Origin of the sequence: Nakamurella lactea DSM 19367 (genome assembly GCF_000426645.1) — a bacterium.
Taxonomy (GTDB): Bacteria; Actinomycetota; Actinomycetes; order Mycobacteriales; family Nakamurellaceae; genus Nakamurella; species Nakamurella lactea.
Genome location: NZ_AUFT01000024.1, coordinates 1 through 57,671 on the forward strand (window position 1 = coordinate 1; position 57,671 = coordinate 57,671).

Consider the following 57,671-nt stretch of genomic DNA (forward strand, 5'->3'; position numbering starts at 1 on the left):
GACTCCTCCGCCGCGGACACCTCAGCCGCCGGCGGCGGCGACGCCGCCGCCTCACAGCTGCTGACCAACGCCAAGGCCGGGAAACTGACCATCGGCGTCAAATTCGACCAACCCGGCCTGGGCCAGAAGAACCCCGACGGATCCTTCTCCGGCTTCGACATCGACGTCGCCCGCTACGTCGCCAAAGAACTCGGCGTCGACGAAGCCAAGATCAACTTCGTCGAAACCAAATCCGCCGAACGCGAAGACAAGATCGCCAAGGGCGAAGTCGACTACATCGTCGGCACCTACTCCATCACCGACACCCGCAAAGAAAAAGTCAACTTCGCCGGCCCCTACTTCCTGGCCCACCAAGACCTACTGGTCAAAGCCGACAACACCGACATCACCGGCCCCGAAACGCTGAACGGCAAAATCCTCTGCTCCGTCACCGGCTCCACCTCGGCGCAGAAGGTCAAGGACCAGTTCGCCACCGAAGTCGCCCTGCAAGAATTCGGCACCTACTCCGAATGCGCCGCCCAGGTCAAAGCCGGCGTCGTCGACGCCCTCACCACCGACGACGTCATCCTGGCCGGCTACGCCGCCCAGGACCCCGGCGTGTTCCGCCTCGTCGGCAAGGGCTTCTCCGACGAGAACTACGGCATCGGCCTGAAAAAGGGCGACACCACCGGAGAAGACGCCATCAACACCGCCCTGAAGAAAATGGTCTCCGACGGCTCCTGGAAAGCCTCCCTGGAAAAGAACGTCGGCCCCTCCGGCTACACCATCCCCGACCCCCCGGAAAACCTGACCTCCTGACCAACGCCACGGCCGGGCGGGGCGGCGCCCTGCCCGGCCGACGCGTTCCCAGCAGCTCACGTCCCTCGGTCAGCTGACCAGCCCGGGCGCGGCTTCCGGCGACGAGGGGAGCAAATCCTCCTTGCGGCCCCGGACGAATAGCGCGGCAATGACCGCGGCCAGCACCAGCGCGACGGCCGCGGCGATGAACACGACGGAATATCCCGAGGTGAACGCGGCCAGCTCGGACGCGGGATCGGCGACCTTCGCGGCCCCGACCGTGCTGGCATACAGGGTGGTGAACACCGACAATCCGATCGAGCCACCGATCTGCATCATCGCGTTCACCGTTGCGGAGGCGGCACCCGCATCGCGCGCATCGACCCCGGTGAGCGCCAGGTTCTGCAACGGGACGAATACCAGCGCCAACCCGAGCCCCAGCACGATCAGCGCCGGCAGCACCTGACCGAAGTAGTTGCCGCCCACTGTGATCCGGCTGAGGTAGAGCATCGCGGCGGCACCGATCAGCGGTCCGGCGATCAGCAACGGTCGCGGTCCCACCCGCGGGATCAACCGGGTGACGAACGGCGCGGCCGCCATGATCGACAGGCTCATCGGCAGCGACGCCAGCCCGGCCTCGAAGGCACCGAAGCCCAGCCCGATCTGCAGGTGGAAGGTCAGGTACAGGGTCGCGCCGATGACGATGCTGCCGGTGATGGCCTGCAGCAGGAAGGCCCCGCCGCGCACCCGGTGCGCGATCACCCGCAGCGGGAGCAGCGGGTTCGCCACCCGGCGCTGGATCTGCACGAACGCCGTCAGCAGGACGACACCGGCGATCAGGAAGCCAATGGTGTCAAGCGATCCCCAGCCGTGCTCGGCAAGGGTGAAGCCGTACACGAGTGATCCCAGACCCAGGACGACGGTGCCGACGCCCCACCAGTCGTAGCGGTTGCTGCCCTCGGCCCGGCTCTCGCTGAGCAGCCACATCGCGGCCGCGATGCCCACGATCACGAAGGGCACGTTGACCAACAAGCACCAACGCCAGTCGGCATACTCGGTGAGCAGCCCGCCCAGGACCAATCCCACCGCGGCGCCCGCTCCCGAGACGGTGCCGAACACCGCGAAGGCGGTGTTGCGCTCGCGGCCGTGCGGGAAGGTGACGGTCAACAGCGCCAGCGCGGCCGGCGCCATCAGCGCGGCGAACACACCCTGGAGACCGCGGGCGACGATCAGCTCGGCGCCGGACTGGGCCACGCCGCCGATCGCCGACGCGACGCCGAAGCCGACCATGCCGACGATGAAACTGCGCTTGCGGCCCCAATAGTCGGCGACCCGGCCACCGAGCAGCAGCAGGGCACCGAAGGCGAGAGCGTAGGCCGTCACCACCCACTGCCGCTGGGTGTCACTGAGACCGAGGGCGCCCTGGGCCGCCGGTAACGCGATATTGACGATGGTCCCGTCAAGTACGACGATCAGTTGGGTTGCGGCCAGCACGAGCAGGACCCACCAGCGGCGACCAGAAGGCGCCGGTTGCTGGGCCGAGACAGGCTGTTGGGCAGCGGCCGGCCGTGGGGCCGAGGTGGGGACCGAGTTGGTCGTAAGAGCGGTGCCGGACAACGGCATTGATCAACCTTCCGTGGCGCGGGTGCGATTCCGGAGGTTTCCAGCCCCGGACCGACGCCCCGCGTGAACGGATTGACCGACCGCCTCGACCACGTGACCGAGCAGGCCGCCATGCTACCTCGAACAACCGGACGGGAACCAATCGGCGACGGCACCGAGGCCACTCGATCGGCGGTGCGAGGTCGCTACCATCGCCGGCCGAGTAGCGTCGCGGAGGTGTCCGATGTCTCGCAATCGCCCCGTGCCGTCGCCATCCGAGGCGCGCTGGCCGCCCATGGCTCGATGTCCGAGGGCGAGCTGGCGACCGTGCTCGCTGCCGACGGCATCGACCTCGGGCCGCACCCGACCGACACCCTCAACGACATTCTCGATCTCGACCCGGAACTCATCCTGCCGCTGCTCGACAAGCGGTGGGCCTGGCTCCCCGGGCTGCTCGACGGCCGGATCCTCACTCACCGGCTGACCGCGGTTGAACGCGAGTACGACCTGCTGGTGCTCGACCCTGATCTGTCGCCGCTGACGATCCTCACCGAGAGCCCGAACTATCAGCACCTCTCCGACGGCTCGCCGCTGGCGAATGTGTCGGGGCAGCTGGACGCCGAGGCACTGGCCGCGTGCGGCGTTCCCGAGGACGCGGTCGGCGGCGAGGGTGCGTTGCTGTTCGAGCCCGGCCGCTTCGCCGGCCTCGGCGTCCGGATCGGAGACCTGGTAGGGCTGCGGGTGACGGCCGACGGGTTCGACCTCGTCGCCGTCGACGCGATCGCACCCTCCGAGGTCGGGCTGTCGATACCTGCTCTGCTGGACCAGGTTTCGGACGGAGTCGAATTGCTCGACCTCGCCATCTGGACTGCGTGTGCCGGCGCCGGCACCCTGTTCAGCGAGCCGGCGGCGCCGCTGGGCGAACTCCTCGTGGCAGGCGGCCTGGCCGTGGACGGCGGTTGGGTTGCCCGCGAAGGATTTGATTTCGACAGCTGGCGGGTCCGCCATCGGATCGAGGCGATCGGCGAGCACTACGACCTGGACGACGACGAAGCGCTGGCCGTGCTCGCAACACTGCGGCTGTGCGAGCGGACAGCCGAACTCGTCGACGCGGTGACGGCGGCGCAGGAAAGCGGCGAGGCGCTCGACCTCGCCGAGCTGCTCGCGCAGCCACCTGACCCGGCCGACCGGGCACCGGAGACCGACGACGAGTCGGATGCTGACCGGGCGACCATGCGTGCGACCCTCGAGTTTCTCGCGGAACCCGTTGTGGTGGCTGCTGTTCTGGACGAGATCAACGACTCCGGCCAGCTCACCGGCGCCGTGTTGGGTCTGTTCGCCGAATCGGTGGAGCCTGCGGCACCGCGCGCTGCCCGCCCGGCATTGCGATGGCTGCGGGCCAATGCGTACGAGCAGCTCGGCAATATCGCCGACGCCGAACGGACCTACCACGAGGCCGAATCGCTCGACCCGACCTGGCCGTTGACCCTGCTGTCGCTGGCCCGCTACGCCAGTGATCGCGGTGATGCCGAGAGGTGGGTTGGCGTTGCTGCGCCGGGCCGGGGCACCACCGGATGACGAGCTGGTGCGGTTGCTCGAGCAGTACCGACCGGTTCCGCGCCCGGGCCTGGGCCGCAACCAGCCGTGTTGGTGCGGGTCGGGGCGCAAGTACAAGGTGTGCCACCTGCATCGCGAGCAGGCGCCGCTGGCCGACCGGGCAGCCTGGCTGTATCACAAGGCCGGCGCCCATCTGCTCGACAGCGCGTTCGGCGATCTGCTGATGGAGACAGCCGAGACACGGGCGCGGTACTGGGACTCGCCGGACGCCGTGGTCCGGGCGCTGAACGACGGTCTGGCCGGCGACGCGGTGCTGTTCGAGGGCGGTGCGTTCTCCGAGTTCCTCGCCACCCGAGGCGCGTTGCTGCCCGACGACGAGCGAGTGCTGGCGCAGCAGTGGCTGCGCGTCGAACGCTCGGTGCACGAAGCGGTTTCGGTCCGGCCCGGCGAGGGCATGACGCTGCGCGATGTGCGGACCGGCGATCTGCACGAGGTTCGCGAGCGGACCGCCAGCCGGACGTTGAAGACCGGTCAGCTGTACTGCGCCCGGGTGGTCCCGGCCGGCGAGACCGAGCAGATCTTCGGCGGGCTCGAGCCGGTGTCCGTCGGCGAGCGGGACCGGCTGATCGAGCTGCTCGACGACGCTCCCGACCCGGTCGAGTTGGTCAGCTTCCTGTCCGCCCGGTTTGCGCCGCCGACGCTGTAGAACACCTACGCTGCCGACCGACCGACGGGACCGCTGAAGGTCGGTCCGCCCGATCGTTGCCGCCTGCCGACGGCGTCGCGATGTGGGCGTCGCTGACGCCCGACGACTCGTCAACCCGGGCGTTGGGGCGCCGACCCCTGGTCGGCGAGCTGTCCGAACCCACGGGCTCGCGATGCGATATGATGAAGTTATCAATTCATCAAGATGAGGAGCAGCCGTGCCGGCAAGCGCGCAGATTCATCAGCCGCTGTACGAGGTCAAGGCCGACCTGTTCAGGGGCCTGGCCCACCCGTTGCGCATCCGGGTCTTGGAGATCCTCTCCGAGCAGGTCGCCCGCTCCTATGACGGTGACCCCACGGACGGCGACGCCATGGGCGGCGAGGTGGGCGGAGTTCCGGTATCAGATCTGTTGCAGCAGACCGGGTTGGAGGCATCTCATCTGTCGCAACACCTGTCGGTGCTGCGACGGAACAATCTGGTGGTCGGCGAACGACGGGGCAGCCAGGTGTTCTACCGGCTTGCCTACCCGCAGGTCGCGGACCTACTGGCGGTCGCCAGGGTGCTGCTCCGCGAGATCCTGCAGACCAACCAGGACCGGCTGACATCATCGGAATCGCTACCGGCGGTCGGTAACAGCCACCGCCGCGACCGGACTGCTCGGTGAAGGTCCTGACCAATCTGCGGCGGCTGCTGCCCGGCGCCGCCGACTATCGCGACCTGCGCCGCACCTGGCGCGGAGATCTGATGGCCGGGCTGACGGTCGGCATCGTGGCGCTGCCGTTGGCCCTGGCGTTCGGGGTGAGCTCCGGGGTCGGCGCCGAGGCCGGCCTGGTCACCGCCATCGTCGCCGGGATCGTGGCCGCGGTCTTCGGCGGCTCGAACGTTCAGGTGTCCGGCCCGACCGGCGCGATGGTGGTAGTGCTGGTGCCGATCGTGGCAGCGCACGGCGTCGGAGCGGTGGCGATCGTCAGCCTGATGGCCGGGGTGCTGGTGGTGCTGGCGGGCGTGCTGAAGCTCGGCCGCACCGTCAGCTACCTGCCCTGGCCCGTGATCGAAGGCTTCACCCTCGGCATCGCCGTCATCATTTTCCTGCAACAGGTTCCGTCCGCCGTCAGCTCACACCCGGCCTCCCACAGCGACAATGCCTTCGTGGCCGCCGTTCAGTCGGTGCTGGCCGCCGATGCCCGCACGGCGATCTGGGCACTGGTGGCCGTCGCCGCGGTCGCCGCCATCATGGTGCTGGCTCCACGGATCCACCGGCGGCTGCCCGGATCGATGATCGCCATCGTGGTCGTCACGCTGATCGCGGTCGCGGTGACCGCACCGCTGCCGCGGATCGGCGAGCTGCCGTCCAGTCTGCCGTCGCCGTCCCTCCCCACCGCGAGCTGGTCGACGCTGCTCGCGCTGATCGGCCCGGCATTCACCGTCGCAGCGCTGGCCGCCATCGAATCGCTCCTGTCGGCGCGGGTAGCCGTTTCGCTCTCGGAGACCGGCCCCTACGACGCCGACCGGGAACTGGTCGGGCAGGGCCTGGCATCGGTGGCCTCCAGCTTCTTCGGCGGCATGCCGGCCACCGGCGCGATCGCCCGGACGTCGGTGAACATCCGGTCCGGCGGCCGTACCCGGCTGGCAGCCATCGTGCACGGGCTGGTGCTGCTGGTCGTCGTATACCTGGCCACCACGGTCGTCTCGCAGATCCCGCTGGCCGCCCTCTCCGGGGTGCTGATGGTGACCGCGACCAGGATGGTGTCGGCCGCGACCGTGCGCAGCGTGCTCGGCGCCAGTCGGTCGGACGCGCTGATCTTCGTGGCCACGGCGATCATCACGGTGTCGTTCGATCTGATCGTCGCGGTCGGGATCGGGATCGCTGTCGCCGCCTTCCTGGCCCTGCGAAAGGTGTCGAAACTCAGTGACGTCCAACGGGAACCGCTGCCCGGCCCCGCCCAGGCGCTGGACGAACGGATCGCCCTGCTGCGCTTCGACGGTGCCCTGTTCTTCGGCGCCGCCGAGCGCATCCTGGACAAGGTGAAGGACATCGAGGACGTCTCGGTGGTGATCATCCGGATGTCCCAGGTGCGGATGCTGGACGCGACCGGCGCGAAAGTGGTCGCCGAGCTGATCAACGGCCTTGAGCGGCGCGGCGTCACCGTGTTCATCAAGGGCGTTCAGCCCCAGCACGAACGCCTGGTCAACCGCACCGGCGTCATCGCCTCGCTGAGCGATCCCGCGTACTCGTTCCTCGACCTGGGTGAGGCTGTCGGCCAGGCCCGGCAACTGGTCCGCCGACAGGCAGCCGAAAGCGAGGCACCGCTACCCGGCTGACCACACGGTCCCCCGTCACGCCGAACCGATCGGCTCGCGTCGTCGGGCGGCGTCCGGGTCAGCCGCCGTTGACCCGCAGCGCGAACACCTGGCCGGCCAGCGCGGCCCGCGCCTGCTCGGGGATCCAGGTGTCCGACGCGCAGATGAACAGGGTCTGCCCGTCCTCGCCGCCGAGCGCGCAGGCGTACGGCGCCTGCGGCGTCCGGATCCGGGCGACGATCTGCCCGGCGGTGTCGACCTTGATCACCTCGCCGGTGAACGGTGAGGCGAACCAGATGTTGTCGTCGGCGTCGGCGCAGATCCCGTCCGGCAACTCGTTCGTCAGCTCGATCAGCACCCGGCGACCGGAGAGTGAGCCGTCGTCGGCGACGTCGAATGCGGTGATTCGCGGTGGCAGTGCGCGGGTCTCGGCCACGACCAGGGTGCGTCCGCCGTCGGTCAACGCCATTCCGTTGGCCAGATGCATGTCCGTCGCCGCGACGCTGACGGCGCCGTCCGGTGCGATCAGTGCGAGGTTCGCCGGGGTCACCGGGTCCGGCGGTGCACTGGCGTCACCGAAGGTCCCGACGTAGGCGCGGCCCTGCGGATCGACCAGCATGTCGTTCGTGTGCCAGGACGCCACCTGGCTCAGATCCGCGTGCTCGTGCAACCCGTCCGGATCCAGCCGCAGCACCTTCCGGTCGTGCATCGAGACCACCAGCAGTCGCCCGTCCGGCAAAAAACCCAGCCCGGACGGCAGGTTCGGGACCTCGACCACCTGTTCCTTGGGCTGCCCGGGCGTCACCCGGTAGACGGTGCCGCCCTGCATGTCGGAGAACCAGAGGGCACCGTCGTGCCAACGCGGCCCCTCCGGAAAGGCCAGCCCATCGGCGACCACGTCGAACTGCTCGGTCATGTCTTCTTCTCCTGACGACGTCCCTGTACCACCGTGAGGCCGACGGCGGCGATCAGCACCACTCCCTGGAACACCTGCGGTGCCCATTGTGGCGCACCGGCCAGCAGCAGCCCGATGCTGCCGGTGCCGAGCATCAGCACGGCGACGACCGTCCCCCAGGGGTTGAACCGGCCGCGGCGGAACTGGGTGGCACCCAGGAACGCCGCGGAGAAAGCAGGAATCAGGTAGCTGGGCCCGTTGCTGGGATCGGCCGATTCGATCCTGGCGGTCAGCGCGACCCCGGCCAGCGCGGCCACCACACCGGAGAACATCAATGTCGTGGTGCGGACCCGGGCGACGCTGACGCCGACCAGGGTGGTGGTGTCCGGGTTGTAGCCGGTGGCGTACACCCGCCGCCCGAATACCGTCTGCTCCAGGACGAATCCGATGATCAGCATCAGCGCCAGTAGGTAGAAGACCGGCAGCTGGATGCCGAACAGATCGGCGGTGGCGAAGGTGGCGAACGAGCCGCTGGTGCGTTCGGTGAGGATCCGGTCGCCGGAGATCCCCAGGGTGATCGCGGAGATGATGGCGCCGGTGGCCAGGGTGCCGATGAACGAATCGATGCCCATCTTGACCACGACGAGACTGTTCAGCAGCCCGACCAGCAGGCCGGCGCACAGCGTCAGCAGGATCACTACGGCCGGCGACAGGCCGGTGTTGCCCAGCAGCCAACCGGCCACGATGCCGGCCAGCCCGATGGTCGAGCCGATCGACAGGTCGAAAACGCCTGCGGCCAACGGAAGTACCACGCTCAGCGCGGCGATGCCGGTGATGGCGTACTCGTTGAGGATCCGACGGGCGGTGATGTCGGTGAGGAACAGATCGGGCTTCCAGATCGCAAAGATCAGGATGAGCAGCAGCCACACGTAGATCGCCGCGATGTTGCGGACGGACAGTATCGCCAGCCACTTCGAGGTTCCGGCCGACGTTGACGCCGCTGCGTTCCGGGTCGTCGGTTCGGTGGGGGGCTGGGCGGCGGGGCGATGACCGCCATCGGTCGTGGTCATGCTGCTCCGCTCCGGTCCGTCTTCGGTTCGTCAGACGTCGTCAGTCCGTCTGACCCTGGCAGTTCGTCAGGAATGGTCGAGATGGCAGTCAACAGGGCACTTTCGCTGATCTCCGATCCGGTGATCTCGGCGACCTGCCGGCCGCCGGCCAGGCACAGCACCCGATCGCAGGCGACCACCAGGTCCTCCAGATCCGAGGAGCACAGCAGCACACCCATTCCGGCGTCGGCCTGGTCCCGCAGCAGCCGATAGATCTGCGCCCTTGCCCCGACATCCACACCACTGGTCGGGTCGTCCAGCACCATCACGCTCGGTCGGGTGGCCAGCCAGCGGGCGACGATCACCTTCTGCTGGTTCCCGCCGCTCAGCAGGCTGTACCGCTTGCCGGGATCCGGCGGCCGGACGTCGACGGCGGCCAGCCAGTCACGGGCCGCCTGCTGCTCCCGGCCACGGCGAACCACCCCGGATGACGCGAAATCCTGCAGGGACGCCAGGGTGATGTTCTCCCGCACGTCGAACTCGCGAACCGCGCTCGCCGGGTGCCAGTTGGCCAACACCAGCGCGATTCCGTGTTGACGGATCTTCCGGGCGGTGAGCCTGCGCAGCGTCCGGCCATCGGCCGCGGTGATCTCGCCGCCGGCCGCGACGGCCCCGCCGAGCACTCCGGCGAGTTCTTCCCGGCCGGAGCCGTCCAGCCCGGCCACGCCGACGATCTCGCCCGGCGCGACCTCCAGGTCCAGGCCGGTCAGGTACCGCGCCGTCAGCCCACGCGCCTGCAGCGCAGGCCGAACAGCATCGGACTGGCCGGTCGGTGGTCGGGAAGCGTTGCCCGGCAACCGCTCCTGGGCAGCGAGTGCGCCGCCGAGGATGTGCTCGATGATGCTCTCGCGGCTCAGCTCCCCGGTCGGGAAGGTGCCCTTCCACTGCCCGTCGCGCAACACCGAAACCACATCGGCCAGCGACAGGATCTCCTCCAACCGGTGCGAGACGTACAGCACGCTCACCCCGCGGGAGGCGACGTCGCGGACCACCCGGAACAGCGCCTCGACCTCGGTCGGCGGCAGCGCAGCGGTCGGTTCGTCCAACACCAGCAGCCGGATCTCGCCGTCCCGGTCGTCCACCGCCCTGGCGATCGCGATCGCGCTGCGCTCGACCGGCCGCAACTGCCCGACCGGGGTGTCCAGGTCGACGTCGACGCCGATCCGGGCCAGCAGGTCGCCGGCCCGCCGGCGCTGTTCACTCCTGCGCACCCGACCGAGCGGGCCGGTGCTGTAGCCGGCGACCATGCCGATGTTGTCGGCCGCACTGAACTCCCCGATCAGGCCGAGGCTCTGGTGTACGAAACGCAGACCGAGTCGCTGCGACTCCGCGGCCGCGCCGGGCGGCAGAACCTGCCCGCCGACCCGGATCTCGCTGCCCGGGTCCGGCGTGTAGTAGCCGGCCAGGATCTTGATCAGAGTCGACTTGCCGGAGCCGTTCTCGCCGACCAGCGCATGCACTTCACCGCGCCGAATCTGCAGACCGACATCGTCGAGGGCGCGTTGCTCGCCGAAGGTCTTACTGACTCCGCGCAGATCGATGAGCACCTCGGGCGCGTCGCGGTCCGTCATCGCGACTCAGCTCACTCCCCACAGCTTCTTGTACTGCGCCTCGAAGTCGGCGACGTACGGGAAGTACTCGGTGGTGGACGGGATGTTGTCCTTGGTGAAGACCCACACCGGCAGCCCGTCGACCGCGGTGTTCTGTTCCGTCGAGGCCCCGGTCCAGGTCCTGGCCAGGTAATCCACTGCGCGCCACATCATCTCGTGCACGTCGAACCCGGCGGACATCACCACCGACTGGCCGTTCTTGATGTAGCTGTCGACGGTCGGCGACTGGTCGATGGTGACGATCTTGACCTCGCCCAGGCCGGCCGACTTGAGCGCGGCCGGCACGCCGGGCAGCATGTCGGCGAACCCGACGTAGACCCAGTTCACGTCCGGATGCGCGGCCAGGTAACTGGTGATGCGGCTGGGCAGGTCGGAGCCGATGCTGGACACCGGCACATCGAGGGTGTCAAGGGCGCAGTCGGCGCACTGGGCTGTCAGCTCGGTCTTCAACCCGTCGGCGATCATGCCGATGTTGGCGTAGGCGGAAACGGTGACGGCCACCGCGTTGATCTTCTGGTCGCCGGCGTTGGCCACCAGGTAGTCGGCGAGGATCTTGCCCTGCGTCGTCCATTGCGGTCCGTAGCCGTAGCCGACGGTGATGCCGTTGGTCGGATCGTCGGCGGAGGTCAGGTTGATCACCGGGATCTTCTTCTCGGCCAGCTTGGCCAGCTCCGGCTCGAACAAGGCGCGGGACACCCCGCTGGTGACAACGGCGTCCGGCGACTGCTCGACAGCCTGGCCCCAGGCCGACTTGATGCTCTCCGCCGTCAGCCCGGCATCGATCCGGGTGACCTTCCAACCCACTGCGGTGGCAGCACTTTCCAGGGCGTCACCGTTCTCCACGCAGGCCGGAACCCCGCACTGCAGGTAGGCGATCGTCTTGTCCTTGGGGATGTCGCCGGTGATCGGCTCGGTGATGTTGAGGGCCGTCGGGCGCTCCATCAGCTTGGCGATGTAGGCGGCCGGATCCGAGGCATCCGGCGCCGCCGAACCGCTGCCCGAGCCGGCACTACTGGCCGCGGCGTCCGTACCGGACGCCGCCGTGGGCGCTCCGGCGGCTGACGACTCGGCCGGTGACGACTCGGCGGCCGACGACTCGGCGGCTGACGACTCGGCGGCTGACGATCCACCGCCGGCCGACGGGGAACCGGTGGTGGCCGCGTCGTCGGTCGAGCTGCAGCCCGCTACGACGATTCCCAGAGTCGCCACGGTTGCGATCAATACGCGAACCCGTCGAGTGAGCATGGTGCCCTGCCCTTCATCAGCTTTGACCAAGCGCTTGTTAGGGAAGCGTAAGGACGTGCCGATGAGTTCGTCAAGTGCGCAGAAGTGTCACGCGCCGGCCGGAGTTTGTCGGAGCGAAGGCGTCCGCGTATCGGCGGCGGATGGCGTCGATCAGGAACCGGCACCCCGCGCGACCCCGGCCAGCGCCGCCTTCAGCAGCCGGTAGTCCGGGCCGCCCTGCCGGATGAACATCGGAGTCACGTTCAGCGGCGCCGGGTAGCTGCGCACCCAGCGTCCACCGGTGATCGTGGTCCGGTGATACGGGTCGAACCACTTGCCCTTCGGCAGGTAGATGTCGCGGGTCACCGCATCGTCGAGCACCGGAGCGGCCAGCAGCGAGTCGCCGAGCAGCCACTCGTCATCAACGGTGTAGGTCGGCTGCTCCTTCGGGAAATCCCAGAACAGTGGCTTCATCATCGGTTCGCCGGTGGCGACCGCCCGGTCCTTCTGCCGCAGGATGTACGGCGCCAGTGCGCCGTGCTGCTCGACGGCCTGCTTGTACAGCTGGACCGTCTCGTCGTCGTAGGGCACCCACGCGCCGGTGGTGGAATCCGTCACCCCGGTCGGTGCGGTGGACGAGTACATCAGCGGGGTCAGCGCCGAGGCCTGCGCCCAACGGACCAGCACCTGCTTGGTCGGTGGCGGATTGCCCAGCGAGCCACCGATCATGTCGCTGGTCACGAACTGGTGGCCGGTGGTCGACAGCGCCAGCAGCTGATGCATCCCCGCCTGCAACGACTTCCAATTGGTGCCCTTGTCGACCTCGCGGGTGACGAAGCCGTATTGCTGGCTGCCGGTCCAGTGCACCCGGATCCCCATGCCCTGCAGGTCATATTGGTCGGCCAGCTGCGCGCCGAGGGTCTGGTAGTCGGACATGCTCAGATCACTGCTGTAGGGCGCGCAACTCTCGTCGAAGAACCGGGTATCGAACTTGAAGCCGTCAACCCCGAGGTCGCCGACCAGGGAGTTGAGCTGTCCTTCGTACCAGGCCTTCGCGGCCGGGTTGGCCAGGTCGACGATGCCGGCGGTGCCGTTCCACCAGGTCACATCGCACGGCTGGGAAGGGTCGCTCGCCGACTTCAGCAGCCAGCCGTTCGCCTTGGCGGTCTGGTAGTTCTGCGAGTCGGTGTTCAGCCAGAGGGTGACCCAGAGCCCGAACTTGTAGCCCATCGAATGGATCTGGTCGACCATCGCCTTCGGGTCCGGGAACTTCGAGTTGAAGGTGAAGTCGCCGTAGTGGCTCATCCAACCGTCGTCGAGGTTGAAGGTGTGCGCCGGGATCCCCGATGCGTGCAGGCTGTCCGCCCAGTCCAGGAACGACGACTGGGTGACGGACGTGTAGAACTGCGCCCAGGAGTTCCACACCGTCGATTCGTACTGGTAGTCGGGAGCGTCACTCTTGGTCGGCGTTCCGGTGATGCCGACGTAGTCGTGGTAGACGTCGGCCGGGGTCTGCTCGACGAACACCGTCTGCTCCAACGGCTTTCCGCTGTCCAGTTGGAATCCGGCCTCACCGGCCCTGGCGGCGCCCAAGGAGACCGTCATCGTCTGGTCGGTGTCGATCAGGATCCCGGATGCCTTGGAGGTGAACCAGAACGGCTCGACCATGTCGTAAGACGCGGGGCCGAAGGCGGTGTCCAGCACCGGGCCCGAGTCCAGCGGCCATGGCTGATCGGTGTACGGCCCGCCGTTCGGGGTCGCCGCCTCGCCGTGCCCGTACCAATGTCCGGAGGCGGCCATGTCGTAGTGGACGGTCAGGGCCGCGGCAGTCACCCCCTGCACCACCGCGTTCAGGGCGTACCGGTCCCGACCCGGGTCGATGGTGACCAGCACCGAGTAGTCCGGGTTGGTGGTGTTGACCACCAGGGTCAGCGTGTGTCCGTTCCAGGACGCCGAGCGGACCGAGGTGGTGCCGACCCAGGTCGAGGACCCGGCTGCCCGGAAGTCGTAGGCGGGGATCGGCGCGTCGACCGTCGCCAGCACCACCGCGCCGGCGCGTCGGGTGGTGAGCTGGAACCGGGACTTGTCGATCTCCACGCGATAGCCGTTCCGGCCGGCGCCGACGGTCAGCGTCGCGCTGTCGGCCGTCGACCGGTACACGGTTCGCGGCGCGCCGGGCTTTGCCAGCGCCGGGTCGGCGCCGGCCAGCTCGGCAGCGGCGCCGGCCGGGTCGGCAGCAGCGGGCGCGGCACCACCGGGGTCGGCGACGGGCGCACCGGCGCCGGCGGCGGCGGGGACGCCGACCAGTCCGACGACGAGGGTGACGACGGCCAGCACGACCGTGCGGATCGATCGTTTCGGCGTTCTCCGGTTCCGGCCGGCGGCCACGCTGCTGGGCTCACTCATCTCGGCAATCCCTTCGGATGACGCCCGGCGTCGCGAGCGATCGTGGGTAGAAGGAGCCCATCAAGACCAGCACTCGTGATCATTGCTGTCAATAAAATCAACAAACAATGCAGAAAAGTACACGCATTGCCGCCTGGTCCCGACCCTCAGTGATCAATTCGGGTGCACGACGTAGGCCCATCCGGGGCCGATGCCCGGGAGCCCACCACGAGCGGTGTCGTCAGCCGATGGCCACGTCGAAGACGTGCAGAGCCGGCTGCCCGCGCACCGCGGTGGCCGAGACCACCGGCAACGTGAGGGCCTGCACCGTCTTGGCCGGATCGACCGGGATCCGTTGGAAGAACAGCTGGGTGCGCCGCTCGGTGTGACCGGTCGAGGAGCTGTTGCGGTAGGCCATGGTGGCCAACACCGTCGAGCCCGCCGGCGGCGCGCTGCTCCAGTCCGGCGTCGACTGGACGACCGTCTGCGAGGTGCCGTCGGTGTAGTGCACCACCCACTCGCCGGACACCGGGCCGTAGCTGGCGGCGGTCAGCACGCCGATCGCGGTGCCGGCGGCGTCGATGGTCACGCTCTGGCCGTTGGCCAGCACGTTGTTCGGGGTGGCGACCGCCGCGTCGGGCCAGTGCACGGTGACGCCGGACTCGGTGAACGCGGTCCCCGGAACCACGCCCGCACCGGCCAGCGCCTGCTCGGAGTAACTCGATCCGGCGCCGTCGAATCCGACACCGAGGGTCGGCGGATTCACTGCGGCGTCGGAGGTCACGCCGACCCCGGTGAAGGCGGCCGACAGTACCGGGAAGGGAACGGTGACCAGCAACTCCGCGGTAGCCAGTTCCACTGTCTCGCCGAGCGATCGGCCGGTCACGGTGAAGGCAGCGGTCGCGCTGCCGGGTTCGGCGCCGCCGCTCACCCGCACGTCCGCCGACGCGCTGCCGCCGGCCGGCACCTGCAGCGTCCCGGACCGCGGCGACACGGTGACACCCGCCGATGGCGCCGCCGACCACTGGACGTCCGCCGGTAGCGACGACGAGTTCGTCACCGTGATCGAGGCAGTCGCGCTGCCGTCGACCGGCAGCACGGTCTGCGGATCCACAGCTGCGGAGAACTGCGTCGGCACCAGCGCGCCACGCGGATAGGCCCGGATCTCGTACAGCGAGTAGCCGTACTTCGTGCCGCGCTCCGTCATCGACAACCGCAGGTACCGACCGTGTCCGGAAACCGGCAGCACATCGGTCTTACCGTCACCGGTCGAGGTGGCGAAAACCGTTGTCCAGGAACGCAGGTCGTCCGAGACCTCCAACGAGTAGCCGCTGGCGAACGCGGTCTCCCAGTTCAGCACAACGGTGCCGAGGTCGGCCGATGCGCCGAGGTCGAGCACCACCGACTGCGGTTCGGTCTTGACGCCACACCACCTGGTACTGGTGTCCTCGTCGACCAGCATCGCCTCGTGGCAGGCCGGCGTCTCCCGAGACGACGACCAGACCAGCGCGCCGTGCGCCAGGTTCTGATCCGTCCCGGTGCGCAGGTCCCACTGCGGCGAGGTCCCGACCAGTAACGCCCTGGCCGCCAACGCATCCCAGCCGCCGTTCAGCGGCGAACCCCACAATTGCTGGATCATCGCCCTTAGCGGCATCTGCAGCCGGCCGGCCTCCTGCTTCTCGGTGGCGGCGGTCGGGGTGTCGTTCCACAGATGGAGCTGACCGCCGAGCACTCCATCGGCGCCGGGCGCGGTGGTGTTCTCACCGATCCATGGGTGGTACTGGGTCATGTCCCACTGATCGAAGATCTCCCGTGGGTCGAGGTTGTTGTAGGCCGTCGTCGAACCCGGAACGTCGTACAGCACATCGCGATCGGCATTCGTGATCCGGTAGCCCTGGTCCAGGAAGTCCTGGGCGAGGACGCCGCCGTGCTGCGACGACCAGTACTCCAGCACGATGTCCTTGTTGGCCTGCAATTGCGAACCGCCCTGGCCGCCGTCGTTCCAGATCCGCATCGTCTTGCCGTGCGCGGTGACGATCGAGTCGAGGTAGTTGGTGAAGTCCAGGACGGCGTCGTGCGAGTTCGCGTCCGGGCCGTACTTGTTCTTGGCCCAGTCAGTGAGCACCGGATACTTGTTCCAGTCGCTGGTGTATTCGTCGCCGCCGGTATGGATGTAGCGGCCCGGGAACAGCGGGATGAGCTCGTCGAGGATCTCGGTGACGAACGTCCGCGCCGCCGGATTGGTGGGATCGAGGTTGTTCGCGTTGCGGGTGCCGTTCGCGTCGGCGATCTGGAGGTCCGGGTGGTTACGTAGGGCGAAGTTCATGTGCCCCGGCATGTCCAGCTCCGGGATCACCTCGAGGTGATACTTCGCGGCGTAGGCCACCAGGTGCCGTACCTGCGCCTTGGTCCAGTGCTCCGGCGAGACGATCTCGGGGTGGGTGTCGCTCTCGATCCGGAATCCGGCGTTGTCGGCGATGTGCCAGTGGAACTGGTTGTACTTGAGGTAGCTCAGCTCGCGGATCTCCCGCTCGGCCCAGCCGGGAGTGAAGTACTTGCGGCCGTTGTCGATCATCAGGCTGCGTTCGGCATATTGCGGCCAGTCGTGCGCGACCCCGCCGGGGATCCGGTCCGACTGCCCCAGCAGCTGCAGCACGCTGCGGGTGCCGGAGAACGTTCCGTCGGCGGTCGGCCCGGCGATGGTGACGTCGTAGTCAACGGTGATCCGGCTGGCTTCGGGACTGTGCTCGGTCCAACTCGGATCGAGAGTCATTCGAATGACGCCGGGTCCGTCCCCCGGCACCCGCTTCTTGGTCTGTACCAACACCTTCCGGCCGGTCAGGGCGTGCAGGTCGTCGGCGAAGGTGTGTGCATCGGCGGTCAGTTGGGCCGCGTAATCCGGGTCGACCTGCAGCTGGATCGCGCCCGGCTTGAGGACGAAATCCCGGCCGCCGGGCTGCCACTGTTGCAGCGCCGGCACGGTGACCGGAACGCCGACCGCCGGCGGTGTGGGTGCGGACAGTTCCTGGACTGACGCGGGCGCACCGGGGGCTTCCGGGGCTGACGCGGGCACACCGGAGCCCTCCAGCGCTGACGAACCGGCCGCGGCCGGCGGCGCCAGCAGCAGCGCCCCACCGATTGCTGCGCTCGCGACGACCGCCAACAGCGGTCGGAACATCAGGGAACGGAAGTGGGCGGTGGACCGCGGTCGCATGGCGTGCCTCTCACCGACGCCGGACGGCATCGTCCGCCAGACCATAGGCAGCCCGCACGATGCAGGTCAATGGTCCGACCACACCGCGAGTTTCGCCGAGGCTCGGCGAAATACCCCGCGTGGCAACGGTTCTACTTCGCGAGATACGACAGTGCGTACAGCGGGTTCGTCTAGCAACGCGGCGAGCAGCCTCGTGGGCGGCACCTCAGCGGGCCAACCGCACCCGCTTTCCACTGCGGTAACGGACCGTCTTGGACCGTCCGGTTCGTTGATCCCGCACGGTGATGGTCGACCGCCTGACCGTGATCTTGAGGACCCGACCGCGGTAGTGCACCTGGTCCACCGAAACCCATCCCACCTCGGACGGCAGGTTCGGGGCCGCAGTGAGTCCGGCGTGCGGCTCCGCGTCGATGCCCAGCACGCCGTACAGCACGCCGACCGGAGCCATGCCGCTCTCCGGGAAGGGGAAGTCGACTCCGACGGGGCCGGCGCCGATCTCGTTCTGCAGCCCGATGCCGTCGATTAGCGGGCTACCGCCACACAGCCGATCGGCCAGGAGGTATCGGTCGAGTAACGCGGTGACCCGCCCAAAGGCGTCCGCCGCTGACGAGTAGCGAGCGCGGGCCATGATGTCGTATCCGGACAGGTACAGATCCCCACCGCCGTCTTCGAGTTGGTCGCCCCAGGGCACGATGACGCCTTGCCAAGCCCAGAGGTACCAGAAGTTGTTCTTCCGGCTGGTGGTGCGTGGGGTGAAACCCCACTTGGTGATGATGTCGGCCGGCCCGTTCCGGTAGGGAGACACAACTGCGATGCGCAGCGGACCTGGGACCTCCGCACCATTGACGGTCGCCCGGCCGCCGTAGTCATCGGCGGAGACCAGCCACCCCACCCGTCCGACGGTGTCGGAGACCTCGACGGTGTAGTGCCCTGGCGGGCAGTTCGGGACGTCGATTGCGTGGAACCCACCATCGGCAACGACCGGTATCGGGACCGAGGAGACGGCCTCCCCGTCGATGCCACCAGAACGCACGGTGATGGTGGCGCTGGAATCTTTGCCTCCGTAGGTGAACAGGTGGACGGCAACCTGGGCAAAGGCTCCGCCGCTGGCGGAAGTGTCGAACTCCTGGGCAATCACCTGTCCCTCGGTGATCTCGTGCACCGCGCTGCCGTTCCCGAGCAGAATCAGGTTCTCCGTCACCTCGGTGGCGCCGTTGTCCAGCCAATCGAGGATGCTGGCCCCCATCGAATCGGTCGGCAAACCCGCGGCCATGGCTTCAGTATTGACGTACACCGAGCCGTAGTCGTGGACCTTGCCGTCGACGTCGACGGCTTGGACGTATCGGCCTTCGGCGGAGTTCCAGAAGGTCTCGTTGTACGAGGCACGAATGCGATCTGCCAGCTGCTGCCACTTCTGGGCGGCACGGGTGCCACCTGCCTCGCACTCCAGTTCGTACATCGCCCTGGCCGCGGCATAGAAGTACAGGTTCGTGTAGGCGTCCAGGTGTCCATGGGAGATCAGGTCCCAATAGTTGATGCCGGTAGCGTTGTCCCGCCCCGTGTGTTCGGGCGAGCCACCCGGCGCATCGACCGTCACCAGACCGCTGGCGCCGTTGAGATTCCGGGTCAGAAACTCCATGGCGCGCCGGACTTTCGGCATCATCCGGCGTAGGAACCGAGTGTCACCGGTCCAGGCGTAGTAACGTGCGGCAGCCACGATGTACAGCGGGTTGGTGGTGAAGTGGCGGGTGTCGTAGACGGTCGGATCGGGGAACGGCCAGCCCCGGGTATTCGCCGGGTTCCACGTCCATACGTAGCCGTCCTCGTCGAGCGTGATGCCCTCGAGGTTGCGGCGCTCGCCGTCGCGGAGCGGACTTCCGGTCCAGTCCAGGATCCGGGACATCCACTCCTTCCAGTCGGTGCCGACGTTGCCCGCGAAATAGCTGAATCCGCGATCCCGGAACATCCGGGTCAGCGGCTGTCCCAACAGCGGGTGGTCGGACTCGAAGGTCGGGAAGTATGTCGGCAGCGGGGTCTCCGCTGGGCGGACGCTGAACCGGAAGGGGTAGCTGCGGGTGTCGCCGGCCGTCATCGGATGCTTCAACACCTCGTCGGGGGCATAGCTGTTCTGCTGGAACTGATGCGTCATCGTGGCATCGGTCATGATCCAGTTCAGCTTGATATCGTGCCAACCGAAACGAAGGTCATAGCCGTTTTGCCCGGAGAAGTGGATCCACTCCCGGGCGACGGATGACGGGAACACCGAGTTCGCGCCGATCTCCATCGACTGTTCGCCCCAGACTGCGGGCCGCCGTTTGTGCAACTCGATGGGAATGTACTGACCGGTGCTGTCGAAGAACTGGGAGAACGGCGTCGTGACCGGATCGGTGGTGTCGTAGCCGGCCTTCGCCCAGGCGGTGGTCAACCGGAACCCGTCGAGACTGACAGTCCGGTCCCGTTCGGCTGTAACGGTGAGGGTGCTGTCGAACTCGGAACGATCCAGACGGATGTCCCAGGTGCCGACGAACTCTCTGACGCCCGGATTCGAACGCAGCGCGAAGACCAGGTCGGCGGCCGGATTCGGGATCAGTCCGTCGGCGTACATCTGCCCACCGTCGTAGCCGTTCTGATCGGAAAAGAGCACACCCCAGCCGGAATCGTCCGAGCGCAGTTCGAAGAAGTAGGTCGCGCCGGGCGTGCACTCCAGATCGCCGAGGTCGATCCAGGTCAGCACCGCTGGGTGTGCTGCGGCGGGGGTTGCCAATTGGCCCGGAGCGATCTCACCAACGAACAGCGGCGCCCCGGTGGGACCGTCCGAACGCACGGTGATCTGCAGCGGGCGGGTCGGTGCGACGCCGTATGCCACGTACAGGCCCAGTCCGAGCTGACCGAGACTGGAGGTCGGCGCGGTGAAGCTCTGGCCGACACCCGGTTGGAGCGCCGGGTCGTAACCGTGGTCCCAATCCCCCGGCGCGACCACGGTCGTGTTCGCGAACGGGATGTTCTCGATCCGCAGTCGGTTCGCAGTTGCCGTGAACCGGGTGTCGGGACCGCCGCCGATCAGCTTCGAGCCGTCGGCGTCGAGCTCGAATCGAAGGCCGCCGGCCGTCAGCAGATTCGGGCCGAAGCGACCCTTGCCTGCCGGGTCGAACCGGAGTTCGGTGAGGGTCCCGTTGTCTCCGGCCGCCGACACGACGGCATTACGGAGTGCATAGCTGGTCATGGCTGGTCTCCCTTCCTGGCTACTGCGGTGCGATCGACCGGTCGATCGGCCGCATCTTCGGTCGAGCGACAACAGGTCGCAGACTGGGATCAAGGTTTCGTTGCAGAGCGGGCGAGGTCAGAATCAGCCCGTGGCCGGCACTCACCGGTAGTCCGGCCGGAGCGGCCGGAGCCGTGGCCGTGGCCGAAGCCGCGGCCATTGCTGGTCCGGCCGATCGTGGCGGCGCCGTGGCGTCGGGTCGGGCAGCTGGTTCTGTTGCCGATGCCGGCGCCGGATTGCTGGCGGCAGTCAGTCCCGCGGCAACGGCAGTGGTGGCAACGCCGGCGATGAAAGTCCGTCGGGGCATCGATCGGGGTGAGCTCATTTGCTGTTCCTCCTGTGGGTTGTGCCTGCGTGCTCGATAAATCGACGCAGTTCGGGGGCGAGTTGATCGTCCGGAGCCAGCGGAACGGGAACAAAGGCGTCCAGGATTGCGGCCGGTGGCCGCGACAGGAACGGCGCGAGCCTGGCCCCGAGCGCACTGGCCGATGGCACGGCGTTGTGCTCCTTCAGCAGCGTCAACAACGCTGCGAACAGCACCGGATCGTCGAGCAGGTCGCGAACCTGCTGTGGCGCAGTGGTGCGTACGGGATCCATCCGAAGCGACCAATGATGGGTTCCGTGGCCCCGCACCTCCGGCTCATCCTGGTTCGGCAACCAGATCTGTGCGTGGACACCGACCGGCACAGTGACGGTGAGTTCGAAGGTGTCATCTCGAAGGGACCACGCGGTGCGAGCAGTTCCGTAAGGCGTGTCCAACCCCGCACTGGCGTGCCTCAGCCCGCCACCGACCTGCGGCGCGACAGTCAGTCTCCGATAGCCCGGCTCACCGGGTGCCAAGCCGGCGACCTGACGATGCAGCCAGTCGGCGACGGCACCCAACGCGTAGTGGTTGAAGGACGTCATGATCGGAGTGTTGATCGTTCCGTCGGACGCCATGGAGTCCCACCGTTCCCAGATGGTGGTTGCTCCCATGGTGATCGGGAAGAGCCAGGACGGACACTCGGTCTGCAGCAGCAGTTGATAGGCCAGGTGCGCGAACCCGTTGTTCGTCAGGGCATCACACAACAGCGGCGTGCCCAGGAACCCGGTCGCGATGCAGAAACCGTTGATTCGCACCAGGTCTGCCAGCCGCTGAGCCGCCGCTCGGCGCTGGGAATCGGAATCGATCAAGCCCCATTCCAATGCCATCGCGTACACGGTGGGCGCGTCAGACACAATCCGGCCGCCGGGGGTCAGGTACTCCGCGCGGAACGCCAGCGCCACTTCCTGGGCCAATCGACCGTAGTGATCTGCTTCATCCGCCAGTCCCAGTGCCTTGGCCGCCTGCACGAGCAGTGAAATCGATCGGTAGCGGTAGGCGGTGGCCACGATGTCCGGGTCGGCTTTCGCCCGCAGCGCGTCCTCGGGCGGAGCCGTCGGGTCGAGCCAGTCGCCGAACTGGAACCCGCCGGTCCACAGGCCTTTGCTGTCGCTCGCCGCGGTCACCGCATCCACCCAGGACCGCATGGACGGATAGCTGCGGCGCAGCGTCACCAGATCGCCGTATCGCTCGAACAAGGTCATCGGGACCACGGTGGCGGCGTCGCCCCAGCCGCAGACAGGTGCCGCCGCCGAGGCGGCCAGGACGTCGGGGACGACGACCGGTACGCACCCGTCGTCGGTCTGTTCGACCCGCAGGTCCGTCAGCCAACTCGACAACGTTCCGGCACAGTCGAACAGGAAGGCCGCGGTCGGGGCGAAGACCTGCAGGTCGCCGGTCCAGCCGAGTCGTTCGTCGCGTTGTGGGCAATCGGTGGGGACATCGACGAAGTTACCCCGCATGCTCCACACAGTGTTCTCGTGCAACTGCTGGACCATCGGATCCGAGCATTCGAAGAAGCCGGTCCGACGCAGGTCTGTCCCGATCACGACCGCGGTCAGATCCGTTGCGACGACGTCGATGCCCGTGATTTCGGCGTATCGGAATCCGTGGTAGGTGAATTCGGGTTCCAGCAGCACCTCGTCAGGACCGGCGAGCAGGTAGGTGTCGGTCGCTTTGGCGGAGCGCAGCGCCTCGACGGCGAGCTCACCGTTCTGCAACGCTTCGGCATGTCGCACCACAACCCGGTCGCCCGGCGCGGCGCCGGTGCAGCGCACGCGTACCCATCCAACGAGGTTCTGCCCGAAATCGACGATCGTCCGGCCATCCCCCAGGGCCCGGCACGACACTGCCGGCACCAGCTCGGTGCGGCGCACCGGCGGCCCGTCGGGCGCCACCAGCTGGCCGGTCACTGCAGAGCCGATGCGAACGCCGCCCGTTCGACCTGGTCGGGCTCGCAGGTCGGTGGTTTGCCCGTCGTACCAATCGTTCTCCATGATGGCACTGTCAGCTGCGACCCAATCGGTGTCGGTGGCGATCACCCGGCGGCACCCGGCAGCGTCGGTCACCTCCATCTGGGCGATCGCACCGAGATCCGGTCCGTAGTGTCCCTCGGTCGAGTCGATACTCATGTGCCCGCGATACCAGCCGTTGCCGAGCAGGATCTCGATCTCGTTGTCTCCCGGCACCAGCAGTTCATTGACGTCGAACGTCTGGAACCGCAGCCGCTCCCGATACGCGGTCCAACCCGGCGCGAGCACGTGATCGCCCACCGCACGTCCGTTGATCCTGGCGCTGTAGACGCCGTGCGCGGTGATGTACAGCCGGGCGTGGCCACTGGTCGCCGCGGGCTCGTCGAGCCGGAACCTGCGGCGTAGGACGGGCGCCGGCTCGCCGAGGCGACCGATCCCCACCGGTTCGATCAGCTGCGCCACCCAGTCTTCGGCGTCAAGCAGGGTGGCCTCGAACGGGACCGGATCCGACCAATCGCTGACGAGGCCGCGACCACCGACCCGGACCCTGACGGTTCCGCGTTCTCTGGACCGCAGGGGTTCGAACGGCCAGCGCACCAACACCTGGTCCAACCCGTCGACCCGCGCGGCACGGCACTCCCCGTCGCCCCTGCTCACCTCTACGTCCGCGTACTCCTGGCGCCAATCCGCTGGGGCGCCGGGAATCTGCCAGGAGATGGCTGGTTCGGCCGTACCGAGACCGAATCCGTCACGCAGGTGCTCGAACCGGATTGCGAACGGCGCGACCGGCGATACCTGATCGATCTGCACGGTCACCATCCCGCGGGCTCGCCGAGGCGGGTCTCGGCCCGCCGCTGCTGCTCGCCGGAGGCCAGGTAGGCGGCCAGCGGGTCGACCTCGACGCCCAACTGTGCTCGCACCTGCCCCAGAAGCGGCCGGACGTCGGTCTCGAACGCGTCGTTGAGAACGGTATTGGCGCCCACCACATCCCCTCGGCGCTGTGCTTCCCGGAGCGCGTCCCCGTCGACCAGCAGCGCTTTGGCGAACGCCGTCTGCATCGCCCCGACGCTGCGGAGCATCGCGGGGATCTTGTCCTCGACCATCGCGCATTGGTCGATCTTGTACAGCACGTTGGCGGCGGTAGCGGCGACAGCCGGGTCCTGGTCGTCCTCGGCGGCGATCAACTCGGCAATGATCAGGAACAGCTCGAGCGGGTTGATCGCGCCGACGAACAGGTCGTCGTCGCCGTACTTCTTGCTGTTCAGGTCGAATCCGCCGAGTCGGCCCTCGTCGAGCAGGGACGCGACAATGTGCTCGATGTTGACGCCGAGCGCGTGATGCCCGAGGTCGACCAGCACCTTCGCACGGTCTCCCGCGTGCCGGCACATCGCCAACGACTGCCCCCAGTCCTGCACGTCAGTGTGGTAGAAGCCAGGTTCGAAGAACTTGTACTCCAGCAACATCACCATGTCCGGGTCCAGTTGCTCGTGGATCTGCTGCACACCGTCGATCACACGGCGCCGACGTGCTCGAAAGTCGGCCTGCCCTGGATAGTTCGAGCCGTCGGCAAGCCACAACGACAGCTGCTTTGAACCAGTCTGCCGCATGATGTCGATGCACTCGGCGACATGTTCGAGCGCCGCATGCCGAATTCCGGGGTCCTGGTTGGCCAGCGATCCGAGCCGGTACTGGTCGTCCTGGAACAGGTTCGGACTGATCGACCCGATCGCGACCCGCCGCTCCAACGCGTAGTCGGCGAGTCGACCGTAGTCGTCGACGCGATCCCAGGGAATATGCAGAGCGACCGTCGGTGCTACCCCGGTAAACGCGTGCACCGTCGCTGCGTCGTCGATCTTCTCCCATACATCGCGCGGCGTGCCAGGGGTGTTGAACACTTTGAATCTGGTCCCAGTGCTGACGTAACCCCAGCTCTGTGTCTCGATGGTGCGTGCGGTCAGACGTTCCTTGACCTCGTCGTCGGTGTGTGTTCGCAGTGCCATTCCAGGCCTTTCGGTATATGCGGGTGTGCTGCCTGATCGGTGCCTCGGACGATGGGATCGGATCTCGACCCCGGGGCTAGTCGATGCCGCTGCCGACGATCCCCTTGACGAACCATCGCTGGGCGAGGACGAAGACGATCGCGACCGGGATGATGCTGATCACGGAGGCGGCCATCCCGACCGCGGGTGAGGACAGCGAGTACTTGGAGACCGCAAGTGGGGCCAGCGCAACGTTGAGCACTCGATGCGCCTCGTCGTTGGCGACCAGCTGCGGCCAGATGTACTGATTCCACGCGCCGAGGAAGGTGATCGAGGCATAGGTCGCGATCGCGGGCTTTGCCAGCGGCACGGCAATAGAGACCAAGATCCGGGTCCAGCCGGCACCGTCGATCTTCGCGGCGTCGATCAACCCAGGGGGAAGTTCGGAGAAGAACTGGCGGAACAGGAGGGTGCCGAAGGCGGTCTGACACATGATCGGCAGGATCATCCCCGCGTAGCTGCCGAGCAGACCGAGCTTGTAGGTCACCACGAACACCGGGATCAGGGTGAGCTCGGCAGGTACCAGGTTCGGCACCAACAGGACAGCAAGCATGGTGCGGGAACCCGGGACCGGCAGGTGCGCGAGCGCGAATCCCGCGGTCAGGGTCAACGCCAGCTGGCCTACCACGATGGCCACCGCGAAGAACACCGTGTTGAGGACGGTACGAGTGGTCAGGTATCCCCACGCCTCGGAGTAGTTGTCGGGTTGCAGCGACGAGGGAAGCCAGCGAAGCGGTGATGCGGCGAGATCTTCGGCACTCATCAGCGATGCGGAGATCATGTACAGGAACGGAATCGACATCACCACGGCGACGAGCACGATCGTCGTCTGTCGAATCGGATTGACCCGGCCGAGGCCGGACCGGGCTAAGGTGGTCGTCATCGGCGGAACCTGCCGAGCAGCCGGACGATCAGCACTGCCGCCGCGACGATGAGCAGCTGAAAGACCGCAATGGCGCTGGCATACCCCATGTCGCCCCGGTCGAAAGCGACCTGGTAGCTATACAGAGCAAGCGTGCGGGTCGAGCCCAGCGGATTGCCGTCGGTCAGGATTCGACTCAGCGCCAGGCTCCCGGAGATGAATCCGAGGAACTGCAGGAACCCGACCAGCAGGGTGGCGGCCCGAACCGCCGGCCAGGTGATCGACCACATGGTCCTGGTCGGTCCCGCGCCGTCAATGGCCGCTGCGGCGAACAGGTCGTCCGGAATGCGTTGCAGCGCTGCCAGATAGATCATCGTGGTCAGCGGTAGGCTGCTCCACACCAGGATAACGATCAATGCGATCGGTGCCCAACCGCTGCTGTTGAACCAGTCCGGGCTGCTGATCCCGATCCAGCCGAGAACGCTGTCGGCGACCCCGCCACGACGGAACAGCTGCCCCGCGATCACCGCGACGACCGCGGCCGACGCCACCATCGGCAGGAACACCAGCGAGCGCCAGAGCCGGATCATCCGCACCCGGCTGTCCAGCAGATTGGCCAGCATGAAGCTGATCAGCACGGCCGGCGCGACCCCGAATGCCACGAACTCGACGCTCACCAGCAGCGCTTTCCAGACTTGCGGGTCCTGGACGAGGCGCTGGTAGTTATCCAGTGCGACCCAGATCGGCGGGTCGACCAGGTCCCAGTCCAGAAGGCTCAGTGCCACACCGGCGACGGCCGGGATCAGTACGAAGATGCCGAACCCGATCAGGTTGGGCAGCACCATCACGATGCCCGTCAGCCGATCCCTGGTGTGCCCGCGTCTGAGCGCCGGCGAACCCGGTCTCGTCGTGGGCACGCCGGCCACCGGCGGAGCCGTCGTCGTGCTCGTCATTTGCCGGATCGGGCCTCTTGCAGGGCGGCATTCACCTTGTCCTGGGCCGCCTTGAAGGCATCCTCGACCGACTTGCCGTTGAGTTCGACCTCCTGGAACGCCGTGCTGACCGCGTCGTCCAGGACCGCCTGGGAGGCGCCGGGAAGCTGCACCGCGAGTACCGCATTCTTCGCGTTGGTCGCGAACGCCTCCTGGTTTGCCGGCGGTGGCGTCGCCGACTTCCAGGATCCCTGTTCCAGCCCTTCAACCGTCGGCGGGATGACCTGGCCGCTCTCCTGCGCAACTTTCATTCCGCCGTCAGAGGCGTAGAACCAGGACAGGAAGGCCCAGGCCGCATTCTTGTGTTTGGCGTTGGCCGTCATGGACAGGCCGTATGACCCACCGCCGACGGTCGACTTTCCGTCGATCGTCGGCATCACCTGAACGTCCCACTTGTCGTCCTTGATCGACTTCTGCATGGACGGTACGAACGCACGAACGGTGATCACCATTGCGCTGCCACCGTTACCGAATGAGGGGGCGTTCGGGTCCGGCTTGATGGTATATGCCGCCTGCATCGTCTTGTACTGCTCCAACAGCAGCTGCCACGCTTTGATCGCCTCCGGCGAGGCGATCGGCGCCGTGTTGCTGGCTGCGTCATACACTTTGGCCCCCATTGCCTGCAGCACCGGGTTGTAGATCGGTGGCGTGTAGCCCTGGATGTCCAGTCCGTTGACCTTCCCGCCCGACTTCGAGTAGATCTCGGTCGCCGCCGCGTACATGTCCTGCCAGGTCCACGTCGCGGTCGGCAGATCGACGCCGAACTTCTCGAACAACGTCTGGTTGTAGAACAATGCAGTGGCGTCGGCGCTCACCGGCAGCCCGGTGATCTTCTTGGTGTCCGACAGCGGACGGTACTGGTCCAGGAACTGCGGGATGAACGTGTCGGTCTTCAATCCGTCCTTTCCCTCGGCGAGATACCCGCTGATGTCCAGGGTGATCTTCCGCTCGTCGAGCCGGTTGGCCAGCGTGTCGAAATTGAAGATGATGTCCGGAAGGTTCTCTGCAAGCCGGTTCGCAGTGAGATCTTGCAGATACGTTGCCGGGTCGGCCGAGCCGGGGACGACGGTCACCGTGCGTCCGGGATACTTCTTCTCGTATGCCTCGGCGTAGGACTTGAACTGAGGGACCAGCCCTTCGTTCATCTGCAGCGTGATCGTGCTGTTGTCCACCGGATCGGCGGGCGCCGTCGACTCAGACGTCGCGTCCGGGGCCGCCGAGCATCCGGCGAGCGCGAATCCGGACAGAGCAACGAGCACCAGTGCTCGCCTGCTGCGGGTCGATCTCATTGTCACTCCAGTCGATAGGGGTGGTGCCGAACGATGGGCGGACGTGGTCGTGCTGTCGGGGTGGGTCAGGACGATGGATGTCGATCACCGAGCAGTTCCCTGAGGAACTGCAATTCACTTCGCTCCTGCACGGCCGGGGCACCCTCGTGACTGCCGTATGGCAGGACCGTCATCCGGGTCGGGCCGGAGTAGTGGTTGTACGCGGCATAGACAGCCGACGGCGGAGTAACAGTGTCCATCAGCGCAACGGAAAACATGGCCGGCGCGGTGCACCGGGCGGCGAAGTTGACTCCGTCGAAGTAACCGAGGACGTCGAACACCTTCTCGACCTGTTCCGGATACATCGACAGATGGGTGGTGAGCTCGGAATATGGTGCGGTGTCCACCATTTCGGTGGCTCGACGGATGGCACACAGGAAAGGCAGGTGGCATACCGTGCCGAGCAACGGGATGTCCGTGATGGCCTGTGCGGCAAGCGCGGTCGCCGCGCCCTGGCTGACGCCTCGCAACAGAATGCACTCCGGGTCGATCTCCGGCAGGCCGGCAACCGTCTGTATCAGTCGGGCCGCGTCAACGAAAAGCCTTCGGTAGTAATAGGTATTGGCGTCGACCAGGCCGCGGGTCAGGAATCCTGTGCGGCCGCCCGTCAGGTCTGTTCGTCCGTCAGGAGTGGATCCGGTGAGGCCGCCGCCTCCCTGCCCGCGATTGTCCATCACCACGTGCGCGTATCCGTCGGCCACGTACGTCAGCCCCTGGTGTGCGCTGCCGCGCCCGTAGGAATAGCCGCAGTACTCGATGACGCAGGGCACCGGCTGACCGACCCCTCGGGGCAGCTGGAGCCAGGCCCGAACGGGTTGCCCGTCGTAGCCGGCAAATGTCAGGTCGAGGATCTCGACCGTACGCAGTTGGATATCGGCCGGCTGTCGGGTCAAGGTCCGCTCGGCTCCGTGCTCGAGGAGGGTCGCCGCCCAGAACTCGTCGAAGTCGGCGGGTTCCTGACGCGGAGGTCGGTACCTTTCGAGTTCATCGAGCGGCAGGTCGAATTTCACCGACCGGCCCCACGATCGACCGCATCGACCCGACAGGGGTCTACCCGTGCGGTTGGCGCTGTGCTTCTCACGTCGTTGTGCCTCAGCTTCCATGAGGTTTTGATTGAAGCGCTTCAATCATGGCACTGTAAGGACTCTCAGTTCGGATCGTCAAGGGCTTGCGGAGAATTCTTCGTTCCGTTCGATGCACGATCGCTGGTTCCGGCGCGTCGCAGCGCCCGGCCCTCCGGCCACCCGGCCTGCGCGATACTGTCAGCCACGTCGACCGATCGACCAGCACGCTCGTGTCCGGAACGGCCGACGCCGCGAGTGAACTGTCCGGAGGCAGCGGTGACGATCTGGTGGCAGCAGTGAGAAGGCCCGACCCCACTCGGCGCACGCGACCCGTCGCCGCCGACGTCGCCAGGGCAGCCGGGGTGTCGATGGCGACGGTCAGTAACTTTCTGAACCGTCCGCAGCTGGTTGCACCGAACACCGGCTCACGGATCGACGAGGCGATGCGCCAACTCGGCTACGTTCCACACGGCGCAGCCAGGCAGTTGGCGGCAGGTCGGTCCCGGTTGATCAGCCTGGTGGTGCTCGACCTGGCCAATCCGTTCTTCCTCGAAGTGGCCCGGGGCGTCGAGGATGTCGCCTCCCGCAACGGTTATGTGGTGACACTGTTCAACTCCGACGATTCGCCGACGCGGGAACAGCATGCCCTGCAGGCGATCGAGGAGCTCCGGGTCTCCGGTCTGTTGATCTCCCCGGTCGGTGCCCACTCCACGATGATCGGCAGAGTTCGAGCGGACGGGCTGCCGACCGTGTTGCTCGATCGCGGCGGCAGCAAGTCCGAAGGGTGCTCGGTCGCGGTCGACGACCACAGCGGGGGGGTCGTCGCCGGCGAGCACCTGATCGCTGCGGGCCTTCGGCGGTTTGCCTTCGTCGGCGGGAGTACCCATCTACAGCAACACCGTGCTCGATTGCGTGGGCTGAAGGCCGCGATGCGCGGCGCCGGCATTGCGGACAGCGACCTGATCATCGTTCGCGAGCAGATGTCGGTCGCCGGCGGACTCCGGGCCGGTGAGGAGCTACTGGCTCGGAGCCGAGGCCCGATCGGAGTGTTCTGCGGCAACGATCTGCTGGCCATGGGTGTCGAGCGTGCCGTGTTGACGGCCGGTCGACGGGTCCCGGACGACTTCGCCATCGTCGGCTACGACGACCTCACCTTGGCCAGTACTACTGCGGTCCCGCTCACCTCGATCGCCCAGCCGATGTACGACCTCGGCAGCACCGCGGCGCGACTATTGATCGACGAGATCCAGTCCGCCGGCCACCAGCACGAGCGCGTTCAGTTCAAGCCGCAACTCATCGCGAGGGACAGCACACCAGCGACCGACCGGCCCGGTGCCGAGCGGCACTAGCCGGTCGGGTCGGCAGCATGAACAGCCAGGTGCACCGCCAGCCTTTCCTCGGGCCGGTCCAGGTCGGCCAGCAGCAGGGACCGGATGCGGCCCAGGCGATGCAGCACGGTGTTGCGATGCAGACCGAGAATGGCTGCGGTCGCCGAGGTATTCGACTCATTGTCGAGATAGCAGCGAAGCGTATGGACAAGTTCCCCGCTCGGGTCGGCCGCCCGCAGCGGCTGCACCAGCGAGGTGGCGATCTCCTGCAGGGGCCCCTGCGCATACCAGCCGACCAGCATCCGTTTGATGCTCAGCGGATCGATGTGTTCAACGGCGCCGGACATTTCACGAGACCGGGCGAGCATTGCGGCGTCCTGGGCGGTCTGCAGGGAACGACCGATCCCGGACACCCCCTGCTCGGCGGAACCGACCCCCGCGCACAGACTCAGACCGGGAGTGGCCCGCTCCACCTCCAGCAGCGACCGACGGACGGAGCGCAGCAGCTGCTCGATCTGTGCCTGGCCCGGATTCACCTCGGAGGTGGTCCAGAACGCCCACCCGCCAGGCCGATTCACCAGCCCGACCTCGATGTCGTGCCGGGCCAACGACTCTTCGAGGAGCCGGCGCGCACCGCTCGGGAACGCCGTCATGGTGCCCTGCCGCACCAGGACTTGGACGGCAAGATGCCAGCCGTAAAGACGCCACTGCAACGAGGTCGCTCGTTCGACCGTCGCTGGCGACGGCTCGTCCCCTTGTTCCAGGATCTCGGTGAGCAGCATCGCCCGCCGCGTCCCCTCACGCTCGGCACGCAAGGCATCCGTGGACAGGTGCGCGGTGAACGCTATGGCCGCGACCTGGATCGCGGCGATCACCACATCCGCGGTGGCTGAGTCGCTCCCGGACAACCCGGCCAAGAACCACAAGTTGGCGCCGCCGGGCCAGTTGAGGGCGGCCGGAACGATCACCGTCACCGATCCGTTGGCGCTGTGAACCAGCTGCGCGATACCGTTCGCCCGGCCCGCCGCGCCGCCCTCGATGACCGTCCGGACCTGCTCGCCCAGCGGCAAGCTGGCGCCGTGCACGGTCCGCCCCGCGGCGTCCACCAGCGCCACCGGCACACCGAGTTCGGCAGTCAGTGCAGTCACCAGCTCTGCCGGTTGGCCCGCGCTTCGACACAGCCGGTTCACCGTTCGCATCAGGGTCGCCGCCGCAGCCAGAGTCGGCACCCGGACGTGCGGATCAAGTTCCGCGGCCAGTGAACCGGCGTGGACCCGAGGCAGTAGCAACAGTGCGATGCCAAACTTCTCCGCCAACCGTCGGGTGGACATCGGCAGCGTCCGGGGCGGCGCTTCGGCCACCACGCCCGCGATGCCGGCCCCGACCGCCCGGCGCAACAGCATCTCTGCCGATATGTCCTCGACCTGCAGCTGCGCGCGGTCGAAGACCACCAGCGCCTTCGCGGGCAGCTCGGCCACCTGGCGAAGTGAGCCGCCGGCGACGACCTGCCCGATCTCTCGCCGAGCCGCGTCGGGGCCACCGATCAGCTCCCCGCCCGCGAGCGATGGCACGGCGAGCAGGTCGGCGAGGGTGACAAGACCGCCGGCGGGCATCGGCTGACTATAAGCCCGCCGATGGGGCACCATGCCCGACCGATTCCGAATCGTTGTGCACTCTGCCCGATGACGTGACGGCCTCGGCACTCTTCAATGAGCCACACCACCTGGAAGGGGACGAAGGATGACCGGACGAGCGATCGGCCTGGACGACATCGAGGACCTCGCGCTGGGCGCCGTGGTCCTCGGGACCGGCGGCGGCGGTGACCCGTACGTCGCGAAGATCATGCTGGCCGAGGCGATCGAGAAGTACGGCCCGGTGCCCCTGGTCGATGCCGCCGACCTGGACCCGGACGGGCTGCTGCTGCCGGTTGCCATGGTCGGCGCTCCCACGGTGATCGTCGAGAAGTTCCCGAACGGCAACGAGGCGCATACCGTGCTGCGGGCGCTGGAGGAGCACCGCGGCGACAAGGGTGTGGCGGTGATGCCGATCGAGGTCGGCGGGATGAACACCCTGTTCCCGATCGCCGTCGCCGCCGAACTCGGCCTGCCCTGTGTCGACGCCGACTCGATGCGCCGAGCCTTCCCACAGATCGAGATGACATTGCTGACGCTGGACGGGATCTCGTCATCCCCGATGACGTTGGCCGACGTCAAGGGCAACTACGTCTACTTCGACGCACAGGACAACGCGACGGGCGAGAAGCTCGTCCGGGCCTGCGTGGCACAGATGGGCATGATCGCGGTGATGAGCGCCTATCCGATGACGGCGGCGCAGTGCGCTCGACATGCGGTGAACGGCTCGGTCACCTTCGCCCTCGAGATCGGCCGCCGGGTCAACGCCATCCAGCAGGGCAAACCGGGCGCGTACGACGAGTTCCTGACCTTCTGCGAGGCGCAGATCCTCTTCACCGGCAAGGTTTTGGACATCGAGCGACACACCACCGCCGGCTGGGCGCGCGGCACCGTCACCCTGGAGCACCTGGACGATCGGAGCAGGGTGATGCGCGTCGACATCCAGAACGAGAATCTCATTGCCTTCGAGGACGGGGTGCCGCTGGCCACCGTCCCGGACCTGATCACCCTGATGGACATCGAGACCGGTGTGCCGATGACGACCGAATCTCTCGGCTTCGGCCAGCGCCTTCACGTCATCGGGATGCCTGCCCATCCCAGATGGATCACTCCGGACGGGCTGGCACTGGCCGGACCCCGCGCCTTCGGATACGACCTGGACTACGTCCCGCTGGGCGGAGCCCGATGACGGCGCTGCGGGTCGGGCTCGATGTCGGTGGCACGAACACCGACGCGGTAGTGGTTGACGAAGCCGGCGAGGTGCTCACCTGGCACAAGAGCGCCACCACACCCGACGTGCTGGACGGGATCCGCTCCGCGCTGGCGGCCGTGCTCGCCGATGTCGACCGGGAAGCGGTCGGCCAGGTGATGCTGGGCACCACGCACCCGGTGAACGCCCTCATTCGTCGCCGCGGCCTGGCCAGGGTCGGCATCCTGCGGATCGCGGCTCCGGCAACCCTGTCCATCTCGCCACTGTCGTCCTGGCCCCGTGACCTGGCCGCACTGGTGCGCGGCCAGGTGGAAATCATCCGCGGGGGCCACGAGTACGAAGGCACCGAGATTTCTCCTCTGGACGAAGACGCGACCGCTGCGTTTGCCAGGGACTGCCGGGATCGCGTCGACGCCATTGCCGTCACCGGCGTCACCTCCCCCGCAAATCCGGACCATGAGCTGCGGGCCAGGGCCATCATCACCGAGATTCTCGGTGATGATTTCCCGGTCACGCTCGGCCATGAGGTCGGCGGTCTGGGCTTGCTGGAGCGGGAGAACTCGGCCGTCCTCAACGGTGCCCTGCGATTCGTCGGGCTGGAGATCGTGCACGGCCTGGAATCCGCGCTCGCCGCCGAGCAGCTGGATGCCGACATCTATCTCACCCAGAACGACGGCACATTGCTGGCCGCGGCCGAAGCGGCGAGGCGGCCGATCATGACCATCGGCTCCGGTCCCACGAACTCGATGCGCGGCGCCGCCTACCTTTCCGGACTGACCGACGCGATCGTGATGGACGTTGGCGGCACCTCCACCGACGTCGGCCTGCTGATCGACAGCTTCCCGCGGGAGTCGGCCCTGGCCGTCGAGATCGGCGGTGTCCGGACGAACTACCGGATGCCCGACCTGATCTCCGTCGGCCTCGGCGGCGGCTCCATCCTGCGTCCGGTCGATGGGACCGGGCCGGCGGCCGGTCCGGACAGTGTCGGTCACGAGATCAACCGCCATGCCCTTATCTTCGGCGGTGGGACGCCGACGCTCTCTGACGTCTCTGTGATGTCAGGGCGCGCCGACTTCGGCGACATCCGGCTGGCCGAAAAGGTTCTCGATGCCGGGCGGGTGTCAGAGACCATCTCCTGGGTGGACGATCGGATCCAGTTGCTCGCCGACAGGATCAAGGCCGCACACGTCGACCTGCCGTTGATTGCGGTCGGCGGTGGCGCACACCTGGTTCCTGATCGGGTCGAGGGCGTCTCCGAGGTCGTCCGGCATCGCTTCGGCGGTGTCGCCAACGCCATCGGCGCCGCCATTGCCGAGGCGTCTGGGTCGGTCGACAGGTCCATGCGCTACGACGATTCCAGCCGCGAGGAGTGCCTGGCGGAGGCGAGTGCCGCCGCAATCGACGCCGCCATCCACGCGGGCGCCGACCCCGCAAACACCCGCATCACCACTGTCAATGAGATCCCTATGGCCTACATGCCCGGCAACAGTGCCCGGGTCCAGGTCAAGGCCGTCGGTCCGCTGCTCGCCCGCACCACCACTGCATCGAAGTGACTCCTACTACGCACGGAAAGGCCCGGAGATGAAGCACCGCAGGATGTTCGTCACCGCCGCCGCGATCTGCTCGATCATGATCGCTGCGGCCTGTTCGTCAACCAATGCCGGGTCGTCCGGCTCGTCCACCGCCGAGTCGTCCACCGCCGAGTCGTCCGCGGCCGGGTCGACAGCATCGCCGGCGGAGTCGTCGGCAGCATCGTCCGGCACGCCGGCGTCGGAGGCAAGCTCGTCGGCCGCCGGATCGACAGCCGCCGGAAGCGATGCAGCGGATCCGAACCTGCTGAAGGGGAAGACGGTCTGGTACGCCGATGTGACGGATGCCAACCCGTTGGTCCAGGCGATCGCCCAGGCCCTCAACGACCGGCTGACGGCCAACGGCGCCACCATGATCCGCTCGTTCGCCATGAACACCACCACAGGTCAACTCGATCTGGGCGTGCAGGCGGAGGCGGTGAACCGGGGAATCGCCGCCAAGCCGTCCGCGATCGCCTACTTCGTCGTTGATCCGAAGTCGATGAAGCCGCAGATCGAGCGGGCCCGGAAGTCCGGGATCCCGGTCTACGCCGCATTCGGCAAGCCCGACGGGTTCGACGTCGACGCCTACATCACCCTGAACGACGAGCAACAGGGCTATCTCTCGGCGAAGTACCTGGCCGATCATCTGCCCAAGGGCGCCAAGGTCGCAGTGATCAGCGGGCCGCCGACTCCCAACGTCAACGCCGAAATGGTCGGTGCGAACAAGGCGCTCGCCGAGGCCGGCGTCACCCTGGTCGGCGACGAGAACCAGCAGCGCAACCTGACCGACAACGCGGCTGGTGGACAGCAGATCATGCAGGGCATCCTGCAGCGAGAACCCGACGTGCAGGGTGTGTTCTCCTACAACGACGACTCCGCGCTCGGCGCAATCGCCGCCGCGAAGGCCGCGGGCAAGACCGTATTGTTCACATCCCGCAACGGCACCAAGGACGCGGTGGCGGCAATCAAGGGTGGGAGTCTGCTCGCCACCTGCGACATCGATCCGATCGCCCTCGGACACGAACTCGGCCAGGCGATCGTCGACAAGCTTGCGGGCCGTTCCGACCTGCCGGTCAATGCCCAGCTGCCGGCACCGGACACCAGCGACTGCCTGATCACGTCCGACAACGTCGCCTCTTGGAAGCCCTACGAGGAACAGATCCACTACCAGGACATCAAGACAGGCTGATCCGATGTCGGCCGATAACGAAGGTGCGACATGCTGATCGAGCTGCAAGGGGTGTCGGTCGCCTACCCCGGGACCCTTGCACTGGACCAGGTGTCGATGGAGATCTCGGCCGGTGAGGTCGTTGCGGTTGTCGGCGCGAACGGCTCCGGCAAGACCACCCTGCTGTCCACCCTCTGCGGAATCCGCCGGCCGACGGCCGGCCACCTGGTGCTGGGCGGGCAACAGGTTCGGTTCACCCGGCCCGCCCAGGCACTGGCACACGGTATTGCGATGGTCCCGCAGGAGCCGCAGATCGCGGACTCGCTCCCGGTCTGGGAGAACGTCCTGCTGGGTACCATCGGCCTGATCGATCGGGCACCGGGCCGGACCGCTCAGGCAGCCGCCAAACGGACGGTCGCCCAGGGGCTCCCGCACGTCGACCCGAACCAGCCGGCCGGCGAATTGCGGAAGGCGGACCGGGCGATCCTTGGTCTGCTGCGGGCGATGCATCGTCGGCCGTCGGTGCTCGCACTCGATGAACCCACCGCCGTTCTCGGCGAAAACAGCGTGCAGGTCGTTGATGCGGCGGCCCGTGCGGTGCGCGAGTCGGGCGGCGCGACAGTGCTGGTGAGCCACCGGCTTCGTGACATCGTTCAGTTGGCCTCCAGGGTCGTGGTGCTGGTGGACGGACGGCTGGTGCACGATGCACCGATCGGCGCCGTGTCGGTCGAGGACCTGATCGACCGGATCGCCTCGGGCCGGATGGCCGCCGGCGCAGCCGATGCCGGGAAACAATCGACCAGCGGCCGGTCACCGATCGCCGACCGGGCGAACACCGCTGCGCCGCGGAGCAACTCCACCCGGACAGACAGCATTCTGGAGCTGCGGGACATCGTCAGCGCCCACGGGCTGACGATCGACCAACTGGAGATCCGGCCCGGCCAGATCCTCGGCGTGGCCGGGCTCGCCGGGGCCGGCCGATCACGACTGTGCCGAACCATTGCCGGACACGCACCGTACCGCGGCGAGATCACCCTCGTCGGGCAGCGCCTGCCGCGCGGCGCTCGGAACCGTTGGCGAGCCGGAATCGCCTACCTGCCAGAGGATCGCAGCCGCGAGGCGGTGTTCGACAGCCTCTCGGTAGCCCGCAATCTTGAGATCGGCGAACTCCCCAGGGCGGCCCTGACTGGCTGGTTTGCGCCCAACCCGGACCGCGGGCGGACCCGGACGTTGATCGAGCGGTTCGGCATTCGAACGCCGGCCGCCGGGGCGCCGATCACCGCACTGTCCGGCGGCAATCAGCAGCGGGTGGTCTTGGCCAGGGTGCTCAGCCACCAGCCGCAGGCGCTGATCGCCGACGAGCCGACCCAGGGTGTCGATGCCGCCGGGCGGGCAGCCATCCACCGGATGATCAGGCAGTTCGCGGCGGAGGGCGGAGCCGTACTGCTGGTGAGCTCGGAATTCGAGGAACTGCAAGCGTTGAGCACCGACATCGTCGTGATGGTGGACGGCAGCATCGTCGCCCACCGTCCGCCGGACGTCGCCTATCGCGACCTGCTGGCCCTGGCCACCGGTGTGCACGTCGGCACTCCGGTCCATCCGGACGGCAATACCGCAGCACAAGGAGCGAATTGATGGTCACCCAGATCCCCTCCGATAATGTCGGCGCCCCGACGAACCCGACTGCTCCCGCTGCCGGCCGATCCGGTGGCCGGATCAAGTGGAGCCAGCTCGCGTTTCCGATGGCGCTGGTGGCGATGACGGTGTTCGGGTTGATCGCCTACCCGACCTTCCGGAGCCTCGACGGGCTACTGAACGTGCTGAGCTTCTCGTCGATTCTGATGATCGTCGCGCTCGGCCAGACCTTGGTGGTGCTGGGACGCGGCGCCGATCTGTCCGTCGGATCGATGGCCGGTCTGTCCGGTGCCGTCTTCGCCGTGCTGCTCGCGGGCGGCTGGCCGATGTGGGCCTCGCTGCTCGGTGCGTTGCTGTTGAGCCTGGCCATCGGCGTGATAGTTCACGGATTGCTGATCACCAAGCTGCGCATCTCGTTCCTGATCGTCACCCTCGGCACCTTCTCGCTGCTACGCAGCCAGGTGCAGGTGGTTCTGAACGGACAGAGTGTGACGGTCGACGCGCCGATGCTGGACAGTCTGGCGAACGGCCGCTGGCTCGGCATCCCCGCGCTGGTGTGGATCGCCGCCGCGCTCTACGTCCTGGTGGTGCTGCTGTTGCGCTGCACCGGCTACGGTCGCGCCCTGTACGCCACCGGATCCAACCCGACGGCGGCCAGACTGGCCGGACTCCCGGTGGATCGGGTGATCATCATCTCCTTCGCCCTCTGTGCACTGCTGGCCGGGCTGGCCGGACTGCTGTTGGTCGGGCAACTCGGGTCGGCCCAGCCGACCGCCGGCGCCGGTCTGGAGATGTCTTCGCTGGCAGCAGTTCTGCTCGGCGGGACCCGCTTCTCCGGCGGCAACGGGAACGCCACCCGCACCCTACTCGGAGTCCTGTTCCTGGGCATCCTCAACAACATTCTGTTCATCGCGGGAGTCAGCTCCTTCTGGCAGGGCACCGCCTCCGGTGCCGTGCTGATCGCCGCCGTAGCCATTGATCGGAGTCGCAAGGAATGACGAACGCACAGCAGGGCCCGCTCCGGCTGGGCATCGATGTCGGTGGCACCAATACCGATGCGGTGCTGATGTCTGGCAACCAGGTGTTGTCCACCAGCAAGATCCCGACCAGCCCGGACGTCATCTCCGGCATCGGCGCCAGTGTCAGCGCGGCGACCGCAGGTCACGACGTCAGCCGTGTCGATCGGGTGATCATCGGCACCACGCACTTCATCAACGCCGTGGTGCAGGCCCGGTCACTGGCCCCGGTGGCGGCCATCAGATTGTGCACCGCACCCGCGTCACTCCCGCCGTTCCTTGACTGGCCGTCCGCGCTGAGGGCCGCCGTCGACGGCGGCGTTCACGCCTGCAGTGGCGGCTACCAGTTCGACGGGCGGTTGCTGAATCCGTTGGACGAGGGCGAGATCGGACGGGTGGCGCAGGAGCTGGACCGCACCGGGCACCGGAACGTGGCGGTGACAGGGGTGTTCTCGCCGCTGGCCGGCGAGCAGGAGTCGCGGGTGGCGGAAATCCTGACCGACATGCTGCCGGGAGTGAGCATCACGCTGTCGCACCAGATCGGCCGGATCGGCGTACTGGAGCGGGAGAACGCCGCCCTGCTCAATGAGAGCCTGCGCCCGATGGCCGGTCAGGTGGTGGACGGGCTGGCCGATGCGATCGCCGACCTGGGCATCTCCGCCGGCCTGTACCTGACCCAGAACGACGGGACGGTGATGTCGCTGGACCGGGCCAGGCGGTACCCGATCACCACGATCGCCTCCGGCCCGACCAATTCGATGCGCGGAGCAGCGTTCTTGTCCGGCCTGGCCGACGCGGTCGTCGTCGACGTCGGCGGCACCACCACCGATATCGGGCTGCTGCGTAACGGCTTTCCTCGCGAGTCGGCGGTGGCCAAGGACCTGGGCGGGGTCCGGAGCAACTTCCGCATTCCCGAGGTCACGTCGCTGGGCATCGGTGGCGGCAGCGTGGTGCACCGCGACGGCGACCGCCTGGTCGGGCCCGACAGTGTCGGGTTCCGGCTCACCAGCGAGGCCTTGGTCTTCGGCGGAACGGTCACCACCCTCACGGACGTCGCGGTGGCTGCTGGACTGGCCGTCATCGGCGATCCGGCACTGGCCGCACACCTGCCGGCAGACCTTGTTCGGGACGCGCTGGCCGAGGTCAACGAACGCATCTTTGATGCCGTCGAAGAGGCCAAACTTTCCGACGCGGATCTGCCAGTTGTGATCGTCGGCGGTGGGGCGCAACTGATCTCACCCCGGACACCGCCCGAGAGATTGATCCGCCCGACCGACGGCGGTTCGGCGAACGCCGTCGGTGCCACGCTGGGCTCGATCGGCGGCGAAGTCGATCGGATCTACAGCCTGGCCGAACAGTCCAGGGCCGATGCGTTGACCGACGCCAGGGACGAGGCGATCAAGCTGGCGTTGCGGGCCGGAGCGCGGGCCGGATCGGTGAGCATCGTCGATGAGGAGGACATCCCGTTGAGCCATCTACCGGGCGGGTCGGCACTGCGGATCAGGGTCAAGGCGGTCGGTGCGCTGGACACGGCCGGAAGCGACCAGGAGAGGACGACGTCATGCGTCTGATCGGTGAGGACGAACTGGAGAACATCGCCGTCGGTTCGACGATCCTCGGTGCCGGCGGCGGCGGCGACCCGTACGTCGGGAAGCTGTTGGCACGGCAACAGATTCGCGAACACGGCCCGGTCACCATGGTCGGCCTCGACGAGCTCGCCGATAGCGACCAGGTCTGCTTCGTCGCCGGCATGGGCGCGCCCGGAGTGCTGGTGGAGAAGCTTCCCCGGGCATCCGAAGCGGTCCGCGCGGTGCAGTTGCTCCAGGAGACGACCGGCGTCGCCATCACCCACATCGCTCCGGCCGAAGCCGGCGGGCTGAACGCCATTGTCCCGTTCTCAGCCGCGGCGTTGGGCCTTCCGGTGGTCGACGCGGACGGGATGGGGCGGGCGTTCCCTTCCCTGGAGTTGGTCACCCCCACCCTGTACGGAGGCTTGTGCACGCCGTTGGCCATGGTCGACGAACACGGCAACGAGATGGTGCTGCGCAGCCCGTCGAATCAGTGGGCGGAGACCATCGCGCGCAACGTCACCCTTGCGTCCGGATGCGTCACCATGACGGCTCTCTATCAGATGACCGGGGCTCAGGCGAAGCAGTGGCTGGTCCCCGGGGTGCTGACCCAGGCCGAGGATCTCGGCCGGTTGCTGCGCGAATCCCGTGCCGCGCATCGGGACTCGGTCGAGGCCATCGTCAACCACCGCCGCGGCGCACTGTTGTTCACCGGTCGGGTGACAGCGGTGCGGCGGGCCAACGAGCGGGGCTGGACGATCGGTGAGGCGACCATCACCGGGACCGGCCCGGATCAGGGCAGCAGCATGGAGTTGCGCTTCCAGAACGAGCATCTGGTTGCGGTTCGGGACGGCGTCGTCGTCGCCTCCGTACCGGACCTGATCATGGCCATGGAGCACGAGACGGGTGAGCCGATCCCGGCAGAGGAGATCCGGTACGGGTATCGGGTCAGCGTTGTCGGGTTGCCGTGCGACCACCGTTGGCGCACCGAGGCCGGGCTAGCCATCGCCGGGCCCCGGGCCTTTGGCTACGACGTCGACTACCGGCCGGTGGAGGAGATCGCTGCCCGATCCGAGGTCGACGCATGAGGACGATCCTGCGCGGCGGCACCGTTTTCGACGGTACCGGCACAGATCCGTACCCCGCCGATGTGGTGCTGGACGGCTCCGTCATCACCTCGGTGGGGTCTGGGCCGGAGTTCCAACCCGGCGACCGCGTGATCGACCTGTCCGGACACACCGTCCTGCCCGGCTTGATTGACTGCCACGTTCATGCCGTGTTTTCCGGCGTCGACACGCTGGCGTTGATGCAGGAGCCGTTCTCGTACCAGTTCTATGCGGCCCAACGCAACCTGCAGCGCACCTTGGACATCGGCGTCACCACCGTGCGCGACGCCGGCGGCGCCGATCTGGGGATGAAGCAGGCCACCGACGAGGGCCTCATCGACGGCCCGGACCTGCAGACGGCCGTCACCGTGCTCAGCCAGACCGGTGGGCACGCCGACGGTTGGACCGTGCACGGCGACCTGCACCGTCTGCTGGTGGAGCACCCCGGGCGGCCGGACACCGTCGTGGACGGCCCCGACGAGATGCGCAAGAGGGTCAGGCAGTTGGCCAGGGCCGGCGCCGACGTGATCAAGATCTGTACCTCCGGCGGTGTGCTGTCGCCCAGGGACGATCCGCGGCACCCGCAGTTCGGCCCGGCAGAGCTTGAAGCCTGTGTCGCCACGGCCGCGACTTTCGGCCTGTCGGTGATGGCGCACGCCCAGGGCAAGCCGGGCATCATCAACGCGCTGCGCGCCGGCGTGCGATCCATCGAGCACGGGATCTACGCCGACGACGAATGCTTCGATCTGATGCGGGAGACCGGGGCGTGGCTGGTGCCGACGCTGTTGGCGCCGGTCGCGTTGATCCGCGCGATCGATGCCGGCGCCAAGCTGCCGGTGGCGATCGAGGCCAAGGCCCGTGCCGTGGTGGACATACATGCGTCGGCCATCGCCGCGGCCGTCGGCGCCGGGGTGAAGATCGCGATGGGCACCGACTCCGGAGTATTCGCCCACGGGATGAACCTGGAGGAACTGGTCCTGATGCAGCGCAGCGGAATGTCACCCGGGGCGGTACTCGCCGCTGCCACGTCCAGTGCCGCCGATCTGCTCGGCCTGGCCGATCGCGGACGGCTGGCACCCGGGTTGCGCGCCGACCTGGCAGTGGTCAAGGGAGATCCCTTCGATCTACCTGGTCTGCAACGGAATCTGACACACGTGTTCAAGGCCGGAGCGCTGGTCCGTGCCGCCGACGGGTCCACGGCCCGACGCCCCGCTCACCACCGATGAGCGGCCCATCGACCGTCTTGGACCGGCTGCGGGCCGGGCGGCGAGTTCTCGGCACCTTCGTGTTCGAGTTCCCAACTCCGGGGATCGGCCGGATCTGCGCCGGCGCCGGGGCCGAGTTCGTCATCTTCGATCTCGAGCACACCGGACTCTCCTTCGAGACCCTCACCATGCTGGTCGCCACCATGAGGACCACTACTGCCGCGCCGTTCGTGCGGGTACCAACGATCGCCCGGTGGGCGGTCGCCCGCACGCTGGACACCGGCGCGCAGGGGCTCATGGTTCCGATGGTCGAATCGGCCGCACAGGCTGCGGATGTGGTGTCGTGGGCCCGGTATCCGCCTGTCGGCGTTCGGGGAGCTGCGTTCGGTCTCGCCCACGACGACTACCGGCACGACGATGCCGTCGCGTACATGGAGGCGGCCAACACAATTCCGATTATCGCCCAGATCGAGACGGCCGCCGGACTGGCGGTGGCGCAGGACATCGCGGCGGTCGACGGGGTCGACGTGCTGTGGCTGGGCCAGTACGACCTGACCAACTCACTGGGGATACCGGGCCAGTTCGATCACCCCGAGTATCAGGCGGCGCTGCGCCGGGTCGCTGCGGCAGCCGCCGCCAACGGAAAGATGGCCGGTTTCATGGTGTCCGCCCCAGAGGACGTCGCCCCGATCGCAGACCTTGGCTTCTCGTTGTTCGCCTACAGCGGGGATGTGTGGATCTACCGGCAGGCGCTGCAGGCCGGATTGACCAGCACCCGAGCGCTGCTGAACAGTGACAGTCCTGCTGACGGCACCCGCCGGACCGGACCACCGCCGTCGGTAGAGCGATAGGGCGGACCTGGGCCTACGCCCCGGCCAGCGCCGGCCCGACCAGGTTGTCGACCAGCCAGCTCAACGGACGTCCGCCGAGTACCGGGGCAATAACGAAATGCGTCGCGCCGGCGGCGATCAGCTCGCCGAGCAGGGCGCGGCTGGCGGCCGGCTCGGCGGGATCGTCGGCCCGGACGATGAGCTGCACCGAGCGGGTCACCTCGCCCGGCGAGCGACCGATCTCCTCGCAGTACCGGTCGAGAACCGAACTGCGGGCGGCGAACTCCTGCGCGGATGGCCACGGGAAGTTCCAGATGTCGGCATGTTCGGCGACCACCCGCAGCGCGCGGTCGCCCCAGCCGCCGATCAGGATCGGTGGCTGGCGCTGCACCGGCTTGGGTTCACAGATCGCACCGCGCAGATGGATCGACGGGCCGTCGAAGTCGAACGGCTCCGCCGCGGCCCACATCCGGCGGATCACCCGCAGCGCCTCGTCCAGATCGCGGACCGCCCGGGCGGGTGAGACGAGCGGAACGCCGTAGGCCGCGAACTCGCGGATCGCCGGATTCTCACCGGCCGTGTTGCTGCCGCCGGCGCCGATCCCGAAGTCGAGCCGGCCGCCGGACACGATGTCGACGGTCGCCGCCATCTTGGCCAGCAGGGTCGGCAGCCGCAGCCGGTTGCTGGTGACCATCACGCCGAGCCGCAGCCGGCTGGTCTGGGCAGCAAGGGCGGCCAGCAGCGTCCACGCCTCGAGTGCGGCCGCCGTGGTCTCGCCGCGCAGCGGCACCATGTGGTCCCACAACCAGGCGTGCTCGAACACGTCGATGGCGTCGGCGTCACGCCAGCTGGCGAGGATGTCGGCGTAGCTCAGGCCGATCTGGCTGGTCTTGATGCCGAAGCTGAGTCGGCGTGCTGGTGTTGTCATCGTCTGCTCCCCTGCCAACGCTCGTCCCTACCGTCAGTCTCATAGATCGTCAGCGTAGCTGACGATCTATCGGACTGTAAGCTAGATTCGTGCCCAGCCGCCCCGAGCCGTCAGCCCCGTCGGTCATTCCGGAGCTGGCCGACCGTCTCACCTACCTGCTCAAGCACGCCCAGTTGCGGCTCGCCGAGCTGTCGGCCGCCGCGTTGGAGCCGCTGGGCATCAGCGGCCGAGAGTTGGCCGTGCTCAGGGTGATTGCCGCCCGGCCTCCGGTGTCGCAGCTGGAGATCGCCACCCGGATGGGCGTGGATCGAACCACCATGGTCGGCCTGATCGACGGGCTCGAACGCAAGAAGCTGGTCGAACGCGCACCGGACCCGGCCGACCGTCGTCGGAACGTCGTCGCGCTGACCGCCGCCGGCCGGACCGCAACCCAGCGGGGTTCGGCGGCCGCGGACAGGGCCGAACAGACCTTCCTCGAACCGCTCTCGGCAGACGAGGCGTCAGCCGCCCGCCGGGCACTGCGGCTGCTCGCGTTTCCCGGCGAGGAACGTCGGCGGACGCCGGAACACTCGGGCGAGCAAAGTGATTGAACCGTTCATGATGCGGATCGGGTTTCTCTCATTTGGTCACTGGACGCCGGCGCCGCCGGCCTGAGCGCCGACGGACGACTGCAGCTCGGCATCAGCCGCGGGTCACCCGAGCAGGTCGTCGACGGCTTCCGGTACCTCGGTCAGCAGCCCAAAGGTGACGAGCACGCCGCCCTGGCCCGTGGACACCCCGAAGTCTTCCTCGACGCGACCGACCGCAAACGGTTCGAGCAACCCAGCCGGCGCTCACTGATCGGGCGTCAGATGAATTGCAGGCCAGGCATGGGCCGGGTCTCAGTCCGGGAAAGCGACGTGCACGTCCCGCGGCGCCGGCGCCCCGGTCCCGGTCTCCACCAACGACTTCAGGCTCATCAGGTAGGTCGCCCACTTGGTGCTGCAGTGGTGCATGAACTCGACCGGCTCCCGCCAGCCCTCATGCTTGAACATCACGATGGTGTACTCGCCGTCCTGCCGCAGGGTCCAGTCGACGGTGGTGTCGATCCACTCGGCCGGGCCGTCGACCACCCGCCACCTGACGTGCTTGCCCTGGTCCAATTCGTCGACCCGCATGTCGAAGCCGCCTGGCGGGAAGCGGAAGGCGATCACCCCGCCCACGTCGGGGTCGCCGGTGGTGTCGTCGGTCCACCAGCCCGCCAGGCCCTCGATGGTGGTGATCGCGTCGTAGACCTTGTCCGGCGAGTCGGTGAGAATTCCGACGCGGTGCACGATGTCGAAGCCGCGCGTGCTGTCATCCATTGCTGTCTCCTTCTTTCCGTGGTGATAGTGGTGGGGTGCGGCCGCCGGTGCGGCCACGTTCGATCGCCTCGGCGATCTGCTTGATGCGGCGGAGCCGGCCGTCCCAGGCGTCGCCGACGGCGGCCAGTTGAGCAACCGCCCTGGCCAGCTGTGCCTGATCGACCTGGTAGCGCTTCTCCCGGCCGACGGGTGCGGCATGCACCAGACCGACCCGGTCCAGCACCGCAAGGTGTTTGGCCACCGCCTGCCGGGTGACCGGCAGCCGGTCGCTGAGTCCGGTCGCGGTGCCTGAGCCGTCGGCGAGCAGTAGGTCGAGCATCCGGCGTCGGGTGGGATCGCCGACCGCCGACCACAGGTCGTCGTCCACGGCGGTGCTCATCGGACTCGACCCGCCACGGTCGGCGCGTAGGTCTGCAGCCGGGGCAGGAAGATGTCCCAGCCGCGCTCGTGATCGAGGAACTGCTCCTCGAGAACCGCTGCCTCCCAGCCCTTCTCCCGCCATCCGGTCTCACTGAACTTCAGCAGGGTGCCGTCACCGGACGGCTCGAGTTCGAAGGTCACCAACAACGAGTTCCCCTCGGCGGCCACCTCGCCCTCCGGCGCCACCCAGCGAAACGAGAACCGGCGCGGCGGATCGACATCGACAACGGTGAAGCCCGCGACGTGCACCCGGTCACCGAAGACCAGCTCCCCGGTCCCCCCGGGCGTCGGGTCGAGCGTCACCTCGTCGGGCCACCAGTGCCGCAGGTGTTCCGGTTGGCTGACGACCTCGAACACCACCTCCGGTGACGCGTCGATCTGCAGTTGACGCTCCAGTACTCCGTACTCCACGACCGCCTCCTAGTGCAACGTTTGGTTGCGCTTCACTGTAGGAGACAATCGGGGCTGACGCAACCCTTGGTTGCATTGCAATCGCGCGACCAGAGCCGCCAGCCCGATCACGTTGACGCCGTCGGACGTGGAATATTCCTCACCGCCGGCGTCCGGATGCACGACGAATCGCCGATCGACGGCGAGGTCGTCGCAGGCTCGGCGAAAACCGGCACCCACTGAGGGCGCCGTGGATCGCTTTACCTCGACCGCGATCGAGGGTCGTCCACCCTGGACCAGAACGAGGTCGATCTCATCACCACGCGCCGTCCGGCAGTGATACGGCTGCATGCCGGAACCGCTTGCGGCGATGAGTGTTTCGACCACCAACGATTCGCAGCTGCCGCCGACCGCCGGATGCCCGAGCAACTCGTCGACTGTGCGAATGCCCAGCAAGGCATGGAGTACACCACTATCACGCAGATCTCGTCGGTCACGCCACGCAGTACCTCGAACAGTGCCGGTACCCGAAGCACCTCATCCAGGATCGCGAGTCGGGACTGCTGGGATCTCAGGTGGGCGTCAGCGTCGTCCAACCGTCGACGATCGGCCGGGCGCCCGAGATCCAGAACACCCCTCCGGGCGCGCGGTCCGCGATTCCTCTGGCCAACGTCGTCTTACCGATCTGACGACGCCCGAGCAGCGCGACAGCAGCGAAGGACCCCATCCGCGCACGGAGCTCCGACTCGACGCGCATCCTAGGAATCATGCGTGCAAATCTAAGACCAGCCGTTACATTTGCATGCCCGGTCGACGGGATCCACAACATCACCGGGAACAGTTGAGCAAAATGCCACGAGGCATCATGCCGGAAGATCACTGTCAGGGCCCGAGCCGGTGCAGCGGCACAGTCACGGTGCCATCGTCGAGAGTGAACGTCGTTCCTGTCCCGGTGACGATGAGCCTGAACATCGGGGCACCGACCGCCTCGATATCGATGGCTGCGACAGCAGCTGCTACCGACTGGGCTGCGCTCACGATCCGACCCGCACCGAGCTTCACCTCGATCGCCGCCCACCGACCGTCAGGAAGCACGAGTACAGCGTCGAGTTCGCGGCCATTCGAGTCTCGGTAGTGCCGGATTTCGCCTCCGACCCGCTCTGCCAGCACACTGAGATCGTGGAAAACGGCGGACTCGAACAACAGACCCGCGGTCTCAGGATCACCGGACAACCGGCGCGCATCCGCGCCCAATGCCACTGCTGCGAGTGACGGTTCAGCCAGATGCAGCTTATCTTTCGACCGCAGTCGAGCACGTGACCTTAGTTGCGGCGTCCAGGCCGACTGCCGGTCCACCACGAACAACCGCTCCAGGAGCGTGACGTATGCGGCGACGGTGGTGTCTTTGATCCCGGGGGCGACAGCGGCAGTGTCCGCGGCGAGCACACCGAAGGTCACCGGCGAAGCAGAACTTCGAGCGAGAGCAGCGATGAGCCGTCGGATAACCGAAGGATCGTGTCGCACTTCGGCGATGCCACGCACGTCCGTGCGGGCAATCTCGGTGAGATAGGCATCCAAGCTGCGTCGCTGGCGCTGGGGCGAAAGCCCTTGCATCGCCGGAAATCCGGATGCGACCAGGCGCCGTGTCACCTCCTCGAACCCGATAGAGTGCGAGTCGGTCTCCACCGATTGACCCGCGATCAGCGACGTGAGACTCACCGGGCCCTGAAGAGCATCTGTCCGCTCGCACCAGGCGAGTGTTCGCTGTCGCAAACGCAGGAATCTTCCAGCCCCTGAGTGACGGGTGACGTCGTCGGCGGGTGCGGCCGATCCAGTCAGGATGAACCGGCCAGGCTCGGCCGAACGATCCACGGCCCGACGCACGAGATTCCACAACTCGGGCGCGAGTTGCCACTCATCCAGCAGTCGCGGCGGCGCCCCGTCCAGCAAAGACGCAGCAGCAATCTCCAGCTGCTGTTCGACGATCGGGTCGTCCAGAAACACGAACGAGTCAGCCGCGTGGAGCGCCGTCATGGTCTTTCCGCAGGCGCGCGGACCCTCGACAACCACTGCACCCGCGGTCTGCAGGGCCTCCTGAAGCGCCTCGTCGATCACGCGGGTGCGGTACGGAATGCCGAGTACTGCGCTGGTATCCATCCGCCTCCTCGTCAATGTGCGCACTTCCCCGCAAGGCTAGAGGAGATTTTGCAGGATATCTAGGGTAGATCTTGCAGGGCTTCTAGGGGTGCTTCTGCAGCGGGGCTGATGCGGCCGACATGACACGCGTGACCAGCTGGACCTGCACGTCTATCGTCATTCGAGTCTGCCGGAGGTGAGCTCAGCGGCGTCGCCGGCGATGCTGCCGCTCACCCACCCGGCACGGTCGTAGCCGCCGCGAACCGGACTGGCCCGCATGGTGCCGCCCCACCGTTCCTCGATGAACTCGTCGATCCGTTCTTCCCGGGAGCGCAGCACCGGCAGGAAAACCTTGGAACTGGTGGTCGCCGACGCGTAGGCCGCCTGGTTCGTCTGCTCGAGTCGGGCGCCGATCCGATCCGTGAAGCCGAGCAGGAAAGCCGACCGGAACCGTTGGGAGCGTGGACGTTCACCCGGTCGCGCCCTGGCCGCCGCCATCCGCAGCGCCTGTTGGGCCTGGACCAGCAGCGACGTGAACAGCAGCTCCACCGCCTCCAGATCGACCGGGTAGCCGATCACCGTGCTCATCGATACGTCCGGCATGAAGAGTGCCCGGCAGCGGGTGTGCGCGGCGACGGTCTGCAGCAAGACCGACTTGACATCGGCATACGGCGGATCGACCGCAACCCGCAAGGTGCCGGGCGCCCCAGGGCCGGGGCCGGTCGCCTCGACCATCGCCAGATCGATGGCATGACGGGTCATCAGGTCCTGTGCCTTCGCGGTGAGTGCGGTGGCCTCCGCCTCGAACTCGGTCGACTCGGCCTTGGCCAGCAAGGCGCGGACCCGTTGCAGCACCGGGTCGCCCGGCGCGGCGGCGCCGGACTGGCGCACCGGTCTGACGGGATGGATCCCGGACGGCGGCGGGATAATCACGTCGAGCGACCGCACCGTTCCCAGCGCCGCCAAGACGCAACGAGCTGTCTGGATGGTGTCTCGGTGCGAGGCATGGGCTTTGCCCGCCCACTCGGCCAGCCAGTGACTTCGACGGGTCACCGTCGGCAGATCCGAATCGCGCAGCAGTCTTTCCCACCGCTCGTCGATTCGTTCGGCCTGGCGACCGAGGTGATCGGCCGCGATCAGGAAGCCGGTCAGTCGCACAGCCGTGGTGCCGGCCTGGAGCCGTACGCGGCGCAGGACCTCCTGGGGCTGCCACCCGTTGGCGTACAGCACGGCGAGCAGCTGCAGCAGTCGCAGTTGCGCGATCTCGATGACCACCGCCCGATCCAGCCCGTCGAGCACCTCCAACAGCGCGGATTCCGGCGACGGCCCGCCCGGCATCCGCACATCCTGCGTGATGATCGCCGACCACACCTGATCGGCCAGCGTCCAGACATCGGGCTCGGGCGCCGGCTCGGGCTTTGGCTCGGGCTTTGGCGCAGCCTTCGGCGGCGGTGCAGGCTCGGACGGCGGTGCAGGCTCGGACGGCGGTGCCGGCTCGGGCGGCGGTGCAGGCGCTGGCCAGTCCGACCAGCCGGCCCAGAATCCGTCGCCCGTCTGAACGTGCTCGCCGCCGCCGCTCCGGGCCCCATCCCGCGCCCGCTGCCGCTCCCGAGACCTGACCTTCGCCGCCCGTCTGACCCGATTGTTCTTCCCCATTCAGCGACCGTAGGAGCCGACACCGACAGCCGACGTCGAAGCGGTTGCCGTCAGCCCGTGGGTGGTGCCGGGCCCGCCGGGTAGCCTCGCGGAGATGTCCGATACCCAGCGACCCTCCCGCGTCGAGACTGTTCGCCAGGCCCTGGCCACCCATGGTCCGATGGCCGTGGACGAGCTGACGACGGTGCTCGCCGCCGCCGGACTCGACCTCGGACCCCACCCTGCCGAGTCCCTCGACGACATCCTCGATGAAGAGCCCTGTTTGATCATGCCGTTGGCCGACGGTCGGTGGGCCTGGCTGCCCGGGTTGCTGGAGGGACGGATCTTCACCCACCGGCTGACGGCGGCCGAGTGGGAATTCGACCTGATTGCGCTCGGCCCCGACCTGGCTCCGCTGGCGATGCTCACCGAGAGCCCGAACTATCAACACCTCACCGACGGATCGCCGCTGTCGGAAGTGTCACCGTTCCTGGAGCACGACCTGCTCGCCGAACGCGGGATACCCGAGGGCGCAGTCGGCGATCAGGACGCATTGTTGTTGGTGCCGGGGCGCTTTGCCGATCTATCGGCACGCAGCGGGGACCTGATCGGGCTGCGGGTCACCCCCGACGGGTTCGAGCTCGTCGCCGTCGACACCACCGCCCCGCTCGAGATCGGCCCGCCGATACTTGCTCAGCTCGAACAGCTTTCGAACGGACCCGGGGAGCTCGACGTCACCATCTGGTCGGCGTGCGCCGGCGACGATGCTTTGTTCCGCGAACCGGCGGCGCCGCTCGGTGAGCTACTTTCCGCCGGTGGCCTGGCTGTGCACGGCGATTGGGTTGCCCGAGCGGGGTTCGACTTCGACGGCTGGCACGTCCAGGGCCGGATCGAGGCGATCAAGGAGCGCTACGACTTGGATGACGACGAGGCGCTCGCCGTGCTGGTGACGGTCCGGATGTGTGAGCGGACGGCCGGGCTCGTCCAGGCGATGTCGGCGGCCCAGGACAATGGCTCCGAGCGCGACCTCGCCGACCTGCTGGCGCAGATACCCGAGTCGACCGACACGGCGGCGACTGGCATGGGCATGGCGGGCCCCGACCAGCAGCCGGACGACGACCGCGAGACTGTCCGTGCGGCCCTGGAGTTTCTCGACGAACCCGTTGTGGCAGCAGCTGTTCTGGACGAGATCAACGCTTCCGATTACCTGCCTGGGGCGGTATTGGGGATGTTCGCCGAGTCGACGGAGCCGCTGGCGCCGCGGGCGGCCCGCCCGGCGCTGCGCTGGTTGCGGGCCAATGCCTACGAGCAACTCGGTGACGTCGAAGCTGCCGAGAAGACCTACGGCGAGGCCGAAACGCTGGACCCGACCTGGCCGTTGACGCTGCTGTCGCTGGCCCGCTATGCCAGCGATCGCGGCGACGCCGAGCGTGGCCTCACCCTGCTGCGCCGGGCCGGGGCCCCGCCGGATGACGAACTGGTGCAGTTACTCGAGCAGTTCCGCCCGGTCGCACGCCCCGGCCTGGGCCGCAACGAGCCTTGCTGGTGCGGGTCAGGCCGCAAGTACAAGGTCTGCCACCTGCATCGTGAGGAGTCGCCGTTGGCCGAGCGGGCCGCCTGGCTGTATCAGAAGGCGGGTGCCCACCTGCTGGACAGCGCGTTCGGTGAGCTCCTGTTGCAGGCGGCCGAGGCGAGGTCACGGTATTGGGATTCGCCGGATTCACTGGTCGAGGCGCTCAATGACGGGCTGGCCGGCGATGCGGTGCTGTTCGAGGGCGGGGCGTTCGAGGAGTTTCTGGCCGTCCGCGGCGCATTGTTGCCGGCGGACGAGCATCTGTTGGCGCAGCAGTGGCTGCTCGTCGAACGTTCGGTGCACGAGGTGGTCTCGGTGCGGCCGGGTGAGGGGATGACGCTGCGCGACGTGCGCACCGGCGATGTCAACGAGGTGCGGGAGCGCGCCGGCAGCCGGCAGTTGAAGACCGGTGAGCTGTACTGCGCCCGGGTCGTCCCGGCCGGCGAGACCATGCAGATCTTCGGCGGGCTCGAGCCGGTGTCGATCGGCGAACGGGATCACCTGGTGGCACTGCTGGACGACGATCCCGATCCCGTCGAACTGGTCGCGTTCCTGTCCGCCCGGTTCGCGCCGCCGACCCTGACGAACACCGAAGGTGAGCCGACGGTGCTGTGCGATGCACAGCTGAAGGTCGGTGACGTCGAGCGGCTGATAGCGTTGCTGGACAACAGGTACGACCGCTCCGACGATCAGCCGGACGGGACGCTGACCTGGTTCGAGCACGTGGTGACCGGCGGCATGGAGCGGATCCGCGCCAGCCTGGAGCTCAGCGTCGACGAGCTGCACATCAACGCGAACAGCGAGACCCGCTTCGACCGGGTTCTCGGCACGGTCCGCGCGCTTGGCCCTTCGGTGACGCTGCTGGACGAAACCCGCGAGCCGGCAGGCGATCTGCGCGCCATGCAGCGACTCGCGGCGAACGGCTCCAAGCCACAGGGCGCCCTGCTCGACCCGGCCGCGGATCCAGCGCTCGCCGCAACGCTCAACGAGATGGCCCGCACGTACGAGGCGGCCTGGCTCGACGAGTCGATTCCCGCACTCGCCGGTCACACGCCCCGCGAGTGCGCGGCCGACCCGACCCGACGGCCCGACCTGATCCGGCTGCTCGACTCGTTCCCCGAGGACGACGGCACCCCCGGTGCGATGAGCCCGGCGCGGCTGCGAGCAGCGCTAGGCCTCAACGAACAGTGAGAAGCGGCGGACGCGGCATCAGTGGTCGGCCGAATACTCGGCGACATATTCCTCGAGGGCCAGACGCCCGAGCTTCGACACCGTCAGCCCCTCCCGCTCGGCACCGCGTTCCAACGGGTTGGGCTCCGCGTTTCAACGGATTGAGCTCCGCGTTTCAACGGATTAGGCTCCGCGTTTCAACGGGTTCGGGTAGCATCATGCCATGTCCTCCCTGGTCAAGCGCCACGTCGAGCACCTAGCGCGCGAGCTGATGGCCTACAGTCCTGGGCTGATCATCGAGGGCGCACGGCAAGTCGGCAAGAGCACGCTGGCGGGCCAGTTGGTTGACGGTTCGGATGCCCTCATCGTCACCCTGGACGATCAGCAGGTCCGGTCGGCGGCGGCAGAAGATATGCCGGGCTTTCTGGCGCAGGCCGGTCGACGCACCATGGTGATCGACGAGATCCAGCGTCTGCCGGAGCTGACCCTCGCCGTCAAGTCGTCCATCGACTCCGACCGCACAGCCGGCAGGTTCATCCTCACCGGGTCCGCTTCCCTGCTGCGTGCGCGAGGACTCGCCGACAGCCTCGCCGGCCGGGTACTGCGACTTCAGTTGTACGGGCTGTCGCAGGGCGAGCTGCACCCTCGCAACGACGACTTCGCGGCCCGCCTCACCGCCGACACAGACCGGCTACCTGAGTACCGCACCACCACCACACGCGCGGACTATGCAGCGCTCATCGGACGCGGCGCTTACCCAGAAGTCCAGGATCTGCCGGAAACTGCTCGGCGGCGCTGGTTGGACTCCTATCTCGACCGGATCGTCCGGCGCGACCTCGCCGACCTTCGCCGGGAAATCAATCCGGCACGCACAGAGTCGCTGTTGCGGGCGTTGGCCGGCAACCAGTCCGGCGAACTCGTGAAGGCGCGGCTGGCGGCTGCCACATCAATTCCTGCAAGCACGGTAACCAGCTATCTTGATCTCCTGCACGACGTAGGACTGTTCACAACGATCCCGCCGTGGACACCGAACCTCGCCAAACGCGAAGTCGGGCGGCAGAAGAGCCTGATCGTGGACTCTGCCCTGGCCACCCGTCTCGCCAGGGTGACGACCGATCAGCTGCAGCGTCTCGATCATGGCGAAGCATTCGGCGGTCTTCTTGAGGGATTCGTCGGCGCCGAGTTATTGCGTCAACAGACCTGGACTGCGCAGGAGTTCCAGCTGTTCCACTACCGCGATCGGGACGGACTCGAGGTTGATTTCGTCCTGGAACTCACCGGCGGCCAGGTCATCGCCATCGAGGTGAAGGGATCAACCTCGTTCAACCGCAACCAGTTTCACAGACTCAGAGAAATCAGGGAACGGTTTGGCGACCGGTTCATCGCCGGCATCGTGCTGAACACCGGTACCACCGGCTATCGCTACGGCGACCGCCTCTACGGGCTGCCCGTCGACGCACTGTGGTCGCTGTGAACGGCAGGAGATCACCGCAACGCCGACCGGGCTCGGGCACCGTCAGGGCCGACGGGCCGACGGAGCCCACGACGCGGGAACAACTCGGTGACCGAAACGATTGAACCGGGCATGAAGAAGATCGGGTTTCTCTCGTTCGGACACTGGACGCCGTCACCGCAGTCGCAGACTCGCACGGCGGCAGACGCGCTGCTGCAGTCGATCGACCTGGCCGTCGCGGTCGAGGAACTGGGCGGTGACGGCGCCTACTTCCGGGTACACCATTTCGCCCGCCAGCTGGCTTCCCCGTTCCCGCTACTGGCGGCGGTCGGCGCCCGCACCAGCCGGATCGAGATCGGCACCGGCGTCATCGATATGCGGTACGAGAATCCGCTGTACATGGCCGAGGACGCCGGCGCCGCCGACCTGATCGCCGGCGGACGACTGCAGCTCGGCATCAGCCGCGGGTCACCCGAGCAGGTCGTCGACGGCTTCCGGTACTTCGGGTACCAGCCCGAGGGTGACGACCACGCCACCATGGCCCGCGAGCACACCGAGGTCTTCCTCGACGCGATCGACGGCAACCGGTTCGCCCAACCCAGCCCACGGCCGATGTTCCCCAACCCGCCGGGCCTGCTGGGAATCGAGCCCCAGTCGGAGGGCCTGCGGGAGCGGATCTGGTGGGGCTCGGCGTCCGACTCGACCGCCGCCTGGGCGGCCGAGCATGGCATGAACCTGATGAGTTCGACGCTCAAGGAAGACGAGTCCGGCGAGCCGCTGCATGTCCAGCAGCGCAAGCAGATCGAGGCGTTCCGCAGCGCGTGGACCGCGGCCGGACACTCGCACGAACCGCGGGTGTCGGTCAGCCGATCGATCATGCCGCTGGTCGACGAGCTGGACCGCGCCTACTTCGGGGTCGCCGGCGGCGACTCCGACCAGATCGGCGCGATCGACAACATGCGGGCGGTCTTCGGGCGCACCTACGCGGCCGAACCTGACAAGCTGATCGAGCAACTCCGCGGCGACGAGGCGATCGCCGCCGCCGACACGCTGCTGCTGACCGTCCCCAACCAGCTCGGCGTCGACTACAACGCGCACCTGGTGGAGAGTGTGCTCACCCACGTCGCTCCCGGCCTCGGCTGGCGCTGACGCCGGCCTGCGCCAGCCGATTCCGGGCCGGAGCTGGGGCGGATCAGTCCGGGAAGGCGACGTGCACGTCGCGCGGCGACGGCGCCCCGGTTCCGGTCTCCACCAACGACTTCAGGCTCATCAGGTACGTTGCCCACTTGGTGCTGCAGTGGTACATGAACTCGACCGGCTCCCGCCAGCCCTCATGCTTGAACATCACGATGGTGTACTCGCCGTCCTGCCGGAGGTTCCAGTCGACGGTGGTGTCGATCCACTCGGCCGGGCCGTCGACCACCCGCCACCTGACGTGCTTGCCCTGGTCCAGTTCCTCGACCCGCATGTCGAAGCCGCCCGGCGGGAAGCGGAAGGCGATCACCCCGCCCACATCGGGATCGCCAGTCGTGTCGTCCGTCCACCAGCCCGCCAGGCCCTCGATGGTGGTAATCGCGTCGTAGACCTTGTCCGGCGAGTCGGTGAGAACGCCGACGCGGTGCACGATGTCGAAGCCGCGCGTGCTGTCATCCATTGCTGTCTCCTTCTTTCCGTGGTGATAGTGGTGGGGTGCGGCCGCCGGTGCGGCCACGTTCGATCGCCTCGGCGATCTGCTTGATGCGGCGGAGCCGGCCGTCCCAGGCGTCGCCGACGGCGGCCAGTTGAGCGACCGCCCTGGCCAGTTGCGCCTGGTCGACCTGGTAGCGCTTCTCCCGACCGACGGGTGCGGCATGCACCAGACCGACCCGGTCCAGCACCGCCAGGTGTTTGGCCACCGCCTGCCGGGTGACCGGCAACCGGTCGCTGAGTCCGGTCGCGGTCCCTGAGCCGTCGGCGAGCAGCAGGTCGAGCATCCGGCGTCGGGTGGGATCGCCGACCGCGGACCACAGGTCGTCGTCCACGGCGGTGCTCATCGGACTCGACCCGCCACGGCCGGCGCGTAGGTCTGCAGCCGGGGCAGGAAGATGTCCCAGCCGCGCTCGTGATCGAGGAACTGCTCCTCGAGAACCGCTGCCTCCCAGCCCTTCTCCCGCCACCCGGTCTCGCTGAACCTGAGCAGGGTGCCGCCGCCGGACGGTTCGAGTTCGAAGGTCACCTGCAGTGAATTTCCCTCGGCGGCCACCTCGCCCTCCGGCGACACCCAGCGAAACGAGAACCGGCGCGGCGGATCGACATCGACAACGGTGAAGCCCGCGACGTGCACCCGGTCACCGAAGACCAGCTCCCCGGTCCCCCCGGGCGTCGGGTCGAGCGTCACCTCGTCGGGCCACCAGTGCCGCAGGTGTTCCGGTTGGCTGACGACCTCGAACACCACCTCCGGTGACGCGTCGATCTGCAGTTGACGCTCCAGTACTCCGTGCTCCACGACTGCCTCCTAGTGCAACGTTTGGTTGCACATCACTGTAGGGGACGATCGGGACTGACGCAACCCTTGGTTGCATTAACGTCGGTCCGGGAACCTAGGGTGTGGAACATGGAACTGCCGTCATATTGGCTGCGCCGGCCGAATTCTCCGCGACATCTGCCGTCCGAAGAGGCGATGGATCGGCTACTCGACCGGATCCTGGCCAGCCCCGGCGGGGGCCCGATCGACTATCAGCTGGACGTGCCGAAGTGGCGGTTCCTACAGCACGCCGTCGACCGAGAAGGCCTGGTGCTGCACGGCTCCAGCGATCCGGCCCTCACCATGCTCGAGCCGCGGCAGCCGTCAGACCCGCTCGAGTTCAGCGACCGGAACGCGGTGTTCGCCGCCGCCGACGGCATCTGGCCGCTCTACTTCGCGGTCGTGGACCGCGCTAGGCACCGGATGCGGCTGCTCAACGCTGCCATCCGGGTGCTGTCCCCCGCCGGCCCCAGCGACCCGTACTACCTCTTCTCCATCTCGGCCGGGGCACTGGCCCAGCGACCGTGGCGCACCGGCACGGTCTACCTGCTGCCGGGCGAAACCTTCGAGCCACAGCCGCCGATCGACGCC

48 protein-coding genes (1 of these 48 running past the window's edge) are annotated in these 57,671 nt (G+C 67.6%); 20 read left to right on the forward strand and 28 right to left on the reverse strand.

Features of this window, described 5'->3' with window-relative positions; genetic code table 11:
* Positions 1-798: glutamate ABC transporter substrate-binding protein (locus K340_RS0120145; protein ID WP_029138033.1), on the forward strand; the 798-nt coding region annotated here is incomplete at its 5' end.
* Between the two features lie 69 nt (positions 799-867).
* Here the strand turns inward: K340_RS0120145 and K340_RS0120150 are convergent.
* Positions 868-2,271: an MFS transporter gene (locus tag K340_RS0120150; protein WP_211229559.1), complete on the reverse strand. Its 1,404-nt coding sequence runs from the start codon at positions 2,269-2,271 to the stop codon at positions 868-870.
* A gap of 345 nt (positions 2,272-2,616) precedes the next feature.
* Here K340_RS0120150 and K340_RS36760 point away from each other — a divergent pair, with 345 nt between their 5' ends.
* From K340_RS36760 to K340_RS31825, 4 genes are all read left to right on the forward strand, one after another.
* A complete protein-coding gene (locus tag K340_RS36760) occupies positions 2,617-3,957 on the forward strand; it encodes a tetratricopeptide repeat protein (protein ID WP_211229560.1) in 1,341 nt (446 codons plus the stop codon).
* A complete protein-coding gene (locus K340_RS34595) occupies positions 3,905-4,642 on the forward strand; it encodes an SEC-C domain-containing protein (protein WP_211229561.1) in 738 nt (245 codons plus the stop codon). Before K340_RS36760 ends, K340_RS34595 begins: the two co-directional genes overlap by 53 nt.
* Before the next feature lie 217 nt (positions 4,643-4,859).
* A complete protein-coding gene (locus K340_RS0120160; RefSeq protein WP_029138035.1) occupies positions 4,860-5,306 on the forward strand; it encodes an ArsR/SmtB family transcription factor in 447 nt (148 codons plus the stop codon).
* Positions 5,303-6,964 carry a SulP family inorganic anion transporter gene (locus K340_RS31825; RefSeq protein ID WP_037365931.1) on the forward strand — a complete coding sequence of 554 codons (1,662 nt, stop codon included), beginning with the start codon at positions 5,303-5,305 and terminating at the stop codon, positions 6,962-6,964. The genes K340_RS0120160 and K340_RS31825 overlap by 4 nt, the downstream gene beginning before the upstream one ends.
* Positions 6,965-7,022: 58 nt before the next feature.
* On the opposite strand, the gene K340_RS0120170 is transcribed toward K340_RS31825, so the two are convergent.
* The 13 genes from K340_RS0120170 to K340_RS0120235 form a co-directional block, all read right to left on the reverse strand.
* Positions 7,023-7,859 (reverse strand): SMP-30/gluconolactonase/LRE family protein, encoded by an 837-nt coding sequence (locus tag K340_RS0120170; RefSeq protein WP_029138036.1) that lies wholly within the window; start codon positions 7,857-7,859, stop codon positions 7,023-7,025.
* Positions 7,856-8,908 (reverse strand): ABC transporter permease, encoded by a 1,053-nt coding sequence (locus K340_RS31830; protein ID WP_051267015.1) that lies wholly within the window; start codon positions 8,906-8,908, stop codon positions 7,856-7,858. Before K340_RS31830 ends, K340_RS0120170 begins: the two co-directional genes overlap by 4 nt.
* Entirely contained in the window at positions 8,905-10,518 is a 1,614-nt protein-coding gene (locus K340_RS31835; RefSeq protein ID WP_051267017.1) for a sugar ABC transporter ATP-binding protein, read from the reverse strand. The genes K340_RS31830 and K340_RS31835 overlap by 4 nt, the downstream gene beginning before the upstream one ends.
* Before the next feature lie 6 nt (positions 10,519-10,524).
* A complete protein-coding gene (locus K340_RS0120185) occupies positions 10,525-11,766 on the reverse strand; it encodes a sugar ABC transporter substrate-binding protein (protein ID WP_029138037.1) in 1,242 nt (413 codons plus the stop codon).
* Positions 11,767-11,952: 186 nt separating this feature from the next.
* On the reverse strand, positions 11,953-14,187 hold the full coding sequence (locus K340_RS31840) for a TIM-barrel domain-containing protein (RefSeq protein WP_084614694.1): 2,235 nt from the start codon (positions 14,185-14,187) through the stop codon (positions 11,953-11,955).
* 220 nt (positions 14,188-14,407) lie between these two features.
* Entirely contained in the window at positions 14,408-17,344 is a 2,937-nt protein-coding gene (locus K340_RS34600; RefSeq protein WP_161632150.1) for a family 20 glycosylhydrolase, read from the reverse strand.
* 241 nt (positions 17,345-17,585) lie between these two features.
* Entirely contained in the window at positions 17,586-20,603 is a 3,018-nt protein-coding gene (locus tag K340_RS0120200; protein WP_029138038.1) for an MGH1-like glycoside hydrolase domain-containing protein, read from the reverse strand.
* A gap of 360 nt (positions 20,604-20,963) precedes the next feature.
* The gene (locus K340_RS31850; RefSeq protein ID WP_084614695.1) at positions 20,964-23,795 is read right to left on the reverse strand and encodes an alpha-L-rhamnosidase; all 2,832 of its coding nucleotides are present in this window, start codon (positions 23,793-23,795) and stop codon (positions 20,964-20,966) included.
* Entirely contained in the window at positions 23,789-24,976 is a 1,188-nt protein-coding gene (gene rhaI / locus K340_RS0120215) for an L-rhamnose isomerase (RefSeq protein WP_029138040.1), read from the reverse strand. The genes K340_RS31850 and rhaI overlap by 7 nt, the downstream gene beginning before the upstream one ends.
* A gap of 76 nt (positions 24,977-25,052) precedes the next feature.
* Positions 25,053-25,898: a carbohydrate ABC transporter permease gene (locus K340_RS31855; protein ID WP_051267019.1), complete on the reverse strand. Its 846-nt coding sequence runs from the start codon at positions 25,896-25,898 to the stop codon at positions 25,053-25,055.
* A complete protein-coding gene (locus tag K340_RS0120225; RefSeq protein ID WP_029138041.1) occupies positions 25,895-26,830 on the reverse strand; it encodes a carbohydrate ABC transporter permease in 936 nt (311 codons plus the stop codon). Before K340_RS0120225 ends, K340_RS31855 begins: the two co-directional genes overlap by 4 nt.
* Positions 26,827-28,158 (reverse strand): ABC transporter substrate-binding protein, encoded by a 1,332-nt coding sequence (locus K340_RS0120230; protein ID WP_029138042.1) that lies wholly within the window; start codon positions 28,156-28,158, stop codon positions 26,827-26,829. The genes K340_RS0120225 and K340_RS0120230 overlap by 4 nt, the downstream gene beginning before the upstream one ends.
* 65 nt (positions 28,159-28,223) lie before the next feature.
* Positions 28,224-29,207, reverse strand: coding sequence for an acetylxylan esterase (locus tag K340_RS0120235; protein WP_029138043.1), 984 nt, complete (start codon positions 29,205-29,207; stop codon positions 28,224-28,226).
* Between the two features lie 350 nt (positions 29,208-29,557).
* On the opposite strand from K340_RS0120235, the gene K340_RS0120240 reads away from it, so the two are divergent.
* Positions 29,558-30,610, forward strand: a complete 1,053-nt coding sequence (locus K340_RS0120240) for a LacI family DNA-binding transcriptional regulator (RefSeq protein WP_037365956.1) — start codon at positions 29,558-29,560, stop codon at positions 30,608-30,610.
* On the opposite strand, the gene K340_RS31860 is transcribed toward K340_RS0120240, so the two are convergent.
* Positions 30,607-32,202 (reverse strand): PucR family transcriptional regulator, encoded by a 1,596-nt coding sequence (locus K340_RS31860; RefSeq protein WP_037365934.1) that lies wholly within the window; start codon positions 32,200-32,202, stop codon positions 30,607-30,609. The two genes, K340_RS0120240 and K340_RS31860, sit on opposite strands and share 4 nt — an antisense overlap.
* A 127-nt stretch (positions 32,203-32,329) precedes the next feature.
* Here K340_RS31860 and K340_RS0120250 point away from each other — a divergent pair, with 127 nt between their 5' ends.
* Both K340_RS0120250 and K340_RS0120255 read left to right on the forward strand, forming a co-directional pair.
* A complete protein-coding gene (locus K340_RS0120250) occupies positions 32,330-33,409 on the forward strand; it encodes a DUF917 domain-containing protein (protein WP_029138045.1) in 1,080 nt (359 codons plus the stop codon).
* Positions 33,406-34,983 (forward strand): hydantoinase/oxoprolinase N-terminal domain-containing protein, encoded by a 1,578-nt coding sequence (locus K340_RS0120255; RefSeq protein WP_029138046.1) that lies wholly within the window; start codon positions 33,406-33,408, stop codon positions 34,981-34,983. The genes K340_RS0120250 and K340_RS0120255 overlap by 4 nt, the downstream gene beginning before the upstream one ends.
* A gap of 6 nt (positions 34,984-34,989) precedes the next feature.
* Here K340_RS0120255 and K340_RS36295 read toward each other — a convergent pair whose 3' ends face one another.
* On the reverse strand, positions 34,990-35,391 hold the full coding sequence (locus tag K340_RS36295; RefSeq protein ID WP_029138047.1) for a hypothetical protein: 402 nt from the start codon (positions 35,389-35,391) through the stop codon (positions 34,990-34,992).
* Here K340_RS36295 and K340_RS0120265 point away from each other — a divergent pair.
* Genes K340_RS0120265 through K340_RS31875 form a run of 7 tightly spaced genes read left to right on the forward strand, consistent with a single transcriptional unit; the run spans position 35,372 to position 43,550 of the window.
* Positions 35,372-36,190, forward strand: a complete 819-nt coding sequence (locus K340_RS0120265; protein WP_029138048.1) for a sugar ABC transporter substrate-binding protein — start codon at positions 35,372-35,374, stop codon at positions 36,188-36,190. The two genes, K340_RS36295 and K340_RS0120265, sit on opposite strands and share 20 nt — an antisense overlap.
* A gap of 30 nt (positions 36,191-36,220) precedes the next feature.
* Positions 36,221-37,804, forward strand: coding sequence for an ATP-binding cassette domain-containing protein (locus tag K340_RS0120270; RefSeq protein ID WP_029138049.1), 1,584 nt, complete (start codon positions 36,221-36,223; stop codon positions 37,802-37,804).
* Positions 37,804-38,802 carry an ABC transporter permease gene (locus K340_RS0120275; RefSeq protein WP_051267024.1) on the forward strand — a complete coding sequence of 333 codons (999 nt, stop codon included), beginning with the start codon at positions 37,804-37,806 and terminating at the stop codon, positions 38,800-38,802. The genes K340_RS0120270 and K340_RS0120275 overlap by 1 nt, the downstream gene beginning before the upstream one ends.
* Positions 38,799-40,391, forward strand: a complete 1,593-nt coding sequence (locus tag K340_RS31865) for a hydantoinase/oxoprolinase N-terminal domain-containing protein (RefSeq protein WP_037365937.1) — start codon at positions 38,799-38,801, stop codon at positions 40,389-40,391. The genes K340_RS0120275 and K340_RS31865 overlap by 4 nt, the downstream gene beginning before the upstream one ends.
* On the forward strand, positions 40,382-41,476 hold the full coding sequence (locus K340_RS31870; protein ID WP_037365939.1) for a DUF917 domain-containing protein: 1,095 nt from the start codon (positions 40,382-40,384) through the stop codon (positions 41,474-41,476). The genes K340_RS31865 and K340_RS31870 overlap by 10 nt, the downstream gene beginning before the upstream one ends.
* Positions 41,473-42,720 carry a metal-dependent hydrolase family protein gene (locus K340_RS0120290; protein ID WP_029138051.1) on the forward strand — a complete coding sequence of 416 codons (1,248 nt, stop codon included), beginning with the start codon at positions 41,473-41,475 and terminating at the stop codon, positions 42,718-42,720. Before K340_RS31870 ends, K340_RS0120290 begins: the two co-directional genes overlap by 4 nt.
* On the forward strand, positions 42,717-43,550 hold the full coding sequence (locus K340_RS31875; RefSeq protein ID WP_051267026.1) for an HpcH/HpaI aldolase family protein: 834 nt from the start codon (positions 42,717-42,719) through the stop codon (positions 43,548-43,550). Before K340_RS0120290 ends, K340_RS31875 begins: the two co-directional genes overlap by 4 nt.
* Positions 43,551-43,563: 13 nt before the next feature.
* Here K340_RS31875 and K340_RS0120300 read toward each other — a convergent pair whose 3' ends face one another.
* Positions 43,564-44,457, reverse strand: coding sequence for an LLM class flavin-dependent oxidoreductase (locus K340_RS0120300; protein WP_029138052.1), 894 nt, complete (start codon positions 44,455-44,457; stop codon positions 43,564-43,566).
* 89 nt (positions 44,458-44,546) lie between these two features.
* Here K340_RS0120300 and K340_RS31880 point away from each other — a divergent pair, with 89 nt between their 5' ends.
* Positions 44,547-45,047, forward strand: coding sequence for a MarR family winged helix-turn-helix transcriptional regulator (locus tag K340_RS31880; RefSeq protein ID WP_211229562.1), 501 nt, complete (start codon positions 44,547-44,549; stop codon positions 45,045-45,047).
* A gap of 102 nt (positions 45,048-45,149) precedes the next feature.
* Here K340_RS31880 and K340_RS37340 read toward each other — a convergent pair whose 3' ends face one another.
* From K340_RS37340 to K340_RS31895, 8 genes are all read right to left on the reverse strand, one after another.
* Complete coding sequence (locus K340_RS37340; RefSeq protein ID WP_281170747.1) at positions 45,150-45,278, reverse strand: hypothetical protein; 129 nt, start codon at positions 45,276-45,278, stop codon at positions 45,150-45,152.
* A 60-nt stretch (positions 45,279-45,338) separates the two neighbouring features.
* Positions 45,339-45,800, reverse strand: coding sequence for an SRPBCC family protein (locus K340_RS0120315; RefSeq protein ID WP_029138053.1), 462 nt, complete (start codon positions 45,798-45,800; stop codon positions 45,339-45,341).
* Positions 45,793-46,179, reverse strand: coding sequence for an ArsR/SmtB family transcription factor (locus K340_RS31885; protein WP_051267028.1), 387 nt, complete (start codon positions 46,177-46,179; stop codon positions 45,793-45,795). Before K340_RS31885 ends, K340_RS0120315 begins: the two co-directional genes overlap by 8 nt.
* On the reverse strand, positions 46,176-46,631 hold the full coding sequence (locus tag K340_RS0120325; RefSeq protein WP_029138054.1) for an SRPBCC domain-containing protein: 456 nt from the start codon (positions 46,629-46,631) through the stop codon (positions 46,176-46,178). The genes K340_RS31885 and K340_RS0120325 overlap by 4 nt, the downstream gene beginning before the upstream one ends.
* Before the next feature lie 9 nt (positions 46,632-46,640).
* Positions 46,641-47,066, reverse strand: a complete 426-nt coding sequence (locus K340_RS36765; protein ID WP_051267029.1) for a DUF4143 domain-containing protein — start codon at positions 47,064-47,066, stop codon at positions 46,641-46,643.
* A 115-nt stretch (positions 47,067-47,181) separates the two neighbouring features.
* Positions 47,182-47,367 (reverse strand): hypothetical protein, encoded by a 186-nt coding sequence (locus tag K340_RS36770; protein ID WP_029138055.1) that lies wholly within the window; start codon positions 47,365-47,367, stop codon positions 47,182-47,184.
* A gap of 125 nt (positions 47,368-47,492) precedes the next feature.
* Entirely contained in the window at positions 47,493-48,767 is a 1,275-nt protein-coding gene (locus K340_RS0120340) for an ATP-binding protein (RefSeq protein WP_029138056.1), read from the reverse strand.
* 156 nt (positions 48,768-48,923) lie between these two features.
* A complete protein-coding gene (locus tag K340_RS31895; RefSeq protein ID WP_051267031.1) occupies positions 48,924-50,402 on the reverse strand; it encodes a DUF2786 domain-containing protein in 1,479 nt (492 codons plus the stop codon).
* A gap of 94 nt (positions 50,403-50,496) precedes the next feature.
* On the opposite strand from K340_RS31895, the gene K340_RS35350 reads away from it, so the two are divergent.
* From K340_RS35350 to K340_RS0120365, 3 genes are all read left to right on the forward strand, one after another.
* Positions 50,497-53,145 carry an SEC-C domain-containing protein gene (locus tag K340_RS35350; RefSeq protein WP_029138057.1) on the forward strand — a complete coding sequence of 883 codons (2,649 nt, stop codon included), beginning with the start codon at positions 50,497-50,499 and terminating at the stop codon, positions 53,143-53,145.
* Positions 53,146-53,347: 202 nt separating this feature from the next.
* On the forward strand, positions 53,348-54,598 hold the full coding sequence (locus K340_RS0120360; protein WP_029138058.1) for an ATP-binding protein: 1,251 nt from the start codon (positions 53,348-53,350) through the stop codon (positions 54,596-54,598).
* Between the two features lie 111 nt (positions 54,599-54,709).
* Entirely contained in the window at positions 54,710-55,726 is a 1,017-nt protein-coding gene (locus K340_RS0120365; protein WP_029138059.1) for an LLM class flavin-dependent oxidoreductase, read from the forward strand.
* Between the two features lie 43 nt (positions 55,727-55,769).
* Here the strand turns inward: K340_RS0120365 and K340_RS0120370 are convergent, their stop codons facing one another.
* From K340_RS0120370 to K340_RS0120380, 3 genes are read right to left on the reverse strand one after another with little or no spacing between them, the layout of a single operon-like run.
* Positions 55,770-56,231: an SRPBCC family protein gene (locus K340_RS0120370; protein ID WP_029138060.1), complete on the reverse strand. Its 462-nt coding sequence runs from the start codon at positions 56,229-56,231 to the stop codon at positions 55,770-55,772.
* A complete protein-coding gene (locus K340_RS31900; RefSeq protein WP_051267028.1) occupies positions 56,224-56,610 on the reverse strand; it encodes an ArsR/SmtB family transcription factor in 387 nt (128 codons plus the stop codon). Before K340_RS31900 ends, K340_RS0120370 begins: the two co-directional genes overlap by 8 nt.
* Positions 56,607-57,062, reverse strand: a complete 456-nt coding sequence (locus tag K340_RS0120380) for an SRPBCC domain-containing protein (protein WP_029138061.1) — start codon at positions 57,060-57,062, stop codon at positions 56,607-56,609. The genes K340_RS31900 and K340_RS0120380 overlap by 4 nt, the downstream gene beginning before the upstream one ends.
* Before the next feature lie 108 nt (positions 57,063-57,170).
* Here K340_RS0120380 and K340_RS0120385 point away from each other — a divergent pair, with 108 nt between their 5' ends.
* On the forward strand, positions 57,171-57,671 hold the 5' portion of the coding sequence (locus K340_RS0120385; protein WP_029138062.1) for a cupredoxin domain-containing protein. Its footprint extends 189 nt past the window's final position; only the first 501 of its 690 coding nucleotides appear in the window; the start codon lies at positions 57,171-57,173; the stop codon falls past the right edge of the window.

What these genes read in the sequence shown, in the direction of transcription:
- K340_RS34595 (WP_211229561.1), top strand. Translation starts at nt 3,905, where the DNA reads ATGCCGAGAGGTGGGTTGGCGTTGCTGCGCCGGGCCGGGGCACCACCG.
- K340_RS0120170 (WP_029138036.1), bottom strand. Translation starts at nt 7,859, where the DNA reads ATGACCGAGCAGTTCGACGTGGTCGCCGATGGGCTGGCCTTTCCGGAG.
- K340_RS31830 (WP_051267015.1), bottom strand. Translation starts at nt 8,908, where the DNA reads ATGACCACGACCGATGGCGGTCATCGCCCCGCCGCCCAGCCCCCCACC.
- K340_RS31835 (WP_051267017.1), bottom strand. Translation starts at nt 10,518, where the DNA reads ATGACGGACCGCGACGCGCCCGAGGTGCTCATCGATCTGCGCGGAGTC.
- K340_RS31840 (WP_084614694.1), bottom strand. Translation starts at nt 14,187, where the DNA reads ATGAGTGAGCCCAGCAGCGTGGCCGCCGGCCGGAACCGGAGAACGCCG.
- K340_RS34600 (WP_161632150.1), bottom strand. Translation starts at nt 17,344, where the DNA reads ATGTTCCGACCGCTGTTGGCGGTCGTCGCGAGCGCAGCAATCGGTGGG.
- K340_RS0120200 (WP_029138038.1), bottom strand. Translation starts at nt 20,603, where the DNA reads ATGACCAGCTATGCACTCCGTAATGCCGTCGTGTCGGCGGCCGGAGAC.
- K340_RS31850 (WP_084614695.1), bottom strand. Translation starts at nt 23,795, where the DNA reads ATGGTGACCGTGCAGATCGATCAGGTATCGCCGGTCGCGCCGTTCGCA.
- rhaI (WP_029138040.1), bottom strand. Translation starts at nt 24,976, where the DNA reads ATGGCACTGCGAACACACACCGACGACGAGGTCAAGGAACGTCTGACC.
- K340_RS31855 (WP_051267019.1), bottom strand. Translation starts at nt 25,898, where the DNA reads ATGACGACCACCTTAGCCCGGTCCGGCCTCGGCCGGGTCAATCCGATT.
- K340_RS0120225 (WP_029138041.1), bottom strand. Translation starts at nt 26,830, where the DNA reads ATGACGAGCACGACGACGGCTCCGCCGGTGGCCGGCGTGCCCACGACG.
- K340_RS0120230 (WP_029138042.1), bottom strand. Translation starts at nt 28,158, where the DNA reads ATGAGATCGACCCGCAGCAGGCGAGCACTGGTGCTCGTTGCTCTGTCC.
- K340_RS31860 (WP_037365934.1), bottom strand. Translation starts at nt 32,202, where the DNA reads ATGCCCGCCGGCGGTCTTGTCACCCTCGCCGACCTGCTCGCCGTGCCA.
- K340_RS0120250 (WP_029138045.1), top strand. Translation starts at nt 32,330, where the DNA reads ATGACCGGACGAGCGATCGGCCTGGACGACATCGAGGACCTCGCGCTG.
- K340_RS0120255 (WP_029138046.1), top strand. Translation starts at nt 33,406, where the DNA reads ATGACGGCGCTGCGGGTCGGGCTCGATGTCGGTGGCACGAACACCGAC.
- K340_RS0120265 (WP_029138048.1), top strand. Translation starts at nt 35,372, where the DNA reads ATGATCCGCTCGTTCGCCATGAACACCACCACAGGTCAACTCGATCTG.
- K340_RS36295 (WP_029138047.1), bottom strand. Translation starts at nt 35,391, where the DNA reads ATGGCGAACGAGCGGATCATGGTGGCGCCGTTGGCCGTCAGCCGGTCG.
- K340_RS0120270 (WP_029138049.1), top strand. Translation starts at nt 36,221, where the DNA reads ATGCTGATCGAGCTGCAAGGGGTGTCGGTCGCCTACCCCGGGACCCTT.
- K340_RS0120275 (WP_051267024.1), top strand. Translation starts at nt 37,804, where the DNA reads ATGGTCACCCAGATCCCCTCCGATAATGTCGGCGCCCCGACGAACCCG.
- K340_RS31865 (WP_037365937.1), top strand. Translation starts at nt 38,799, where the DNA reads ATGACGAACGCACAGCAGGGCCCGCTCCGGCTGGGCATCGATGTCGGT.
- K340_RS31870 (WP_037365939.1), top strand. Translation starts at nt 40,382, where the DNA reads ATGCGTCTGATCGGTGAGGACGAACTGGAGAACATCGCCGTCGGTTCG.
- K340_RS0120290 (WP_029138051.1), top strand. Translation starts at nt 41,473, where the DNA reads ATGAGGACGATCCTGCGCGGCGGCACCGTTTTCGACGGTACCGGCACA.
- K340_RS31875 (WP_051267026.1), top strand. Translation starts at nt 42,717, where the DNA reads ATGAGCGGCCCATCGACCGTCTTGGACCGGCTGCGGGCCGGGCGGCGA.
- K340_RS0120300 (WP_029138052.1), bottom strand. Translation starts at nt 44,457, where the DNA reads ATGACAACACCAGCACGCCGACTCAGCTTCGGCATCAAGACCAGCCAG.
- K340_RS0120315 (WP_029138053.1), bottom strand. Translation starts at nt 45,800, where the DNA reads ATGGATGACAGCACGCGCGGCTTCGACATCGTGCACCGCGTCGGAATT.
- K340_RS31885 (WP_051267028.1), bottom strand. Translation starts at nt 46,179, where the DNA reads ATGAGCACCGCCGTGGACGACGACCTGTGGTCGGCGGTCGGCGATCCC.
- K340_RS36770 (WP_029138055.1), bottom strand. Translation starts at nt 47,367, where the DNA reads ATGCGCGTCGAGTCGGAGCTCCGTGCGCGGATGGGGTCCTTCGCTGCT.
- K340_RS0120340 (WP_029138056.1), bottom strand. Translation starts at nt 48,767, where the DNA reads ATGGATACCAGCGCAGTACTCGGCATTCCGTACCGCACCCGCGTGATC.
- K340_RS31895 (WP_051267031.1), bottom strand. Translation starts at nt 50,402, where the DNA reads ATGGGGAAGAACAATCGGGTCAGACGGGCGGCGAAGGTCAGGTCTCGG.
- K340_RS35350 (WP_029138057.1), top strand. Translation starts at nt 50,497, where the DNA reads ATGTCCGATACCCAGCGACCCTCCCGCGTCGAGACTGTTCGCCAGGCC.
- K340_RS0120360 (WP_029138058.1), top strand. Translation starts at nt 53,348, where the DNA reads ATGTCCTCCCTGGTCAAGCGCCACGTCGAGCACCTAGCGCGCGAGCTG.
- K340_RS0120365 (WP_029138059.1), top strand. Translation starts at nt 54,710, where the DNA reads ATGAAGAAGATCGGGTTTCTCTCGTTCGGACACTGGACGCCGTCACCG.
- K340_RS0120370 (WP_029138060.1), bottom strand. Translation starts at nt 56,231, where the DNA reads ATGGATGACAGCACGCGCGGCTTCGACATCGTGCACCGCGTCGGCGTT.
- K340_RS31900 (WP_051267028.1), bottom strand. Translation starts at nt 56,610, where the DNA reads ATGAGCACCGCCGTGGACGACGACCTGTGGTCCGCGGTCGGCGATCCC.